54 protein-coding genes and 1 pseudogene (1 of these 55 running past the window's edge) are annotated in these 57,671 nt (G+C 52.5%); 24 read left to right on the plus strand and 31 right to left on the minus strand.

The window, feature by feature from the left end; genetic code table 11:
• Positions 1-34: 34 nt before the first annotated feature.
• Positions 35-244, minus strand: coding sequence for a hypothetical protein (locus I9W95_RS14055; protein ID WP_225675972.1), 210 nt, complete (start codon positions 242-244; stop codon positions 35-37).
• A gap of 78 nt (positions 245-322) precedes the next feature.
• Here I9W95_RS14055 and I9W95_RS14060 point away from each other — a divergent pair, with 78 nt between their 5' ends.
• On the plus strand, positions 323-1,273 hold the full coding sequence (locus I9W95_RS14060; protein ID WP_225675974.1) for a TIGR00341 family protein: 951 nt from the start codon (positions 323-325) through the stop codon (positions 1,271-1,273).
• Positions 1,274-1,294: 21 nt separating this feature from the next.
• On the opposite strand, the gene I9W95_RS14065 is transcribed toward I9W95_RS14060, so the two are convergent.
• Positions 1,295-2,260 carry a magnesium transporter CorA family protein gene (locus tag I9W95_RS14065; RefSeq protein WP_225675976.1) on the minus strand — a complete coding sequence of 322 codons (966 nt, stop codon included), beginning with the start codon at positions 2,258-2,260 and terminating at the stop codon, positions 1,295-1,297.
• Positions 2,261-2,314: 54 nt separating this feature from the next.
• Positions 2,315-4,717, minus strand: coding sequence for a DNA polymerase II (locus I9W95_RS14070; RefSeq protein WP_225675978.1), 2,403 nt, complete (start codon positions 4,715-4,717; stop codon positions 2,315-2,317).
• A 74-nt stretch (positions 4,718-4,791) separates the two neighbouring features.
• Here I9W95_RS14070 and I9W95_RS14075 point away from each other — a divergent pair, with 74 nt between their 5' ends.
• Both I9W95_RS14075 and I9W95_RS14080 read left to right on the plus strand, forming a co-directional pair.
• A complete protein-coding gene (locus I9W95_RS14075; RefSeq protein WP_225675981.1) occupies positions 4,792-5,133 on the plus strand; it encodes a pentapeptide repeat-containing protein in 342 nt (113 codons plus the stop codon).
• A gap of 165 nt (positions 5,134-5,298) precedes the next feature.
• A complete protein-coding gene (locus I9W95_RS14080) occupies positions 5,299-6,096 on the plus strand; it encodes a Crp/Fnr family transcriptional regulator (RefSeq protein ID WP_225675983.1) in 798 nt (265 codons plus the stop codon).
• Positions 6,097-6,371: 275 nt separating this feature from the next.
• On the opposite strand, the gene I9W95_RS14085 is transcribed toward I9W95_RS14080, so the two are convergent.
• Positions 6,372-7,133: an ABC transporter ATP-binding protein gene (locus I9W95_RS14085; protein ID WP_225675985.1), complete on the minus strand. Its 762-nt coding sequence runs from the start codon at positions 7,131-7,133 to the stop codon at positions 6,372-6,374.
• Positions 7,124-8,119: a FecCD family ABC transporter permease gene (locus I9W95_RS14090; protein WP_225675987.1), complete on the minus strand. Its 996-nt coding sequence runs from the start codon at positions 8,117-8,119 to the stop codon at positions 7,124-7,126. Before I9W95_RS14090 ends, I9W95_RS14085 begins: the two co-directional genes overlap by 10 nt.
• A gap of 23 nt (positions 8,120-8,142) precedes the next feature.
• Here I9W95_RS14090 and I9W95_RS14095 point away from each other — a divergent pair, with 23 nt between their 5' ends.
• On the plus strand, positions 8,143-8,460 hold the full coding sequence (locus I9W95_RS14095; protein WP_225675989.1) for a Rieske (2Fe-2S) protein: 318 nt from the start codon (positions 8,143-8,145) through the stop codon (positions 8,458-8,460).
• Position 8,461: 1 nt separating this feature from the next.
• On the opposite strand, the gene I9W95_RS14100 is transcribed toward I9W95_RS14095, so the two are convergent.
• The 3 genes from I9W95_RS14100 to I9W95_RS14110 are packed head-to-tail and all read right to left on the minus strand — an operon-like array spanning position 8,462 to position 10,597.
• A complete protein-coding gene (locus I9W95_RS14100) occupies positions 8,462-8,659 on the minus strand; it encodes a hypothetical protein (protein ID WP_225675990.1) in 198 nt (65 codons plus the stop codon).
• Positions 8,660-8,693: 34 nt separating this feature from the next.
• Positions 8,694-9,419, minus strand: a complete 726-nt coding sequence (gene sfsA, locus I9W95_RS14105; protein ID WP_225675992.1) for a DNA/RNA nuclease SfsA — start codon at positions 9,417-9,419, stop codon at positions 8,694-8,696.
• Positions 9,416-10,597 carry a pyridoxal phosphate-dependent aminotransferase gene (locus I9W95_RS14110; protein ID WP_225675994.1) on the minus strand — a complete coding sequence of 394 codons (1,182 nt, stop codon included), beginning with the start codon at positions 10,595-10,597 and terminating at the stop codon, positions 9,416-9,418. The genes sfsA and I9W95_RS14110 overlap by 4 nt, the downstream gene beginning before the upstream one ends.
• 217 nt (positions 10,598-10,814) lie before the next feature.
• Between I9W95_RS14110 and dksA the strand changes: the two genes are divergently transcribed.
• The 18 genes from dksA (at position 10,815) to I9W95_RS14200 (ending at position 30,764) form a co-directional block, all read left to right on the plus strand.
• On the plus strand, positions 10,815-11,249 hold the full coding sequence (gene dksA, locus I9W95_RS14115) for an RNA polymerase-binding protein DksA (RefSeq protein ID WP_225675996.1): 435 nt from the start codon (positions 10,815-10,817) through the stop codon (positions 11,247-11,249).
• Positions 11,250-11,296: 47 nt separating this feature from the next.
• The gene (gene gluQRS, locus I9W95_RS14120) at positions 11,297-12,199 is read left to right on the plus strand and encodes a tRNA glutamyl-Q(34) synthetase GluQRS (RefSeq protein ID WP_225675998.1); all 903 of its coding nucleotides are present in this window, start codon (positions 11,297-11,299) and stop codon (positions 12,197-12,199) included.
• A 48-nt stretch (positions 12,200-12,247) separates the two neighbouring features.
• Positions 12,248-12,424: a hypothetical protein gene (locus I9W95_RS14125; protein ID WP_225675999.1), complete on the plus strand. Its 177-nt coding sequence runs from the start codon at positions 12,248-12,250 to the stop codon at positions 12,422-12,424.
• Complete coding sequence (locus I9W95_RS14130) at positions 12,411-15,344, plus strand: ATP-binding protein (RefSeq protein ID WP_318653618.1); 2,934 nt, start codon at positions 12,411-12,413, stop codon at positions 15,342-15,344. Before I9W95_RS14125 ends, I9W95_RS14130 begins: the two co-directional genes overlap by 14 nt.
• Complete coding sequence (locus I9W95_RS14135) at positions 15,341-16,741, plus strand: sigma-54-dependent transcriptional regulator (RefSeq protein WP_225676003.1); 1,401 nt, start codon at positions 15,341-15,343, stop codon at positions 16,739-16,741. The genes I9W95_RS14130 and I9W95_RS14135 overlap by 4 nt, the downstream gene beginning before the upstream one ends.
• A gap of 1,012 nt (positions 16,742-17,753) precedes the next feature.
• Positions 17,754-19,160, plus strand: a complete 1,407-nt coding sequence (gene pcnB / locus I9W95_RS14140; RefSeq protein WP_225676005.1) for a polynucleotide adenylyltransferase PcnB — start codon at positions 17,754-17,756, stop codon at positions 19,158-19,160.
• A 7-nt stretch (positions 19,161-19,167) separates the two neighbouring features.
• Positions 19,168-19,662: a 2-amino-4-hydroxy-6-hydroxymethyldihydropteridine diphosphokinase gene (gene folK / locus I9W95_RS14145; RefSeq protein ID WP_225676007.1), complete on the plus strand. Its 495-nt coding sequence runs from the start codon at positions 19,168-19,170 to the stop codon at positions 19,660-19,662.
• A 65-nt stretch (positions 19,663-19,727) separates the two neighbouring features.
• Positions 19,728-20,537 (plus strand): 3-methyl-2-oxobutanoate hydroxymethyltransferase, encoded by an 810-nt coding sequence (gene panB, locus I9W95_RS14150; protein WP_225676009.1) that lies wholly within the window; start codon positions 19,728-19,730, stop codon positions 20,535-20,537.
• Positions 20,534-21,385, plus strand: a complete 852-nt coding sequence (gene panC, locus I9W95_RS14155; RefSeq protein WP_225676011.1) for a pantoate--beta-alanine ligase — start codon at positions 20,534-20,536, stop codon at positions 21,383-21,385. The genes panB and panC overlap by 4 nt, the downstream gene beginning before the upstream one ends.
• A gap of 118 nt (positions 21,386-21,503) precedes the next feature.
• Positions 21,504-21,884 carry an aspartate 1-decarboxylase gene (gene panD / locus I9W95_RS14160; RefSeq protein WP_225676013.1) on the plus strand — a complete coding sequence of 127 codons (381 nt, stop codon included), beginning with the start codon at positions 21,504-21,506 and terminating at the stop codon, positions 21,882-21,884.
• Between the two features lie 130 nt (positions 21,885-22,014).
• The gene (pgi, locus tag I9W95_RS14165) at positions 22,015-23,673 is read left to right on the plus strand and encodes a glucose-6-phosphate isomerase (protein WP_225676015.1); all 1,659 of its coding nucleotides are present in this window, start codon (positions 22,015-22,017) and stop codon (positions 23,671-23,673) included.
• Positions 23,674-23,810: 137 nt separating this feature from the next.
• Positions 23,811-25,430 carry a methyl-accepting chemotaxis protein gene (locus I9W95_RS14170; protein WP_225676017.1) on the plus strand — a complete coding sequence of 540 codons (1,620 nt, stop codon included), beginning with the start codon at positions 23,811-23,813 and terminating at the stop codon, positions 25,428-25,430.
• Positions 25,431-25,486: 56 nt separating this feature from the next.
• Positions 25,487-26,503, plus strand: coding sequence for an S-methyl-5-thioribose-1-phosphate isomerase (gene mtnA / locus I9W95_RS14175; RefSeq protein ID WP_225676019.1), 1,017 nt, complete (start codon positions 25,487-25,489; stop codon positions 26,501-26,503).
• A gap of 9 nt (positions 26,504-26,512) precedes the next feature.
• On the plus strand, positions 26,513-27,133 hold the full coding sequence (locus tag I9W95_RS14180) for a methylthioribulose 1-phosphate dehydratase (protein ID WP_225676021.1): 621 nt from the start codon (positions 26,513-26,515) through the stop codon (positions 27,131-27,133).
• Positions 27,134-27,142: 9 nt separating this feature from the next.
• Positions 27,143-27,688 (plus strand): 1,2-dihydroxy-3-keto-5-methylthiopentene dioxygenase, encoded by a 546-nt coding sequence (locus I9W95_RS14185; protein ID WP_225676023.1) that lies wholly within the window; start codon positions 27,143-27,145, stop codon positions 27,686-27,688.
• Positions 27,689-27,695: 7 nt separating this feature from the next.
• A complete protein-coding gene (mtnC, locus tag I9W95_RS14190) occupies positions 27,696-28,403 on the plus strand; it encodes an acireductone synthase (RefSeq protein ID WP_225676025.1) in 708 nt (235 codons plus the stop codon).
• Positions 28,404-28,731: 328 nt separating this feature from the next.
• Positions 28,732-29,955: a hypothetical protein gene (locus tag I9W95_RS14195; protein WP_225676027.1), complete on the plus strand. Its 1,224-nt coding sequence runs from the start codon at positions 28,732-28,734 to the stop codon at positions 29,953-29,955.
• A 2-nt stretch (positions 29,956-29,957) separates the two neighbouring features.
• The gene (locus tag I9W95_RS14200; protein ID WP_225676029.1) at positions 29,958-30,764 is read left to right on the plus strand and encodes a hypothetical protein; all 807 of its coding nucleotides are present in this window, start codon (positions 29,958-29,960) and stop codon (positions 30,762-30,764) included.
• Between the two features lie 127 nt (positions 30,765-30,891).
• Here I9W95_RS14200 and I9W95_RS14205 read toward each other — a convergent pair whose 3' ends face one another.
• The 5 genes from I9W95_RS14205 to I9W95_RS14225 form a co-directional block, all read right to left on the minus strand.
• Positions 30,892-32,148: a DKNYY domain-containing protein gene (locus tag I9W95_RS14205; protein WP_225676031.1), complete on the minus strand. Its 1,257-nt coding sequence runs from the start codon at positions 32,146-32,148 to the stop codon at positions 30,892-30,894.
• A 101-nt stretch (positions 32,149-32,249) separates the two neighbouring features.
• A complete protein-coding gene (locus I9W95_RS14210) occupies positions 32,250-33,407 on the minus strand; it encodes a DKNYY domain-containing protein (protein WP_225676032.1) in 1,158 nt (385 codons plus the stop codon).
• Positions 33,408-33,483: 76 nt separating this feature from the next.
• On the minus strand, positions 33,484-33,642 hold the full coding sequence (locus tag I9W95_RS14215; protein ID WP_225676034.1) for a hypothetical protein: 159 nt from the start codon (positions 33,640-33,642) through the stop codon (positions 33,484-33,486).
• A gap of 150 nt (positions 33,643-33,792) precedes the next feature.
• Positions 33,793-34,629 carry an S-formylglutathione hydrolase gene (gene fghA, locus I9W95_RS14220; protein WP_318653619.1) on the minus strand — a complete coding sequence of 279 codons (837 nt, stop codon included), beginning with the start codon at positions 34,627-34,629 and terminating at the stop codon, positions 33,793-33,795.
• Between the two features lie 61 nt (positions 34,630-34,690).
• Positions 34,691-35,812, minus strand: coding sequence for an S-(hydroxymethyl)glutathione dehydrogenase/class III alcohol dehydrogenase (locus I9W95_RS14225; RefSeq protein ID WP_263866219.1), 1,122 nt, complete (start codon positions 35,810-35,812; stop codon positions 34,691-34,693).
• 97 nt (positions 35,813-35,909) lie between these two features.
• Here I9W95_RS14225 and I9W95_RS14230 point away from each other — a divergent pair, with 97 nt between their 5' ends.
• Positions 35,910-36,806 (plus strand): LysR family transcriptional regulator, encoded by an 897-nt coding sequence (locus I9W95_RS14230; RefSeq protein ID WP_225676036.1) that lies wholly within the window; start codon positions 35,910-35,912, stop codon positions 36,804-36,806.
• A 136-nt stretch (positions 36,807-36,942) separates the two neighbouring features.
• Here the strand turns inward: I9W95_RS14230 and I9W95_RS14235 are convergent, their stop codons facing one another.
• The 18 genes and pseudogenes from I9W95_RS14235 to I9W95_RS14320 all read right to left on the minus strand — a co-directional run bounded on the left by I9W95_RS14235 (position 36,943) and on the right by I9W95_RS14320 (position 56,690).
• On the minus strand, positions 36,943-37,419 hold the full coding sequence (locus I9W95_RS14235; protein WP_225676039.1) for a hypothetical protein: 477 nt from the start codon (positions 37,417-37,419) through the stop codon (positions 36,943-36,945).
• A 16-nt stretch (positions 37,420-37,435) separates the two neighbouring features.
• Positions 37,436-38,230, minus strand: a complete 795-nt coding sequence (locus I9W95_RS14240; protein ID WP_225676041.1) for a hypothetical protein — start codon at positions 38,228-38,230, stop codon at positions 37,436-37,438.
• On the minus strand, positions 38,223-38,849 hold the full coding sequence (locus tag I9W95_RS14245) for a hypothetical protein (RefSeq protein ID WP_225676043.1): 627 nt from the start codon (positions 38,847-38,849) through the stop codon (positions 38,223-38,225). Before I9W95_RS14245 ends, I9W95_RS14240 begins: the two co-directional genes overlap by 8 nt.
• A 12-nt stretch (positions 38,850-38,861) precedes the next feature.
• Positions 38,862-39,832 (minus strand): annotated as a pseudogene (locus tag I9W95_RS14250) (lipase family protein).
• A gap of 1,491 nt (positions 39,833-41,323) precedes the next feature.
• On the minus strand, positions 41,324-42,517 hold the full coding sequence (locus I9W95_RS14255; protein ID WP_225676045.1) for a hypothetical protein: 1,194 nt from the start codon (positions 42,515-42,517) through the stop codon (positions 41,324-41,326).
• A 15-nt stretch (positions 42,518-42,532) separates the two neighbouring features.
• The gene (locus I9W95_RS14260) at positions 42,533-43,402 is read right to left on the minus strand and encodes a hypothetical protein (RefSeq protein WP_225676047.1); all 870 of its coding nucleotides are present in this window, start codon (positions 43,400-43,402) and stop codon (positions 42,533-42,535) included.
• A 244-nt stretch (positions 43,403-43,646) separates the two neighbouring features.
• Positions 43,647-44,939, minus strand: coding sequence for an adenylosuccinate synthase (locus I9W95_RS14265; protein ID WP_225676049.1), 1,293 nt, complete (start codon positions 44,937-44,939; stop codon positions 43,647-43,649).
• Positions 44,940-44,959: 20 nt separating this feature from the next.
• Positions 44,960-46,126, minus strand: a complete 1,167-nt coding sequence (locus tag I9W95_RS14270) for an ATP phosphoribosyltransferase regulatory subunit (RefSeq protein WP_225676051.1) — start codon at positions 46,124-46,126, stop codon at positions 44,960-44,962.
• Positions 46,127-46,138: 12 nt separating this feature from the next.
• Positions 46,139-46,336 carry a DUF2065 domain-containing protein gene (locus I9W95_RS14275; protein WP_225676053.1) on the minus strand — a complete coding sequence of 66 codons (198 nt, stop codon included), beginning with the start codon at positions 46,334-46,336 and terminating at the stop codon, positions 46,139-46,141.
• Positions 46,337-46,450: 114 nt separating this feature from the next.
• Entirely contained in the window at positions 46,451-47,320 is an 870-nt protein-coding gene (hflC, locus tag I9W95_RS14280; protein WP_225676055.1) for a protease modulator HflC, read from the minus strand.
• Positions 47,320-48,504: an FtsH protease activity modulator HflK gene (gene hflK / locus I9W95_RS14285; RefSeq protein WP_225676057.1), complete on the minus strand. Its 1,185-nt coding sequence runs from the start codon at positions 48,502-48,504 to the stop codon at positions 47,320-47,322. The genes hflC and hflK overlap by 1 nt, the downstream gene beginning before the upstream one ends.
• Before the next feature lie 84 nt (positions 48,505-48,588).
• Positions 48,589-49,899 (minus strand): ribosome rescue GTPase HflX, encoded by a 1,311-nt coding sequence (gene hflX / locus I9W95_RS14290; RefSeq protein ID WP_225676059.1) that lies wholly within the window; start codon positions 49,897-49,899, stop codon positions 48,589-48,591.
• 275 nt (positions 49,900-50,174) lie between these two features.
• Positions 50,175-50,426 (minus strand): RNA chaperone Hfq, encoded by a 252-nt coding sequence (hfq, locus tag I9W95_RS14295; RefSeq protein WP_225676061.1) that lies wholly within the window; start codon positions 50,424-50,426, stop codon positions 50,175-50,177.
• A gap of 112 nt (positions 50,427-50,538) precedes the next feature.
• Positions 50,539-51,495 (minus strand): tRNA (adenosine(37)-N6)-dimethylallyltransferase MiaA, encoded by a 957-nt coding sequence (gene miaA / locus I9W95_RS14300; RefSeq protein ID WP_225676063.1) that lies wholly within the window; start codon positions 51,493-51,495, stop codon positions 50,539-50,541.
• Entirely contained in the window at positions 51,495-53,381 is a 1,887-nt protein-coding gene (gene mutL, locus I9W95_RS14305) for a DNA mismatch repair endonuclease MutL (protein WP_225676065.1), read from the minus strand. Before mutL ends, miaA begins: the two co-directional genes overlap by 1 nt.
• A gap of 11 nt (positions 53,382-53,392) precedes the next feature.
• A complete protein-coding gene (locus I9W95_RS14310) occupies positions 53,393-54,697 on the minus strand; it encodes an N-acetylmuramoyl-L-alanine amidase (RefSeq protein WP_318653621.1) in 1,305 nt (434 codons plus the stop codon).
• Positions 54,694-55,173, minus strand: coding sequence for a tRNA (adenosine(37)-N6)-threonylcarbamoyltransferase complex ATPase subunit type 1 TsaE (tsaE, locus tag I9W95_RS14315; protein ID WP_225676067.1), 480 nt, complete (start codon positions 55,171-55,173; stop codon positions 54,694-54,696). Before tsaE ends, I9W95_RS14310 begins: the two co-directional genes overlap by 4 nt.
• Positions 55,173-56,690: an NAD(P)H-hydrate dehydratase gene (locus I9W95_RS14320; protein WP_225676069.1), complete on the minus strand. Its 1,518-nt coding sequence runs from the start codon at positions 56,688-56,690 to the stop codon at positions 55,173-55,175. Before I9W95_RS14320 ends, tsaE begins: the two co-directional genes overlap by 1 nt.
• A gap of 65 nt (positions 56,691-56,755) precedes the next feature.
• On the opposite strand from I9W95_RS14320, the gene queG reads away from it, so the two are divergent.
• Positions 56,756-57,671, plus strand: the 5' portion of a protein-coding gene (gene queG / locus I9W95_RS14325; RefSeq protein WP_225676071.1) for a tRNA epoxyqueuosine(34) reductase QueG. Its footprint extends 161 nt past the window's final position; 916 of the gene's 1,077 nt are visible here — the first part of the coding sequence; the start codon lies at positions 56,756-56,758; its stop codon lies beyond the right edge, outside the window.

The raw sequence follows: 57,671 nt of genomic DNA on the forward strand, positions 1-57,671 counted from the left end.
ACCCGAGAATGAGACGTAGACTGGCAGCACAAGATCAGAGATTTAGTGTTTTATTAAACTGTCCGTGAAAACGGGGTAGAACCCCCAGAGCAACTGGTCGCTGCAGGAAGATCTGAACGCCGCTCAGACCGACATCGGCGTCAGCTATTTCCCACACGAAAATGTTGTTTTCAAAGCGGATTATCAGCTGCAGAACGACGACGCTGGCAACACCGACGGCATTCACCTCGGTATGGGCTATCATTTCTAATCCCTGCTGGTATAAAAGGCTGCTACGGCAGCCTTTTTTTATGCTGCGTACTCAGGAGTTCAGGAGAACACTATGTTGGTAATTGAAGCCGTCGCACCGGCCTCCAGCGAGGATGACATCCTTCGCCTGGCGCGCCGCAATGAAGTCAGCGACGTCTGGATCAGTGGTCAGCGTGACAATCAGGTTGTCATCAAAATTCTGCTAGGCAATGAAAAATCGCAAAAGGTTCTGGATCAGATTCAGGGACTGATGGAAGGTAAAAACAATTTCCGCGTGCTGGTGTATCCACTGGAAATTTCCTTACCCAATGAAAGCCAGAAAAAGTCGGCCATGACCCGGGAGTCACTCTACAACCGCCTGAGTGCCGACAGCCATCTGGACTGGCATTTCATTATGCTGGTGATTCTGTCGACCATCGTGGCAGCCATCGGCCTGATCGAAAATAACGTGGCCGTGATCATCGGCGCTATGGTGATTGCGCCCCTGCTGGGACCAAACCTGGCGCTGTCGATGGCGACGACACTGGGGCATATTAAAGAAGTTCGCCGGGCGCTGGGCACACTGTTCACTGGCGTTTTTCTCGCCCTGGCGATTTCCTATGTCATCGGTATGGTCTATCCCAATCTGACCATGACCGACGAATTAATCAGCCGTACCCATGTTGGCCTGTCCTCGATGGCGCTGGCACTGGCATCCGGAGCGGCTGCCGCTCTGTCCATTACCACCGGCGTATCGTCGGTGCTGGTTGGTGTGATGGTCGCCGTGGCGTTACTGCCACCGACGGTAACCCTTGGCATTATGCTGGGCACAGAGCAATGGCAGGCAGCGCTGGGCGCGTTATCCCTGCTGGCCGTCAACATCGCATCGGTGAACTTTACCGCTCAGTTAACCATGCGCCTGAAAGGCATCCAGCCACGTGAAGAAAAATTTCAGCGTATTTCACGCCTGGTATTTTCCATCGGCCTGATTTTCTGGCTGGGCCTGCTGGTTTTTCTCGTCGATCACATGCCCGCATTTAACTGACAGCGGCCATTGCGCTGGCGATTACAGCCAGCGCATGCGACGAAACATCCAGATCAGCGCCACAGACAGAACGCCCATCACCCCTAACAGAATAAAATAGCCATTCTCGATTTTCAGTTCCGGAATATAGTCGAAGTTCATGCCGTACAGACCGGCGAGAAAACTCAGCGGTACAAAGATCGCAGTAATCACCGTCAGTACCCGCATGGTACTGTTCAGCTGGTGCGAGGTAATAGAGATATAGGCATCTACCAGATCACCACACAGTTCGTAAAACATCTGCGCCAGACTGTGTAACCGTTCAAAACGATCGTGCAGATCGGTAATCACATGCGACAGCGATTCTTCCTCCGGGAACATCTGATACTCCCCCGCACGCAGCTCATCGGTAATGTTTTTATGGTAGTTAAACATGCGCCGCAATTTCACCAGACGCGAACGATAAGCCACCAGCTCACGCATGTGCTGGTCGTTGCCACCCTGCAACAGATTATCTTCCAGATCACTGAGCAACGCTTCAAATGCCAGCAGGTTGTCCAGATAAATACCCGCCGACAGATGCATAATACGCAACGCAAGAAAGGTACTGCCCTTTGCCAGAAAGTGCTCACCGTCTTCCGAATATAAACGTTCGATACTGCGTGCGCTTTGTGGATGACGGGTAATCAGACAGCGCTGGCCAACGAAAAAGGCGATTGGTTGCCCCTGGTGATTCAGCTCATCATCAAAATGGGCGATACCGCGATACAGAATAAAGGTGAAATCCGGAAATTCTTCCAGTTTAGGCGGATGCCGTTCCCTTAAAGCATCCTTAACCGCCAGCGGGTGGCAGCCCAGCGCCAGCAACGTCTGTTCTTCGGCCTGCGGGTCACCACCGCATAAATCAATCCAGATGCGACTGTCACTGTCCTGTTGCCACAGCGCGATCTGTTCTTCACCACCGCGGGTGCATTCACCACGGCCATCAACCCTGAGCGTTCTGATCACGAAGGCCTCCGCCTGTTGGTCAAAAATGAGTAAGAATCTTCTATTGTCGTACTACTAAAACAGAGAAAGCTGCAGTCCGGCAAGCGCAATAAAATCATCGCCGGTGAACTGAAAAACAGAATCAGCCGTTGGCCGGATCTGCTTTTCCAGATAATGGGTATAGTCCGCTGCACTGCCACTGCTGCCATCCGGCCATACCGGCTCCGGGCCGTTAACCGTAATGCGATATTCAATCCAGCCGCCACGCAGTGCAAATCGGGCAGGCAAACCTTTCATATCCAGCCATTGCTCCAGTCGGGCAGCCGCCTGAGCATGCGGGGGAATATTTTTCTGATACGCACTCAGCGGGCGTCTCAGCCGCTTACGGTAAATCAGCTGATCGTCTTTTTCACCATTAAGCAGGCTTCTGACTTCAGCCCGCAGCCAGTCGCCATAGGCTTCACCAACAAAGATCCGCCGATACAATTCACGCTGAAATGCCCGCGCCAGTGGTGTCCAGTCACTGCGTACCGCTTCCAGCCCTTTGAATATTATTTCCGCGGAACCATCTGCATGACTGATCAGACCGGCATAGCGTTTCTTACTGCCGGTTTCTTCGCCGCGAATAGAGGGCATAAAGAAGCGCCGGTAATGGGTTTCGTATTCCATTTCCAGGTAACTGGTAATGGCGAAACGCTGTTGCAGCTGTTCTGCCCACCACTGGTTCAGGCCGGCGATTAACTGTTTGCCAATGGCATCCGCTTCATCATCCGCAACACTGCGCTTCAGCCAGACGAATACGGAATCGGTATCACCGTAAATAACGTCGTAGCCCTGTTCGCGAATCCATTGCGAACTCTGCAGAATTATTTCATGTCCGCGCTTGGTAATAGAGCTGGATAAACGCGTATCGTAAAAGCGACAGCCATCGGAGCCGAGCACGCCATAGCAGGATGCCATAATGACTTTAATCGCCTGACTGAGGGCTTTATTGCCGGCCTTTTTCGCCAGCTCGCGCTTTTCCCCAAGCATACGGATCAGCTCAGGCAGAATATGTTTTTCCTGACTGAAGCGTCCACCAAAGAAGCCCGGCACAGCTTGTTGAGTGTCGACCGACGACGTCGGTAATGCCATACCTTCACTCAAACCCATCGGGTCAATTTTGAACGTGCGGATAATCGACGGATACAGGCTTTTAAAGTCCAGCACCAGAACGTGCTCGAATAACCCCGGACGAGAATCCATCACATAGCCACCCGGGCTTTTCTGCTCGTGATAGCCTTCACCGATATTGGGAGCGACATAGCCTGCGCGATGCAAACGCGGCAGATACAGATTTTCGAATGCCGCCACCGAACCGCCCATACGATCCATCAGCAGGCCAGTCATATGCGAGCGCTCAATGGCAAAATTCATCAGGTCGGCTTTTACAAAAATGCGCCACACCAGTTCACAGTCTTTCAGGTTGTAAGCCGCAAGCGCCGGTTTATCGTGAGCAAACAGATATTCAATATCGTCCGCCCGCTGTTCACCGTGCAGCAACTTGCCTTCCTGCAGAAAATGCGTGGCCACATCATCCAGCGCAAAACTCTCAAACTGAAAGGTGGCATTACGCAGTAATTCAATTCCGTCCAGCACCACCCTGCCAGCAATATGCATATAAATCCGATCGGGATTATTGGCACTCTGACGCCACTGCAGCTCACTGCCGTCACGCCCACAGACAAACGGAATATCATGTTCAAGGTATTTACGGCGCAGGAATTCAAAATCGAACTGCACCACGTTCCAGCCGATAATCACATCCGGATCATATTCTGCAATCAGCGACAGTGTGCGCAGCAGAAGCTCACGTTCATCTTCGACCAGTTGTAAGTCTTCGCCGGTTTGTGCTGCATTACCGATCATCAGTACCCGCTGAAAATCCGGAGCGTAGAATCCCACTGAAAATAGCCGGTCAGGCTGACCTTTGCGCGGAAACGAGGTTTCGATATCCAGCGACAGAATTTTCAATGGCGGCAGTGAATCATCACGACCGATAGCGCGCATCCGCCCTTCAGACAATGTCTGGTACCGCCCCCCTGGCGCCTCGCTGAATTCACCGTCCAGCTGACAAAAGCCATAAACGAAACGCTCCATCAGATAGCGATCGGTGGGACGGATATCCAGCTCGCGGCAAATGATGCCCTGTTCCTGCAATACATCGCGCCAGCGATAAAGGTACGCCGAAGGCAAATAGCAGGCAGCAGCAGGCTCGCCACTGAAGCGACGCAGGCCAACCTCACGGATGTCTATGGGCCAGTTCAGCATCGCTGCGCAGGCACGCGCGCGCTCAGTATCACTGACATCAATAAAGCAGATGGCTGGCTGCCTGATCTGCTGACGCAGCGGCCCCAGAGCCGTGTGCCACCAGAAGGTCAGCAGCGTGCCCTGGTCATCATCGTGCCAGCTGCTGGTCAGCAGAAAGGCGTTTGTCATCAGCTGCTCTATACTCAGTAAATAGCCATAAAAAGGAGGCTGCGAGTCTAACCCGACAGCAGACGAATCTCATCATGCCAACGCCAATAATCAGTCAGGACCCGCTGTATCAGATGCTGCGTGACGATGACATACAGGGCTTTAATCAGGCCCGGGCGCAGGGCCGGCAATGTGACCTGCGTGGTGCTGACCTGCGCGGACTGGACCTGCGCAACATTGAACTGCGGGATACCGATCTTACCGATGCCTACTTCCGCGGCTCAGATCTGCGTGGCATCGACTTCCGTGGCTGCCGGATGGATGGTGTCAGCCTGGCCGATGCAAAAATCAGCGGCTGTTACTTTCCGCCAGACATATCTGCGCAGGAAATTCTGCTGTCGGTGAGCCACGGCATTCGTATCCGCCACAGCCACTGAATCATTCCTGCCGGGCCAAACGTGACGGATTGCCCAGTTTCCGCACATGGATCAAAGCGTCCGCTTAAATAGCTGTCCGCTGCTTATTCAAGACCGCCTGTTTTTACGGTACATTCTTGGATTACTGATCGATTGCCCGCAGAGGCAACTGTTGGGGGAATAACCATGTATCTGAATGGCAAGCCATCAGAATCTATCGAGCAACTGCGTAACAGGGTGGGACAACTCGTCCGCGTGCTGCTGGAAGACTTTGAGATCGAAGGAACGCCAGTCTCTCTGGAAGGCGTCGATGACCTGTATGAACTGTTCGACCGCGATCAGTTGTTTCTTGTTCAGGATGGCATGATCCATCTGAGCAAGAACGGTCAGAATTTATTGAGTTTTGATGAAGGCGACCTGATTGGTATTCACCAGTCATTTGATATGCCGACACCAGTTCTGCGTACCGACGAGTATGTGGAACTGATCCCGATCAGCCGTGACCATTTCCTGCGTCACGTCTATTCCGATAAGCGTCGCCAGCATTACTGGAGCCACCTGCTGGTGTGTCTGAATGCCATGATGCTGAACTACCTGGCCGACCTGTATAAAGACCAGGTACGTCCGACCGCAGGTTTCCAGAATATGCAGCCCGGCGATGTCATCATCCAGCAGGGGGATCCGGCTGAGCATGTATACACCATCATCAGCGGTGAAGCAGACGTCTTCGTCGATGGCATGAAAGTCGGCGATATCGGCGAAGAAGAAGTATTCGGTGCCATGGCGGTATTTACCGGTGAACCCCGTTCCGCCACCGTGATTGCCCGTACCCCCTGCACCATTATGGCGGTACCACAAAAGGATTTCGTGCTGCTGATTGAAGCCCAGCCAAAAGCGGCAGTGAACCTGATTGAAAACCTGGCGCGACGGATTTCCATCCTCAACCAGCAACTGATCGACAAGGGTGAAACCCCACAAGGCTGATCCGTAATCGTTTCACTCCCCAGCAAGAACGCCGCTTTACGCGGCGTTTTTTATGCCCGAGTGGCCGCACAGGAGAATATGAAAATTAAATGAGAATTATTCTTGACTCATCTAATGCGAATCATTATTGTTTGCATATCGACGTTAGAGATAACGCCGGTGTTCAGCATCCTGGTGCTCTCAGTCAGGATGGTGATCTCTCTCATCAAGCTAATCACGGTTGCTTTGCCCCTCCCTTCTTCTGAAGAGTGAGGGGCGCTTTTTTTTGGGGGCAATCAGCGCCAGCGCAGATAATCGCCATCCAGTTCAATGTCCAGACGAAAGGTATCTGCCACCTGCCGTGCCGTAAGAACCTCGGTTGCCGCCCCGTCAGCGACCACCCGGCCACACCCCATCAATACCACCCGATCCGCGTGACGACGTGCCAGATTCAGATCGTGCACCACCATCACCACGGTTTTACCGGCAGCAGTGAGCTCCCGCACCCGGGCCATGCACTGCTGCTGATGACGCAAATCCAGCGCGCTGAGCGGTTCGTCCAACAGCCACAACGCCGATCCTTCCTGCTGAACCTGTACCCAACTGCGCGCTAACTGGCAGCGCTGTTGTTCACCACCCGATAACAAACGCACATCGCGCCGGGCGAGATAGTCAATTTCCCATAACCTCAGCGCCTCCTGTACCTGCTGACGCAGCGCCACCACAGAACGACCATGCGCCATCCCTCCCAGCGACACCACCTCCTCAACACTGAGCGGAAAGCTCAGGGCCGACAACTGCGGAACATAAGTGATATGCCTTGCCCACTCGTCACGGCGCATGCTCCGACTGCTGCGCCCGGCAAACAACAGCCCACCACGGCTTGGCTGCTGCTGACCCGCCAGCATGCGCAGCAGGGTCGATTTACCGGCGCCATTCGGGCCCACCAGCATGACCAGCTCTCCCGCCTGAAAACGCACACTGATATCGCCGACGACAGCCGCATCACGCACCTGAAGAGTCAGTCCACGGGTTTCAATTACCGGATTTACTGCCATGCCAGTCGCCTTTTCTCACGCATCATCAGAGCAATAAACAGCGGCGCCCCCAGCAGCGTGGTGACGATACCGATCGGCAGCTCTGCCGGAGCTATCAAAGTACGCGACAGCGTATCCGCCGCCACCAGCAAACAGCCGCCCAATACCACCGCCAGCGGCATCACCCGCCGGTGTGATGCACCGGTCAGCAGTCGCGCCAGGTGTGGGCTGATCAGGCCGACAAAGCCAATGACACCACTGGCCGACACCGACAGCGCTACCAGCAAAGCCACCCAAATCACAACGATCAGCTGCATACGGCCAACCGACACCCCCATGGAGCGCGCCTCGACATCGCCCAGCAACAAGGCATCCAGAGCACGCAGACGGGTCGGCCAATAAAAGCAGGCCGCCAGCAGCAGCAGGCTCATAGCAATGACCCAGTGCCAGTCAGCAGCAGCCAGACTGCCCAGCGACCAGAAGGTAATCTGGCGCAGGGCATCATCAGTGGCGACGTAAGACAGCAGGCCAATCAGTGCACTGGCCATCACATTGACGGCGATGCCCGCCAGAATCAGAAAACTCATCGCCTGTAATGACGAACCGGAAAAACCCAGCCGCATCACCACCATCAGCGCAGCAAAGCCGCCAACAAAAGCCATCAGCGACTGCCCCCAGAACGGCAGTGTCAGCCCCGCAGCAGTCAGCACAACAAACAGCGCGGCACCGACCGCAGCACCGCCGGAGACACCAATCAGACCGGGGTCGGCCAGCGGGTTACGCACAACGCCCTGAATCAGCACCCCGGCACCGGCCAGCGATGCACCGATGAGAAACGCCATAAACACCCGCGGCAGGCGGATCTGCCACAGCACCGTCTGGCCAATGTCAGTACTGAACAACCACTCAAGCGGCTGACTGCCACTAACAATGGCCAGTGCCAGACAAACAGGCGGTAGCAGCAGGCACAGCAGCAGGATATGCTTGCCGCGCAATAATTGGTTCATCAGTCAGTTAACCCGGAGTTGAAATGCGCCCATTGTGCCACACCAGTGACATTGAGGAAGGAAAGAGTAAGGGCTTTGAGGTCGATGGCGTCGCGCTGTTTGTCGTTCATCATCAGGGGCGCTGGTCGGTGTTCCGCAATGAGTGCCCGCATCTGGGGATCAATCTGGAGTGGATGCCGGATCAGTTTCTCGATTCCGATGGCTGCCTGATTCAGTGTGCCATGCACGGTGCATTATTTCTGATCGACAGTGGCGAATGTATCTCCGGCCCCTGCACCGGCCAGTCGCTGACCGCCATCAAGCATGAAATCCGCGACGGTCAGATTCTGATCAGGCTGTGACTCAGTTGGTCAGTTTGTGCAGCGCGTCTTTACCGCTGTCGAGCAAACCAGAGCCGGAGTGACGCAACTTATCCATCACGGTGTCTTCTTTAAACGGGTTGGCCAGCAGGTCGCGATCACGAATCCAGTTGGAGCCCAGCCAGGCGCCCAGCAGCGCACCGATCAGTAAAATCAGCAGATTGCGTTTGATGGCTTTCATTATGTAACTATCCTGTTTATTTACGGTCCGAGGCTCAGTCGGCAACCGGCGCATTCAGCAGCACCGGAATAGCCCGATCAAGCTGCATGCCCCACTCACTGAACGATACCCGGTAAGCGAGCACTTCTACACCGGCAGCGGCAACTTCATCCAGTGCACGGGCATAAACCGGATCTATGGCTGCTGCCGCCTGTACCCGCTCAATGCCCTCGTGCGGCACACAGAACAATAACACTGCTCGGTAGCCCTGCTCTTTTAACGCCTGCAGGCGGCGCAGGTGTTTCAGCCCTCGCTCGGTAACCGCATCGGGAAAACGGCCCAGACCCGACTCGCTTTCACTCAGCAGAGTGACGCTTTTAACTTCGATATATACCCGCGCCTCGCCGTCTTCTTCCAACAGAAAATCGAGTCGGCCATCGGCCACTTTCGGTTCGCGTTTTATCTGATAGTTACCCGCCAGTTCGGGAATACGCTGAGCTTCCAGCGCCTCAGCCACCAGCGCATTGGCGCGAGCGGTATTCACACAAGCCCGGTATTGGTCATCGACTTCGACCCATTCCCAGGTCAGCTGATACTTGCGCTTGGGGTTGTTACTGTCCCACAGCCACACCCGGCTATCCGGGTCGGCACAGTGTTTCATGGAGCCGGTATTCGGACAGTGAGCGGTCACTTCGCGGCCATCATCAAGCTGGATGTCAGCCAGAAACCGCTTATAGCGGCGCAGTAAGCGGCCGCTAACCAGTGGCGCATCGTAATTCATAACCACTCCCGCAAACGATCCACGGCTTCCTGCAGACGTTCAAGGCGCGTGGTAAAGGCAAAACGCACATGGGTACTGGCTTCAAAGTCGCCAAAATCAACCCCGGGAGTAACGGCCACGCCGGTTTCATTCAGCACCCGTGAACAGAAACTCAGGCTGTCATCGGTAAAGCGGCTGGCATCGGCATATATATAGAAGGCACCGTCAGGCTGCACCGGAATAACAAAGCCCAGTTGCGGTAATACCGTCAGCAGGTATTCACGCCGCTGCTGCAGCTCCTGCCGGCGCTGTTCAAGAATCGCCATGGTTTCTGGCTCAAACGCCGCCAGAGCTGCATATTGCGCTGGCGTCGGCGGCGCCAGAAACAGATTCTGCGCCAGGGTATCCATGGTCGGCACCCAGCTTTCCGGTACCACGCACCAGCCCAGGCGCCAGCCGGTCATGCCAAAGAACTTGGAAAAGCTGTTCAGTACCACGGCATCATCGGCCACCGACAGTACGCTATGCGCATCGCCTGTGTAGTTCAGCCCCTGGTAGATCTCATCCACCCACAATTCACCCTGTTGCTCGCGCACCGCCTCAGCCAGGCCAAGCAGTTCCTGCGGGCTTAATACCGTGCCGGTCGGGTTGGCCGGTGACGCCACCAGCGCAGCCCGGGTCTCTGCTGTCCAGTGCTGGCGAACATTGTCTGCGGTCAGCTGATAGCGCTGCTGCGGGCCACACGGAATCAACTGACCATGGCCTTCAAACACCCGGGCAAAGTGACGATTACAAGGGTAGCCCGGATCCGCCAGCATCAGTTTCTGCCCCACATCCAGACGAGCAGCGGTGAGCAGCAATAAGGCGCCCGATGCTCCGGGTGCCAGCACGATACGCTGTGGACTGAGGTCCACATCAAAACGCTGCTGGTAATAATCCGCAATTTTCTCTCGCAGTTGCGGCAAGCCCAGCGCCGGGGTGTAGCCGGTTTTACCCGCTCGCAATGCGCGGACAGCGGCTTCGATCATCGGCTCAGGCGTGGGGAAATCGGGCTCGCCGACTTCCAGATGAATAATGTCCCGACCAGCCGCTTGCAGCGCCTGAGCTTCGGCCAGAATGGCCATTACCTGAAAAGGACGCACGTCACGAGCGCGGGAAGTGTTACCGGAAGAAACAGATTGAGGGAGGTCAGCAGACATACGGAGGCAGCATCGGTGTGGGCTAAAGCGCCCTATTGTGCCAGATGGTCGACTGGCATCAATAAAAGAGCTTATAAATAGTTGGCGACCGGCAGGTTATCTGATAGTTTCCCGGGCTTATTAATTTTTGGGGCCTTGGTGTGGAGCACTGTTTTCCCGCCAGAGCTCAGGGACCGACCCCGGTGCAAGCCGGATCTGAAGGTGAGGCAGTAAAGCGATGCCGCAAGAAAATAAAGAATTTGCACTGTCCAATTTCACCCCATATGAAATGGGCAAGGACGAAGAGTACATGAACGAGGCTCAAGAGGAGCACTTCGCCAATATCCTGCGCGCCTGGAAACAGGAGCTTATGGAAGAGGTGGATCGCACCAAAGAGCATATGCAGACTGAACTCAACAACTACGCGGACCCTAACGACCGTGCCAGCCAGGAAGAAGAATTCAGCCTGGAACTGCGTACCCGTGATCGCGAGCGCAAACTGATCAAGAAAATCGAGAAAACCCTCGACCTGATCGACAAAGGCGATTACGGCTTCTGTAAAGCCTGTGGCGTTGAGATTGGCATTCGCCGTCTGGAAGCACGTCCGACTGCCGACCTGTGCATCGACTGCAAAACCCTGGCTGAAATTAAAGAAAAGCAGCTGGGCGTTTAACGTCTCCGGGGGATGCTTCTGCATCCCCTTATTGTTTCTGCGCTGATATGACTTCCTCAGAAACCACCGCCTACATCGGGCGCTTTGCCCCATCCCCCACCGGCCCTCTGCACTTCGGCTCTTTGCTCGCCGCGTTAGCCAGTTATCTCGATGCCCGCGCGAATCACGGCCGCTGGCTGGTGCGTATCGAAGACCTTGATCCACCACGCGAAGATCCTGCCGCCGCTGCGCGCATTCTGCAGATTCTCGACGACTATGGCCTGCACTGGGATGGTGACGTGCGCTACCAGAGCCAGCGTGGCGAGGCCTATCAGGCGAGGCTGCAGCAACTGCAACGCCAGCAACTGGCTTTTCCCTGCCAGTGTTCACGCAAACAGCTGGCCGGCCAGCCGCATCATGGTAACTGCCTGTGCAACGCCAGCAGTGATATTGCCTGGCGCTTTCTCTGCCCCTCTGGTGATTTCCGTTTTAACGACCAGTTGCAGGGCGACTGGCAGGAGAACCTGGCAGACATAGGTGACTTCATACTGAAACGTCGTGACGGCCCGTGGTCGTATCAGCTGGCGGTGGTGACGGATGATATCGACCAGAACATTACCCACATTGTCCGTGGCATTGATCTGATCGACTCCACTGCCCGCCAGGGACTGCTGTACCGGGCACTCGGCGCTGATATTCCGCACTATGCGCATATTCCGGTAGCACTGGAGCAAAACGGCCAGAAGCTTAGCAAACAGAATCTGGCGCGTGCCCTGCAGCGCGAAGGCCGCGAACAAACCCTGTTCACCGCTCTCAGCTGGCTACGGCAACAGCCGCCACAGTCGCTGTCTGGCAGTGCCCCGGAGGAACTGCTTAACTGGGCAGTGCAGCACTGGCAACCTGCTGCACTGGCTGGCATTCAGGCACTACCTGCGCCGCAGGGCTATCTGCGTCAGGCCTCAGAGGTCTGACAACTTTGTGCTACCCTTGGCGCTTTCACTACGTAGCCGCATAACACTATGTACGATTACCGCCTGGGACTGGCGTTACTGGTTGTGCTTTACCTTTTCTCACCGATGATGATGGACTGGTGGCTGGACGACAAAGGTGCCTGGTACGACCCGTTTGCAATCTGGTTCTTTCTGATCGGTTTTCATATCTGGCTGACCCGTAAGCGGGGTGATGATGAGCTTTAGTCTTGGCCAGCTGGGACTGATCGTTCTCGGCTATCTGTTTACCCTGTTTTTTACCGCCTACGCCGTTGAACGAGGCTGGGTTCCGCGGCGCTGGGTACGCCATCCACTGGTGTACGTTTTCTCGCTCGGGGTATACGCCAGTGCCTGGGCGTTTTACGGTTCAGTGGGCATGGCCAGCCATTATGGCTATGGTTTTCTGGCCTATTACCTCGGTATTTCCGGCGCCTTTATCATGTCGCCGATTCTGTTGCGCCCACTGCTGCACATTACCCGCATTTATCAGTTGAGTTCGCTGGCGGACCTGCTCGCCTTCCGTTACCGCAGTCGCCTGGCAGGTATGCTGGTATCCATTTTCACTCTGGCCGTCATCATTCCGATGCTGACCCTGCAGATATCGGCGGTGGCCGATACCCTGCACCTGCTGAATGGCGACTGGCCGGCCACCACACTGGCATTCGGCTTCTGTATGGTGATGGTGCTGTTCGCGGTACTGTTCGGTGCACGCCATGTGTCACCGCGCGAGAAGCACGAAGGTCTGGTGTTTGCCCTGGCGTTTGAATCTCTGGTGAAACTGGTCGCCATCCTGATTCTGGGTGGTGTCGTGCTGTTCGGCGTATTTCCGCAAGTCGGCGGACTGGAGCAATGGCTGACCGACAATCAGGCGCTGTTGGTGAACCAGCAGATAACCCTGCAGGAAGGGCCATGGCGCACCCTGCTGATCGTGTTTTTTGCCGCCGCTATCGTTATGCCACACATGTTTCATGTGACCTTTACCGAAAACATCAACACCGATGCGCTGAAACCCGCCAGCTGGGGCTTTCCGTTATTCCTTTTGCTGATGAGTATCGCCGTGCCGCCAATTCTGTGGGCCGGTGTGTATCTCGAAGTTGATACACCACCGGAATACTTTGCCCTGGGCATCGGTCTGCAGCTGCAATCGCCCTTACTGGTAATGATTACCTTCCTTGGTGGCCTGGCAGCCGCCTCCGGGGTGATGATTGTGATGACGCTGGCCACCGCCGCTATGTTCCTCAATCATCTGGTATTGCCTTTCCACAAACCCAGCCCGCGCCACGATTTCTACCGCTGGTTGCTGTGGATGCGCCGCGCTCTGATTGCCGGCATCCTGTTGCTGGCCTACACCTTCTACCGTTTGCTCGGCGTCGACCTCGACCTGAATCGCCTGGGGATTCTCGCCTTCGTTGCCGCTCTGCAGTTCCTGCCCGGTGTTCTGGGCTTGCTGTACTGGCCTAAATCCAACCGTAAAGGCTTTCTCTCCGGCCTGATCGTTGGCATCGTTGCCTGGCTGTACGGCATGCTGCTGCCCTTCTCGGCTGCACGCATGGGCTGGAATCCGCCGTTCACCATGCCCGCTGTGGATGAAAGCAACTGGCACCTGGCTGCCGTGACCGCTATTGGCCTTAACGTGCTGTTATTTGTGGTGGTCAGTCTGTCGACCAAACAGAAGGCTTCCGAGATTTCCGCCGCGGATGCCTGTTCCATTGATACCCTGTCACGTCCGAGCCGGCGTCCGCTGATTGCTGGTAACTCCAACGATGTCATCACCGCCCTCAGTAAACCCCTGGGACGTTACGTCGCCGAGCGCGAGGTTTATCAGGCGCTGACCGATCTGGATCTGCCTTCCTATGAGGATCGCCCATACGCTCTGCGCCGCCTGCGCGCCCGGCTGGAAGCCAACCTCTCCGGTCTGATGGGACCAACGGTGGCTCACGATATTGTGACCCGTTACCTGCCGTTCCAGGAAAATGCCGAACTGAGCGAAGACATCTATCAGATTGAACAACGACTGGAAGGCTTCCACGACCGCCTCAGTGGTCTGGCCGGCGAGCTGGATAACCTGCGCCGCTACCACAGACAGACGCTGGAGCGTCTGCCCATGGGCGTTTGCTCACTGGCCGACGATGGGGAAATCCTGATGTGGAACCAGGCCATGACCGAACTGACCGGCATTCAGGCATTGCAGGTCACCGGCGCACACCTGAGCCGTCTGCCCTCGACCTGGTCTGGTCTGCTGCAAACCTTTGTGCAAAGCGAGTCGATGCATGAACATAAAAAGCAGATTGATATCGATGGCCGCCCACGCTGGTACAGCCTGCATAAGTCAGTGATCAAAGCCAGTGGCAGCCAGCCCGGCGGGATCGTGGTACTGATGGAAGATCAGACCGAAACCCAGATGCTGGAAGAAGAACTGATCCACAGCGAACGCCTGGCGTCCATTGGCCGTCTGGCCGCTGGTGTGGCCCATGAAATCGGCAACCCGATTACCGGTATCGACTGTCTGGCACAGAACATCCGCTACGAAACCGAAAACCCGGAACTGCTGGAAATTGCAGGACAGATTCAGGAGCAGACCAAGCGCGTATCCCGCATCCTGCAATCACTGATGAACTTCGCCCATGCTGGCAATCACAGCACCGAGCATGAACCGGTGGCCATTGCTCACGTAGTGGAAGAGGCCATGCAGCTGTTACGCCTGAGCAAACGCAGTCAGGACATTGAGTTCGTTAACCAGTGTGACAACTCCACTCTGGTACTGGGCGATCCGCAGCGACTGGTGCAGGTGTTCGTTAACCTGCTAAGTAATGCACGCGATGCCAGCGAAGCTGGCCAGAAGATTACCGTCAGCTCCAGTGCCGACGAACACCAGATCGTAATCCGCGTGATCGACGAAGGGCACGGAATAGAAAAGGACAAACTCGACCGCATTTTCGAGCCCTTTTTCACCACCAAAGAAGTCGGTAAAGGCACTGGCCTCGGGTTATCACTGGTGTACAACATCATTGAAGAACACTACGGCCATATCGCGATCGAAAGTCCGGTCGCCGCTGAACGTGGCACTTGTGTTAAAGTCAGCCTGCCAAGCTATCAATCCAATGAAGATCCGGAACCCGCAGTATGAGCCATATTCTGGTTGTTGAAGACGAAGCCATTATCCGTCAGTCCGTGCGCCGCCTGCTGCAGCGTCACAACTATGAGGTAACGGATGTGGATTCTATTGATGCGGCGAAACAGCAGGATCTCACCAGTTTTGATCTGATCATCAGCGACCTGCGACTGCCCGGCGGCCAGGGCACTGACCTGGTAGAACTGGCCGGTGATACCCCGGTGCTGATCATGACCAGTTATGCCAGCCTGCGTTCTGCCGTTGACGCCATGAAGATGGGCGCAGTGGATTACATCGCCAAACCCTTCGATCACGAAGAAATGGCGCAGGCGGTGAAGCGTATTCTGACCGAGTCCAAACTCAGCCATAAACCGGCCAGTAGTACGGCTCTTAAAGCAGAAGTAAATAAAGAATATCCGCACAACGGCATTATCGGCAGCTGTGAACCGATGCTGCTGCTGTTCAAGAAAATCAGCAAAGTAGCTCCGACCGACGCCACCGTCCTGATTCTGGGTGAATCCGGTACCGGTAAAGAACTGGTTGCCCGTGCCCTGCACGAGCAGAGCCGCCGCCAGCAGGCACCGATTATTTCAGTGAACTGCGCGGCAATTCCGGAAACCCTGATCGAGTCCGAATTATTTGGCCATGAAAAAGGCGCCTTCACCGGTGCCAACGCCATGCGTCAGGGCCTGATTGAAGCGGCCGATGGCGGCACCCTGTTTCTTGATGAAATTGGTGAGCTGCCACTGGAAGCTCAGGCACGCCTGTTACGGGTACTGCAGGAAGGCGAAATCCGCCGTGTGGGCTCGGTACAAAGCAAGAAAGTGGATGTTCGCCTGGTCGCGGCTACACACCGTAACCTGAAAGAGATGGCTTCCCGTGGTGACTTCCGTGAAGACCTCTATTACCGCCTCAACGTTGTAGAACTGCACCTGCCGCCACTGCGTGAACGCGGTAACGATGTGGTCGAGATTGCCGAAGCGATGCTTTCGCGTGCCTGCAACAAGATGCAGCTGTCGACCATGCACTTCACCGACGATGCATTGCAGGCCATCAGCCAGTATCAATGGCCAGGTAACGTACGGGAGCTGGAAAACGCCGTCGAACGGGCAGTCATTCTCGCCGACGACGACGAAATCCCGGCCAGTATTCTGGGTATCGACGTATCACCAGACCGCTATATCAGTCAGAGCATGCGCGACAACCTGGTTCAGACTGAACAATACGTGCCAAATACTGGCCAGCAACAGCAGGGCGACCTATCTTTGGACGACTATTTTGTGCACTTCGTTCTGGAAAACGAACAGAACATGACGGAGACCGACCTGGCGCGCAAGCTGGGCATCTCTCGTAAGAGCCTGTGGGAACGCCGTCAGCGTCTTGGCATCCCACGTAAAAAAGGCAGCAAGTAACACACCCTGTGTAACGAAAGTGTAACCGCAAGGTTACACTTTACCCTCAATTTCGGTCATATACCGCCACCTGCAGTAACACCTAAGTCGAAGACTTCCCGGGTCACAACCCAAGAACCCCCACAAGCCTTTGATTTTAAAGGAATTTACTGAAACCCCAAAAGATGGCACGGCATTCGCTATATAGTTCCTAAAGCAATAAGAAATGCGCTCTAAAAAATAAAAATAAAAAACAGAGTGCAAAGCCGGAACAATAAAAATAAAAAGCGCGGCTCTGAGTTCACAATAACAATAATAAGCCCCGACTCACTGACAGATGATTGCTTTGCCGACAGCAACAGCCGGCAAAGCAATCCTCTTTCTTCTCTCCCTTACGCTCTACTCCCTCTGTTCAAAGCCTCTCTGTCACTTACTTGCCTGTTATCTCGAACCTGTCTGGTTTCATGCCAACACATTCAGACCAATTGCGTCATACTCACGGAAAAACCCATTACAGCCAATTGTGTTACACACTGTTACCCAGAAACAAAAACTGTTACCAGACACCCCACACCAGGTAACACTTTAGTCGAACAAAGGGTTACGAAACCCGGCATAAAAACCATAACCCATTGTTTTTAAAGGATTTTCAAAAACTGGCACGGCGACTGCAATAGTACAGACATACAGGACGCAGCGAACAATAAAAATAAAAACGCGCCGCAACCTGATACCGGGCAACAATAAAAATAACAAAGCCCGGTTACGACCTGACATAACAATAAAAACAACAGGTCTGGATATGAACAAACTGTTTTGAATACACAGCCAACCAGCTGTGAACAATAAGAAAAATAAAGGGCGGGAGCCTGTTTATTCAAAACAGTCGGTTCACCACAGTAAGCAGTGAGAACGACATGGATCTCCCATAAAAGCCGCCCAGTGCGGCTTTTTGTTTGCCTGTTTACCACCCTACCCGGTACACTCGCCCGCTTGTTCGCCAGACCTTGCATTATTTGTAAACGGCTAAACCTTGATCAAATCACTTTCGAATACCGTAAAAGAGCTGGGCGCAGGCCTGAAACGCCTGTCCGGACGGAAATCCCGTTCTGAAAAAGTCGAATTGCGCATTATCCCGCGCGACGAGCACAGCATCAGCCGCAGCAACATCAGTGAAAGCGCACTGAAGGTTCTCTATCGCCTGAATAAAGCCGGCTACCAGGCTCTGCTGGTCGGTGGTGGCGTGCGCGACACACTGCTGGGTCTGAACCCTAAAGATTTTGACGTGGCGACCAACGCCACTCCGGAACAGGTTAATGCACTGTTCCGTAACTCCCGCCTGATTGGCCGTCGTTTTAAACTGGTGCATGTGGTTTACGGTCGCGAGGTGATCGAAGTCGCGACCTTCCGCGCACCGCCGACGGATGAACATTCGACCAAAATCGCTGCTACCGGCGATCAGGGCATGATCCTGCGCGACAATGTTTACGGCAATAAAGATGAAGACGCGATGCGTCGCGACTTTACAGTCAACGCCTTGTACTACGACATTGCCGATTTCAGTGTGCATGCCTATGCCGGTGGCTGGGATGACCTGAACAATAAACGTCTGCGTCTGATTGGTGACCCGGAAACCCGTTACCGCGAAGACCCTGTGCGTATGCTGCGTGCCGTACGCTTCGCCGCCAAGCTGGGATTCTCAATCGAAGCTTATACAGCAGAACCTATCCCGGTGATGGCACCACTGCTGGAGCAGATTCCGGCAGCACGACTGTTTGAAGAAGTTCTGAAACTGTTCCTGCACGGCCAGGCACTGGAAACACTACGCCTGCTACGCGAATACAACCTGTTTGGCGCCTTATTCCCGGCCACCGAGCAATGTCTGCGTGACGACCCGCTGGCACTGGCGATGGTTGAAAATACCATGCGTAACACCGACACCCGTATTCGCGCGGGTAAATCGGTAACACCGTATTTCTTTATGGCGTCATTAATGTGGCCACCACTGCTGCGGGTCAAAGACGAATTCGAAGCCGCCGGCCTGGCTGCGCATCCGGCGATGCAAAAAGCCGCAGACCGGGTGATGTCGCAGCAATTGCAGAGCACAGCTATTCCGAAGCGCCTGGCCATTCCGATGCGCGAAATCTGGGAGCTGCAGTTACGTCTGGCGAAAACCAACAGCCGCAAGGTAACCGAGTTACTCACACATCCGCGTTTCCGCGCTGCTTATGACTTTGTCCTGCTGCGCGAGCAATCCGGTGAAGACCTGAAAGGCATTGGTGCGTTCTGGACCCGCCTGCAGGAACAGAACCCGGATCTGGTGCCAAGCCGCAGCAGCTTCCGGGAAGAACGTTCAGACAACGACAGCCGCAATGACGGTGGCCGTCGTCGTCGCCGTCCACCGCGCAAGCGCAACCGCCGTCCACCAAGCGGCAACTGATTCAGCCATGACCTGCTGTTACATCGGTTTAGGGGCCAATATTGATGATCCTGTGCACCAGCTTGAGCTGGCGCTGCAGGCTTTATCAGCCCTGCCGCAGACAGCATTGGTGCGGGTATCATCCCTGTATGGCAGTCGCCCGCTTGGTCCGGAAGATCAGCCCGACTATGTGAATGCTGTTGCTGAAATCAACACCCAGCTGGAACCCATGGCTTTGCTCGATGCCCTGCAAAGCCAGGAACAACAGCAAGGACGTATCAAACGCCGTCATTGGGGTGAACGCTGTATTGATCTTGATCTGTTACTTTACGGATCACTCACTATGGATAGTGACCGACTGACTATCCCCCACAAAGAACTGCACAAACGCAGCTTTGTGGTGGAGCCGCTAAGGGAAATTGCCCCCGGCCTGCATCTGCCCGATGGCACCGCCATCGCTGAGCTGGAGCCGGAGTTTGGGGGTGAATTGCACCGTATCGGCGCACTTTCAGTTGACTTATAACTACCAATCCGCACCATACGCTCCCAGAATGATGCCGCCCGGCGGCTGTAAACCGGAGGTTGACCATGAGTCCCATCAGTATCCGCACGCTGCAAAATATGAAAGAGCAGCAGGAAAAATTTACTGTCCTGACCGCCTACGACGCGACCTTTGCCCAGTTGGCGGCAGACGCTGGCGTTGAAGTTCTGCTGGTCGGAGATTCTCTGGGGAATGTTCTGCAGGGACACGACAGCACACTGCCTGTTACCGTTGCCGATATGGCCTATCACACAGCGTCTGTTGCCCGTGGTAACCGCCGCGCTGCACGTCCTGCACTGATCATGACCGACCTGCCGTTTATGAGCTATGGCACCGTTGAGCAAGGTCTGGAAAGCGCTCGCGCTGTTATGCAGGCAGGTGCTCAGATGGTTAAACTTGAAGGCGACGACTGGCTGGTACCGCTGGTTGAAGCGCTGTCTCGTCAGGGCGTGCCTGTGTGTGCCCATCTGGGTCTGACGCCGCAATCGGTGAACAAATTTGGCGGCTACCGTGTTCAGGGCCGTGATGAAGCGGCTGCCGATGCCATGGTAGAGCACTCACGCGCACTGGCCGATGCCGGTGCCGATATTCTGCTGCTCGAATGCGTACCGAATGCATTGGCCGAGCGCATCACCCAGGCGGTTAACGTTCCGGTTATTGGTATTGGTGCCGGCGCAGCAACTGACGCCCAGGTACTGGTCATGCACGATATGCTCGGTCTGAATACCGGCCGCACGCCAAAGTTCGTTAAAAACTTTATGGCTGATGGCCGTAACGTACAGCAAGCCTTCGCTGCCTACGTCGAGGAAGTTAAAGCCGGCACCTTTCCGGGTGAGGAGCACGGTTTCGCATCATGATTACCGTTCATACCATTGCTGAGCTGCGCGAGCACGTCCGTGCTGCGCGTCAGGCCGGGCGTAAAATCGGTTTCGTGCCGACCATGGGTAACCTGCATGCAGGCCATATCAGCCTGATCGAACGCAGCCGCGCGGAAGACTGCTTTACGGTATCCAGCATTTTTGTGAACCCACTGCAGTTCAACGATAAAGATGACCTCGCACGCTACCCACGCACTCTGCCACAGGACCAGGAAAAGCTGGCAGCGGCCGAGTGTGATCTGCTGTTTGCTCCGGACGTCAATGAGATGTACCCCAATGGTCAGGACGAGCAGAGCATTGTGCATGTGCCGGTAGTATCCGATGGTCTGTGTGGCGGCAGTCGTCCGGGACACTTTGATGGCGTATCCACAGTCGTCACCAAACTGTTCAATCAGGTACAACCTGATATGGCGTTTTTCGGCCAGAAAGATTTTCAGCAGGTTGCCGTGATCCGCAAAATGGTGGCCGACCTGTGTATGCCGATTACTATCGTTGCGGTACCGACCAAACGTGCCGAAGATGGTCTGGCACTGAGCTCACGCAATGGCTATCTGAGCGCCGACGAGCGCCAGCTGGCGACCGGCTTGTATCAGACACTGAATGAAATCGGCGACGATTTAAGTGCCGGCAAAGATATCACCGAGCTGCTCAGCGCTGCGCGTAAACGTCTTGATAGCCGCGGATTCCGTACCGACTACCTCGAAATCCGTCGGGTTTCCGACCTGGCTCCGGCGACCGCAGACGACCGGGAAGTCGTCATTCTGGGCGCGGCTTTCCTTGGTCCGGCACGCCTGATTGATAATATTCAGGTGGCGTTGAATCACTAATCTGATTCAGGCATACTGCGCCGCCTTATGCCCGAATGGGCAATAAGTGAACAATTCCGCCTCTGCGGACTGAGTCCGCAGGCGAAGAGTCGTCCGAACACTCAAGAAAGGGTTTACCATGCAATCCATCATGCTCAAAGCCAAGCTGCACCAGGCTCGTGTTACCCACGCCGTGCTGAACTACGAAGGCTCTTGTGCCATTGACGGCAAGTTGCTGGATCTCGCGGGAATGCGTGAGTTTGAACAGATCCAGATTTACAACATCGATAACGGCAAGCGTTTCACCACCTACATCATCCGTGGTGAAGATGGTTCTGGCATCATCTCTGTGAACGGCGCGGCTGCTCACATGGCGGATGTTGGCGATCGCATCATCATCTGTGCTTACGGCAACTATGATGAGAGCGAGCTGGCAACCTTCAAACCAAAGATGGTGTACATCAACGCCGACAACACCGTCAGCCACACCAGTTTTGATATTCCGGTTCAGGTTGCCTGATCGCTTGCTGAATCATTGAAAAACGCCGCTCTGTCATCACAGTGCGGCGTTTTTTTTGGCCTGCTTTTGCCCATACCGTATACTCAGCCATTATCACCATCTGACGCATACGCTACATCAAGGAACGCTCATGGCCATCCCCGGCAGCCTGACCCAACTGGATATCTGGAAATCCCTGCAGTCACACTATCAGGACATCAAAGATCAGCACATGCGCGACTGGTTCGCTGCTGACCTCAACCGTTTCGAACGCTTCAATGTGACCGCAGCCGGGCTGACACTGGACTACTCCAAGAACCGTATCAACGACGACAGCATGAATCTGCTGATGCAGCTGGCCCGAGTCCGCAACCTGCCTCAGCAGATCAATGCTATGTTCACGGGTGAAGCCATCAACCGCAGTGAGAAGCGGCCGGCATTGCATACCGCCCTGCGTAACTTCAGTGATCGAGCGATTGTCGTAGACGGCCAGGACATCATGCCGGAAATTCGCGACACAGTGCGCCGCATGGAAGAGTTCTGCTGGAAAATCCGCCGTAATCAGTGGCGTGGCTATTCCAACAAACCTTTTACCGATGTGGTTTCCATTGGTATCGGCGGTTCTTTCCTTGGTCCGAAGCTGGCTTCAGGTGCGCTCAAACCATACTGGGACAGCCGCCTGAACATTCATTATCTGGCCAATATCGACGGCTCGCATATCACTGAAATTCTCAAGCGTCTGGACCCATCGACCACGCTGTTTATTATTCAGTCCAAGTCCTTCGGCACGCAGGAAACCCTGAAAAATGCGCTGGCCTGTCGACAGTGGTTTCTCGACAACGGCGGTGAGGAAAGCGATCTGCCGAAGCACTTCACCGCAGTCTCTTCAAACGTCGAGAAAGCCAAAGCATTCGGTATTGCCGAAGAGAACATCTTCCCTATGTGGGACTGGGTTGGCGGACGTTACTCGCTGTGGTCGGCCATCGGTTTGCCGCTGGCACTGGCCATTGGTATTGATAATTTCCGCGACCTGCTGCGCGGTGCCTTCGAGATGGATGAGCACTTCCGCACTGCGCCGCTGGAACAGAATATGCCCGTCATCATGGCCCTGCTTGGTGTCTGGTATGTAAACTTCTTTGGTGTGAACTCACACGCCATTCTGCCGTACGACCACTATCTGCGTACCCTGCCGGCTCACCTGCAGCAGCTCGACATGGAAAGTAACGGTAAGTCCATCACCCTTGATGGGAACCCGGTTGATTACAACACCGGTCCGATCATCTGGGGTGGCGTCGGCACCAACGGTCAGCACGCCTTCCACCAGCTGTTGCACCAGGGCACCCATTTCTCTCCGGCTGATTTCATCATGCCGATGTGCAGCCACAACCCGATTGATAACTTCCATGCCATGCTGGTATCCAACTGCCTCAGTCAGAGTCAGGCACTGCTGCAGGGCAAATCGGAGGAAGAGGCAATTGAAGAGCTGGTTGCTTCCGGCATGAGCAAGGCTGAAGCCATCGTGCTGGCACCACAGAAAGTGATTCCCGGCAATCGCCCGAGTAACACGCTGTACTTCCCGAAAGCCAAGCCTCAGACCGTCGGTGCACTGATTGCACTGTACGAACATAAAGTCGCCGCTCAGGGCATGATCTGGGGGGTAAACTCCTTCGATCAATGGGGCGTTGAACTGGGTAAACAGCTGGGCAACAAGGTACTGGATGCACTGGAGTCGCAAAAAATACCGCAGCATTTCGATGGTTCCACTAACGGCCTGGTGCGTGCCTTCCACCAGATGCAGAATCTGCTCTGATCCCGCCGGCCCGGTTGTTTGTACAGCCGGGCCAAAAGCACTATTCAAGACTGACAATCATCTCTTCTGGCTTGAGAAGACTACATTCCTCGTCTATTCCTGATAGGAAACAATTTAACCTCAATCAGGACGATGATATGGGTGCCTTCAAGGGACTGTCTTTACGTTACAAGATTTTTGCCATCGCACTCACGGGCGCTATCGGCTTCGTCGCCTACCTTGGCTACTCGGTGTTTGCTCAACAGAACATCGAATCCAGTCTGAAGCACATGGAAGACGTATCCTTTCCTCTGACTGAACAGATAGATCGCAGCGGACTGTTGCTGTTTCGCCTGCGTAACGAGCTGGCCAATGCCGTAGCCGATATGGATCAGGACAGAGTTACTGATGCAGAAGCGCTGAATGAGCAGATGCAGACCACCCTAAGCCGTATTGAAGCCCTGCAGCCTGATGGCAATCAGCGGGTCCGACAGCTACGCAATGCATACAGTATTTACTGGCAATCGGCCCACGATATGGCCACCGGCATGATTCAGGGCACACTCGACTTTACCCAGCTGGCAGCCAAGGCTCAGAACGCCAACAAAACCTACGATACCTTCAGCAGCCTGCTCGATGAGCTGCGTGAGACCAACTATCAGGTCTTCTCACAGCAGATTCAGAGCACCAGCCAGCAAAGTCAGAATATGCTGAAGGTCGGTCTGGCAATCGCTCTGCTGGTGATTGCCATTCTGCAGGGAACCGCCTGGTACATTTCCGGCGTCATCACCGGCATGATCAATCGCCTGGTCAGCTCACTGAGCGACATGGCCACCGGCAAGGGTGATCTGACAGTTCGCCTGCAGACCCGGGCAACCGATGAGATCGGCCAGCTGGTTGCGAACTTCAACGGCTTTATCAGTCATCTGCAGCTGTTGGTCAGAGCCATGGCCAACCTCAGTATCGGGGTATCCGGCGGCTCCGAACAGGTACTGACGATTGCCACCAAAACCCGCCGCGGCATTGAACAGCAACAAACCGAAATCGGCATGGTGGCCACGGCCGTCAATCAGATGTCAGCCACCGCCTCTGAGGTAGCAGAAAGCGCCGAAGCCGCTGCCGAAGCTACTGCCAAAGCAACGGAAGAAGCGGAAGCATCCCGCCGAACCATGACTGCCAATATTCAGGCGATTACCACCCTGGTGGGCGATGTGCAGAAAGCACGGGAAGTCATTCAGGCGCTGGCGGAAGAAAGCAAACAGATCGGCGAAGCCTCGCGAACGATTCAGGATATTGCCGAACAGACCAACCTGCTGGCGCTGAATGCCGCCATTGAAGCCGCACGAGCCGGTGAGCAGGGACGTGGCTTTGCCGTAGTCGCAGATGAAGTTCGCACCCTGGCCGGACGCACAGAAGAAACCACCAGCAACATCCAGAGCATTACCGAACGGCTGAACCGCAGCATGCAGGCCGCCGTGCAGGTAATGGAATCCAGCCAGCACAATGCCGAAAGCGTGGTCGGTCAGTCACGCGAAGCACAGACATCGCTGGAAACCATTATGCAGCATGTCGAAACCATCAACGCCATGAACGCTCAGGTCGCCACTGCCGCTGAAGAACAAAGCCAGGTCGCAGCGGAGATCTCAGCCAATATCGTGCGTATCAATCAGGTGTCGGAAGATACCGTTGCCGAAGCAACGCGCACCTCCGAAGCCTCCGAAGAATTAGCCGAACAGGCAGAACAACTGCGCAGTATCGTGTACGAGTTCAAGGTTTAGGATAAAATGGCCGCCTTTTAACGCTGCTCCCCCGAGCACTTAACGGGAAGGCTAATATGTCTGCTTCACACGGCTCCGCGAACGCCTCTTTCCACGCCATAGAATGGCACCACCAGAGCTTACGCCTGCTGGATCAGCGGGTGCTGCCGCATGAACACAAAGTCCACGAATACACCACCGCCAGCGCCGTTGCAGATGCCATCCGCGATATGGTTGTGCGTGGCGCACCTGCGATTGGTATCGCAGCAGCCTACGGCTATGCGCTGGATGCCCTGGCCGGTCGTGATCTGCAGGCCGCCTACAAAGTACTGGCGGAATCCCGTCCGACCGCGGTAAACCTGTTCTGGGCACTGGAACGTATGGCAGGTATTGGCAGCGACGACCCGCATGCTCTGGTGGCCGAAGCACGCCGTATTCATGAAGAAGATATCGCCGCTAACCTCGCCATGGGTCAGTTCGGTGCTTCTGTCATCGGCGAGAATGCCGTGATTTATACCCACTGTAATACCGGTGCACTGGCAACCGGTGGCCACGGCACGGCACTGGGTGTGATCCGCTCGGCTTACGCCGATAACAAGGTGACACAGGTTTATGCCGGTGAGACCCGCCCATGGCTGCAGGGCGCTCGCCTCACCGCCTGGGAACTGATGCAGGATAATATTCCGGTATCGCTGGTCTGTGATGGTGCTGCCGCACAGCTGTTCAAACGCGAAAAAGTCGACTGGGTTATCGTCGGTGCTGACCGCATCACCGCTAACGGTGATGTGGCCAATAAAATCGGTACCTACAGTCTGGCAGTACTGGCTAAACACCACGGCATTAATGTCATGGTGGTCGCGCCCACCACCACCTTTGATCCTTCTCTGGCCAGTGGCGATGACATTCCCATTGAACAGCGCCCTCAGGAAGAAGTAACCAGTCTGTTTGGCCACCCGGTGGCTCCGGCGGGTTGCAAGGCAATTAACCCATCCTTCGACGTTACGCCTGCAGGCCTGATCGATGTGATTGCTACCGAAAAAGGTCTGATTATGCAGCCCGACGCCGAAAGCGTTGCACTGCTGCTGGCTCGCTGAGGAATACCCATGTACAACCAACAGGAATTTGCCCGCGCCGCGCAAGCACTGTGTGACTACGGCCGCATTCTCTACAGCCGCGGCTGGTCACCGGCCACCAGTTCGAATTATTCCGTGCGCCTGAATGACCACTGCTGCGCACTGACCAGCTCCGGCAAACACAAAGGCGAACTGACACCAGCGGACATTCTCGCCGTCGACTGGCAGGGCCAGGCGCTGAGCGCCGGCAAACCATCGGCAGAAACTCTGCTGCATACCCAGCTGTATCAACGTGACGAGCAGATTGGTGCCGTACTTCACACTCACTCACCGGTGGCTGTGGTACTGTCGCAAATCTGGCCGCAGGACAGCCTGTCGTTAACCGGCTGGGAGCTGCAGAAAGCCTTCGCCGGTGAAACCACCCACGAAGATACGGTAACCTTTCCGCTGTTTGCCAACGACCAGAATATTGATCGTCTGTCGGCGCTGGTCGAGAGCCATATGCAAGCGCACGGTCAGGGCCATGCATACCTGATTCGTGGGCACGGTATCTACACCTGGGGCAAAGATCTGGCCGAATGTTTCCGCCACCTGGAAGCACTGGAAAACCTGCTGGGCTACCAGCTTGAACTGCTGAAGCTTGGCAAATAAGAGGTTCCTATGAGCATCATCCGTATATACAACGAAACTGACACCACCAACCTGCTGTTCACCAGTGACCGTCAGAGCCGTATCGCTGAGCGTCTGAACGACATTGGCGTACGCTTCGAACAATGGTCCACTACCAGCACACTGGCCCCCGGCGCCAGCCAGGAAGACGTTATTGCCGCTTATCAGGCAGATATCGATCGTCTGATGCAGGAAGATGGCTACCAGACCGTCGATGTTGTCAGCCTTAGTGCCGACCACCCGCAGAAAGCAGAGCTGCGCCAGAAGTTCCTCAGCGAACACACCCACAGCGAAGACGAAGTGCGTTTCTTCGTTGCCGGCGAAGGGCTGTTCAGCCTGCATGCGGATAACAAAGTATTTGAAGTGCTGTGTCAGCAAGGCGACCTGATCAGCGTACCGGCCAATACCCCGCACTGGTTTGATATGGGCCCTAACCCGGGTTTTATCGCCATCCGCCTGTTTAATAATCCGGATGGCTGGGTCGCCAACTTTACCGATAGCCCGATCGCTGAACGCTTTAACCGTCTGGAAAACTGATTTCGCTATGCAGAACGTCAAACTTATCCTGACCGATATCGAAGGCACCACGTCGTCGATTACCTTCGTTAAAGACGTACTTTTCCCATACGCGGCAGACCACCTGCCCGCGTTCGTAAAAGAACATATTAACGACGAAAACGTTCAGGCCGCCCTGCAACAAACGGCACAACTTGCAGCAGAAGACGGTGACGTGATTAATGCAGACGAAACGGACGCACTCATCGCTAAACTGCTGCAATGGATCAGCGAAGACCGCAAAGCCACCCCACTCAAAGCCCTGCAAGGGCTGATCTGGAAAACCGGCTACGAAAATGGCGACTACAAAGCGCATATGTACCCGGACGCCACCGAATACCTGAAAAAATGGCACGACAGCGGCCTGCCGCTATATGTGTATTCCTCAGGTTCGGTACAAGCCCAGGAACTCTTCTTCGGCTACTCGCAGGATGGCAACCTGCTGCCCTTATTCAAAGGCCACTTCGATACCCTGATGGGCGGCAAACGAGAGACTCAGTCGTACCTGAATATTCTGGCTGAACTGCAGAAAACACACACCGGTTTAAACGCCGTAGACGTGCTGTTTTTATCGGATATCAAAGAAGAACTGGATGCCGCCAAAGAAGCAGGTATGCAGACGGTATGGCTGCTGCGTGACAGTGATATTCCGGCGGATGCAGCGCATAAAGCTGTGAAGAGTTTTGCGGAGATCTGATCGCTAACGCTATCTACTGTAACGATATTAGCGTCGAACAGATTCACACGTTCGTACGCTTGACCCTGTAGGAGGGGGTCATATCCCCGACACGGTTTCGATCATCATTTGAGCCGCCCGAAAAAACCGTCGGGTGAACACTGCGCACCAGCCCTCTGGTCAAACTGTCGAGTAGATAGTATTAGCCAGATAACGTCATAAATAACAGACTCACTCAAATACCCAGACCAGTATGACAATCCCTACCATAACTGTCATGGCCAAACTTAACCTCTACGAGACGCTGTGGTAAGGTCCGCCATAACCAGACAACATCAAGGGAAGCGATATGGAAGTCTGCATCAAAGGCAATGAAGCCATCTTTCAGGGGCAGCCATGGAAGCAAATCAGCCCGCCCGATCAAGGGATGAAAGTGTTCGTGCCAAAGAGCGAACACTCAAACTACAACCGCCTGAAAAACAAAGCCAAGACGGACTTCCACGCAGGCTACCTGCTATCCCAACTCAACAGTCTGAATAACCGCCATGGATTACTCCGCAGTAGCGTTAGTCGATTCAAGCCAACAGAACATAAGCTTGAAATAGATGGTGGCTATATCTGCTACAGCATGGCCAACGGTTGTGTGTTTGTTCAGGACTATTCCATCTCAAGGAATAAATCTGACGATAAGGCCGGATTGTACGTAGCAACCTACAGCAAAGTAGGCGGTTCGGGCTGGAAAGAGAATGAAGAAAGTAGAATTTCTTCATCACACATTGCAATCAACGGTGGTTACGCAAACCTCAAAAGTGCAGTGTTCGCTATGCCTCAGTTTATAGAACGAGGGTATAAACCTGATACTACGCAAACAACTCTTGAGACATCTGGATATTCTCTATTTTATAACGATTGTGGAACTGGTCTGGATTCTAGCTTCAGAGAAGTATTCGACGCATCCATCATAAATACCAAAGGCGGATCGGAAAACGCTAAGAAGCTTGCTCAGATAATCCGCATTGAAGCGAGAGCTGGTAAAGAACTTAATTGGACCCTGCATGAGAAAGGCCATGCGCTCTTCAAGCGTGCACTTCAGATTGCACTAAAAGAGCTTTCACCGAAAGAGATCGAAAATCTGGGAAAGCAAAGGGTATTCTATGCCAACCCAACAATGAACCTCTCTGTCATCGACCACTACCGTAAAAAAGCGGGCATGCAACTTGCGCCACAGCGACCACTGATGAACGAGCTGAACCTATCACAAACCTGGGGAACAGGTAATGCCATCAGTGAAATTCATGTTTCAGCACGGCAGATGAAGGAGCAAGGCGAAAATGGCCTGCGCAACCTGACACCTGGCCAACTTACCGCCACTGGTTTTAAACGCACTATGATGGCAGCTGTAGGGGCGAGCCCTTACCTGATACCGCAAGCAGCGCTATCTGTTCAAGCCGTTTCCTTTGCTACTGGCTGGGCCGCACTGGTTATATCCAACTTCGGAGCCAACTCAAAAGTAATCGAGAATGGCGGTGATATGATCGACCACGCAATCAACCAGTTTCGTCAACGAGCCTGATAATGTCATACCCTCTACTCGGCAGTGTTCGGCTCCCAAAATCAAAAGACGCGAAGCAACGCTCTTTTAACCTATCTGATATTAGAGTGACTATGGAGCTTCACCCGCTCGCAACCCCCTGGAGGTCAGAGCGGCAGTTTCCATCTCAGCTGAATATATTTGATGACGATGCTTTTGGGTTTGAAGTAAGTGGAGTCGGCTACAGACCTTGTTATGAGAGCACCTGGGACATAAAAGGCCCTCCTGTTATCGGGAAAGGACTCTCTTACCTGGATTTCAGGTTGATCCTTGCCAAATGCAAAAATAAAGACAGTTTATTTATACCAAGCAGTCTACTGGAAATAGTAAAGTCAGAGTCTGTAGAACTGTTCAATGACGACACATACTATCTTAACGTGACTGCCTTGAAGGAAGTTAAAGATATTCCCATAAACGGACTAGACTTCACGTTTCATACAAATGAGGTTGAGTATAAAACCAGAGGAGATTCCATTGAGTACATTTGGACCATCTCTATTACAGAAAGACACTTCCTTCAGTTTATCTTTAGTCTTGCAGCGAATAAAAAGATCCGGCCACATATTCCTGCCGTAGAAGACTACTGCAGCTCTATCATGCAAACCGTCCAGATCGACTTTCCTGACTGGGTTGAGAGAGAGAAAGCTGCTGCGGCATCAATATCAAGAGATAAAAATCAAGTCGCAGACATAGAGCCTCTGGTCTGGAAGCGAGAGGCTGATACCAGTTCATACCTGGATTTCAGAAGAGAAGTGGCCGAGAAGGCGAAACAAACCGAAGAGCAGCAATAGCGCATCCTAAAAACGCTTTCGGGATGTTTCAGCCTTATCTGCTTGGTACGATATACTCTTGACTTATACCCAGAGGGTTCCTGACCAACGCAAAATCGATTTTGCAGGAACCACCGTCACCGGCCTATCATCGCGACGACTTGCCAGTCGAGCCTTCAGAACGGCGCAACACATCAAGCCTATCCAGACCTTCACAGTAGCCAACATCAGAAATCACTCCGATTTCCAACCACTCGTTAAGCTGGTCCTTAGTGGCTAACTCACAACGTTTGAACTGATCTTCATTGGCACAGTAGCTTTTACCATTATCAAATACATAACCGTCGTATATCGTCATAGACTCAGGATCAACCCCATCAACCACATGAGGATCATCCCCGCCGATGTAATAGAGATGCATACTATCCCTGGCCAGCCCATCATCCAGCATTTCAAACGAGTCTGGATCTTTAACTTCAAGCACCCGCTTTCCCTTTATGTATAGCTGATCAGCCGCCAATAACAGACCATCATAAAGCACCCTTACACGTTGAGGATCGACTTCAGCAAGTACAGTTGGAGACTCATCGTCGAGATAATACACAGAATCTCTGTCCCGGCCGTAGTACGCAAACCTGTCATCTGGATGAAACAGCAGCTCAAATGAATTTATATCTGCATTAGGTAATACCTTCTCAGTGTCAAGGTAAATACCGTTTTTATCTTTAGAGTAGTCGTGAGAATAAATGCGGCCTAACGATTTAAAGCTGTCACGATCAACAACACGCGACTGCCCATTAGAGTAAATTCTGAACTGATCTTTATATTGTTTAGCTATCAGAAATTTTGAACTAAAGCTCACATACTCTCGCTCGACCAAGTATGAATACTCATCACGAACAATCATCCCACGGCGGAATATCAGAATTGACAACGAAAGCCAACCACAAAAGAACCAACTCAAATAATCAGTTAATATAAGAGAGTATTGATCAGACGCTCTCAGGAAATCGCTTTCGGGCACACCGACATATTCAAAGGCACACCCCAGCATAAAAGCAAGGGCGAAAACAAGGTAGTAGATATAAGTACGCGACTGATAAATATTATAGAAAACTTCTTTGATCACCTTCCGCTCGGGATCCCTTAGCTTCTGTATCATCTTAATGACAAAAAGCCCTAGCATTATGACTACGACATTAATGGCTATTCCTAGTATAAAAAAGGAAACATCATCAACTGTAAACTCAAGCACTAACGCTGCAATAAGTGAAAATACTCCTCCAAACAGTAACAGGTATGTATCCACCTCATCCAGAAACGGTCGTTGGCAGTTCTGACAGACCAACATTTCAGATGCAGACTTTCTATTACAAGAAGCACATTCTTTTTGCTTAGATTTCATTACTTATACAATCCATTGTACATTAGTCCCATTTCCCATTCACTCCCTGAATTTACAATATACCTATTGTCAATTCGCTCTCAATATACGGGGAGCAATGTCTAAATTGTCTCGTCAGCTTCCATCCGTCTGATCTGAGAATTATCGATCTTATATACCCCTGACTTATCTTTAAAGGTTTTATAATCAATAGCCTCGAAACTCTCTGGGTCTACAACATCCAGCCTAATCTGTTTGATACCGGAAATCAGATAGACGCCCTGACTGTCTCTCACATAGTTGTGTGACAGCACTTCAAGGGTTTCAATATCGAGGTCAAGTTCGATTCTATCCGGGCCTTGGTATACCGACTTTCCATCAGTGAGATAACCATGTTCCAATACTCTGACTGTCTTTACATCAACATCATTAAGGGCTTTGGAATATCGCCCCATCAAGTAGTAGACCCTGTCTCTATCAATGGCAAAGACATGTGACTTCCGTTCAGGATCTTCCGTCAATAACTTAAACGTTGAAATATCCAGCTCCGGAATAATCACTCCAGCCCTCTCAGCATGAGTGTGTTCAATAAAGAAGATCTGATCTTTATCCATAAAGTAGGTGAACCCCAGCGTCTCAAACGCGCTATGGAAGGTTTCCTTGTCTACTTCGACAGAAATATTCTTCAGATAGAGTTTGTATCGCCCTCCCAATGACCTTGCCAGAACCCTGAAATCGGTAATTCGTTCATACTCATTAGAGACAATGCGTCTATAAAAGCTATCGGTTGTAAATATCATTCCTTTATGAAAGGCAAGGACAAATATCAAATAGATAAACGCCAAAAGATAACATCCAATCTCCAGAATCTCAGGCTTACTCATAAGGCCATCAAGGCCAGACTCCGGCTGCAAGAACAGGTATTTATCGTAGTAGAGTACTAGAGCACCGGCAATAGAAAGAATATACACGGAACTACCAAGCATTGAATAAGGAAGTACATAAGCCGCTTCTTTTACTACATTTCGTTCTGGACTTCGCCATTTCTGAAAAAGCTTCAGAATCATATAGAGTAACATCGACGAGGCACTCCAGAGGACGTACATCACGCTATAAAAGAACTGATCACGCAATACGTAGGCAACGACTGTAAACGCAATAGCAAGAAAGAGAACCAACCAACTATCGTTACGATCATGAAACGCTCTCTTACAGTTCCGGCAAACAAGAAGCTCTTCAGATTCTTCTTCGAAATCACATCGACCACATATTTTCATCATAAATTCCTTTTACAAAAATCATCCATATTCAACAACCAATAGGCATTCGCAGTCACGCTTTCTTCTTTCAGGGTTTTTATACAGCCCTTCTATCAAGAGTGATCGCCTCACGCTCCACCGCCTGCGCCAACTCTACAAAGATTGGATCGTGTTCTGTCAGAAAGCTGAAATTGCTATTCTGGTCAGGTGATTTCATCCGCCAGAAACTCCATTTCTGATCGATTGCCTTAGCCACTCACATTACCTGTTAATAACGTCAATAGCGAACAAAGATCACCTTCTGGCAGGGTTAAAACACATATACTCCAACCCTCTGAAAGAAAAAGCCCGGCAAGCCGGGCAAAAGATACACCAGATGTATGGTGGTGTTCATTGAAATGGTTTCTCAGAACAGATGCTCTGCATGAAAACGCAGATGCTCCTCAATAAACGAGGCAATAAAGTAGTAACTGTGATCGTAACCATCATGACGGCGCAGTTGCAGCGGGTAGCCGCTAAGCTGAGCTGCCTGCTCCAGCATTTCTGGTTTCAGCTGTTCCTGCAGGAAGTTATCCGCCATGCCCTGATCAACCAGGGCAGGCAGTTTATGCTCGGCGGCGGCCATTAACCCCGACGCATCATACTGAGCCCATTGCAGGCGATCATTGCCAAGATAGGCTGTGAATGCTTTTTGTCCCCATGGGCAATTCATCGGATTCGTAATCGGACTGAAAGCCGACACAGAGCTGTAACGCTGTGGATTACGCAGGGCAATCAGCAACGCGCCATGGCCGCCCATCGAGTGTCCGGCAATGGCTCGTTGCTGAGTGACGGGAAAAGTCGCTTCAATTAATGCTGGCAACTCCTCTACCACATAATCGTACATGCGGTAGTGGCTGCTCCATGGTGGCTGCGTCGCGTTCAGATAAAAACCCGCGCCCTTGCCCATGTCGTAGGCCGGGTCATCAGCCACATCGTCACCACGCGGGCTGGTATCTGGCGCTACAATCGCCATACCCAGTTCCGCGGCAATACGCTGCGCACCGGCCTTCTGCATAAAGTTTTCGTCGGTGCAGGTTAAGCCGGACAGCCAGTACAATACCGGCACCGGGGTTTCCGCACTGGCTTGTGGCGGCAGGTAAACCGCAAAACGCATATCACAATTCAGCACGTCTGAACGATGAGTGTATTGTTTGTGCCAGCCGCCGAAGGATTTATTCTGGCTGATCATTTCCAGAGTCATAGTTCTCTCCAGTTATATTCAACAAAAATGCAGCGTTAAACGCTGCATTTTCCGGCTGCCATTAATAGTGAATAACACTGCGAATGCTTTTGCCTTCGTGCATCAGGTCAAAGGCTTCGTTGATTTTATCCAGCGACATGGTGTGGGTAATAAAATCGTTCAGCGCGAATTTACCAGCCAGATAATCTTCAACAATACCCGGCAGTTCGGAACGGCCTTTCACACCACCGAAAGCGCTACCGCGCCATACGCGGCCAGTTACCAACTGGAATGGACGGGTGGAAATTTCCTGCCCCGCACCGGCCACACCAATAATGACCGACTCACCCCAACCCTTATGGCAACACTCGAGAGCTGAGCGCATCACGTTGACGTTACCGATACACTCGAAGGAATAATCCACGCCACCATCAGTTAATTCGACGATGACTTCCTGAATCGGCTTGTCGTAGTCGTTCGGATTAATGCACTCGGTGGCACCCAGTTTTTTCGCCAGCTCGAATTTACTGTCGTTAATGTCGATACCGATAATGCGGCTGGCTTTGGCCATAGTCGCACCGATAATCGCTGACAGGCCAATACCACCCAGACCAAAAATAGCCACGGTAGCGCCCTCTTCTACTTTGGCGGTATTCATTACCGCACCCATGCCCGTAGTCACACCACAGCCAAGCAGACAGACTTCTTCCAGCGGCGCAGATTTGTTCACCTTAGCCACAGAAATTTCCGGCAACACTGTGTACTCAGAGAAGGTAGAACAACCCATGTAATGGAAAATTGGCTCACCGTTAATGGAGAAGCGTGAGGTGCCGTCCGGCATCAGCCCCTGTCCCTGAGTTGCGCGTACTGCCTGACACAGGTTGGTTTTACCGGATTTACAGAATTTGCACTCGCCACATTCGGCGGTGTACAGCGGAATAACATGATCACCGACCTGTACGCTGGTGACACCCTCGCCCACAGACTCCACGATACCACCGCCTTCGTGGCCGAGAATCGCCGGAAAGATACCTTCCGGGTCATCACCGGACAGGGTGAACGCATCGGTGTGACAGACGCCGGTGGCGACAATTTTCACGCGGACTTCGCCGGCTTTCGGCGCTGCGACCTGAACTTCTTCAATTTTCAGCGGCTCGCCAGCAGCCCAGGCAACCGCAGCGCGGCAGGTAATGGTATCGGTCATATCGGTTCTCCTGTAATGATTGCCTCATTGTAATTACACCGGAACCGTTGATAATCCAGCTAATCGTTAAATCACCATTACACGTGAGTAATAATCAATGAATGAGTGGCAGGGCGTCAGCGAATTCATCGCCGTGGCTGAGAGCGAAAGCTTTACCCGTGCAGCAGAGCGACTGTCGATATCCACCGCACAGGTGAGTCGTCAGATACAGATGCTGGAGCAACGACTGGGAGTCAGACTTCTGTACCGTACAACTCGCCGCGTCAGCCTGACGGAAGCCGGACAGCTTTACTATCAGTCCTGTCGTCCGCTACTCGATGCTCTGAATGACGCTGAGCGCTCGCTCAGCCAGCTGCAGAGTGTTCCTCAGGGCACACTCAGAATTACCGCACCAGTCACTTATGGCGAACGCCAGCTGATGCCTCTGCTCAACCGCTTTCTGCAGGGCCACCCGCAGCTGAATCTGGTGTGCGACCTGACCAATAAGAAAATGGATCTGATTGACGGTAACTACGATCTGGCGATTCGCCTCGGTCGGCTGGACAATGAAGACCTGATTGCGCGCAAACTTGGTACTCGCAGCCTGCATACCTGCGCTTCCCCTGATTACCTGAACCGCTGTGGCAGCCCGGATACGCTGCAGGAGCTCAACCGTCACAGCTGCCTGCCCGGCACTCTGGACTACTGGCGTTTTCGCGACAGCCGCGGAGAGCGCATGGTGAAAATCCATGGGCGCTTACGCTGCAACAGTGGTGAAGCATTACTGGATGCCGCATTGCGTGGTCTGGGTATAGTTCAGTTACCTGACTATTACGTTCTCGACGCGCTGCAGCAGGGACAGCTGCGTGAAGTTCTGACCCAGCACGCACCAGACGATGAAGGCATCTGGGCGCTGTGTCTGCCCGGCCGCCAGCTCTCACCCAAGGTACGGATGCTATTGGATTACCTGTCAAATATTCAGTCCAGCAGCGGTCAGCCGTTTAGGGCTATCTGAAGGATAGACGACTGCTGTAATAATCAGTACGGATTAACAGTGCCCTTGCGATTGAATTAATCAGACATAAACCCCTACAGGTAAGGCATCTTCCACTGATTATGCTCTGACCATATATTTTGTTCAGGAAACCGATTTACCGCCTGATCGCATCAACCTCTGAACGATTTAATTTCAGCGTCAGCGTTCCAGTTAAGTAATCTTCAGACCTGACGCTATACAGTGAAAAATTCAGACGCAATAATCCTGAACCATCCAGCATTTTTATCGACATAGAAACATTGGTATTCTCAGTATTACTCATTGAATAGGCACCTCCGGAATGGAGGCACATGAGATCAACATCTCCTTTTCCTAGCCGATCTGACCGTACCTGATACTCATCATTAAATTTCTCTCTAATAAAAGACAAGTTACAACGACCAGTCCTATCAGATGAAAAATAGAGCATCACACCATCCTTTCCAGAATCTAAAAATGAAAATGGCTGCTCGCTGACACCAGATATCCTGTACACATCGCTTTCACCCAGACTGGCAGCATCAGATCCTGAACAACCATTCATTGCCATAAAACATGGTAAAAGTACAATAAAAGTCAGAATTTTATTCATAGAATCAGAAACCAGATCAGAACCTGAGGTTCCACTCATTTAACAAAGTATGCAGGTTACTGTTACTACCAACTTCAACAGAGGCAATCAATTCTCTCACCCTGGGCTGCGTTGGACAAATAACAGAGCAAACCTCAAAGAAAATATCTTTATCATCTGAACAACTTGAGAGAATTTCCACATGCTCATCAATGCTAAAGGAGGAAAAGTCATGCAAATATGCAAAAGCCTTCATTGATCTAATGGTAATAGCTGTAATCACATCCTCTACTTCAATCATTTCAGCTGAAACAGAAACATTTAAATCTTCAAGCGGTGAAACATCATCAAATGCAATAACCTCTCTTATTGCATCGTGCACTTCATCATATTGAAATCCGCCCCCCATACTTCCCTGAATAGCATGATGCAATAAATAAAGAGGTTCCGATACTTCTCGATCAAGAGCATATCTCAACCAGATTACAAACTCATTCCTATTGAGCTGAGCAGCAATATCAGGCAAAGAATCAGGTAGTTTATTTAAAGCATCATCAATGACACCTTCCGGCAGAGCCTCCCAGGATCTCTGAATTTCGTCTTGCAGATCTGAAAGGGCGCCATATCCCTGACCCAGAATTTCCTGAAAGTCAAACATCGCTACATGTTTTTCCTGATCAAAGAAGTCAATACCTGGAAGGTCGTGCTGATCAGAAGCAAGATTATTCGCAAACTCTCCACACTGCATAGCAAATGCCTGATTAACGATCGCTATCACATTTGTCAGCAACACGCCATAATCGCTATAATTCATAGCTAAAACCTTACCCATTTGATAGATCATCAACAAGACTGACAGAGACAATTTCTGCCCGGAATTTCCAAACCGCATCAAAAACAGACATGACAGATTCCCGAATGGATTTACCATCAAGAACCAATTCAAAGGAAACCGAATGGCATTTATCTGAATGGTTTTCACTGTTTAATACCAGATCAACACCATAGCATTCTTTGATATATTTCCTGAATAATTCCAGATTCTCATGTTCAGACAGATTAATTTTAAATAGAAGCCCACTCTGTACAGATAAGCTTTCATCTTGCAGTAAATAATCCACCTGATACTTCAAGGCATCAAAATTCTCTTCACTGGAGCCATACAACAACTCACTGTGATCTGTACTGTTCCGGTTTCCTCTGAATAGAAACAACAACAGAAGATATAACAAGGGCAGAACGCCGTAAAAGCTGTTCAACGCCCACGCAGCAACCAAAGAAACAGCTGATATGATAGGAAATAACCATAATAAACTGAGGATAACCCTTCCACGGAACGAGTGGCGTTCAGAACCATAAATACCAAAGAACATCGGAACATATGGAAAGTTCAGAACCCCAGCTGCAGTAATAATAAGAATAACTACGGTAATTAAGATATTCAGATACATAGAATCGAACCACTAAATCATCAAATACCCTATAGAACCTGCCGTTGCTGCAGCAAGAATCAGATGAAATTCTTTTGACTTGACCACTTTGGAAGCGGTAGCAATCGCAAGCTTCGCAGCAATAGCCATTTCAGTCATCATTTTTCTGAATAGCTTCAAAAGAAGCTGCTTAGAAACTTCAACAGCCATGCCAAACATTGCAGCACAGTCACTGATAAACTTCAGCACATAGTTTTTTGATATCTGATAAACTTCAATACCCTTACGTATAGCGATTGAGAGCAAATCAAGGATAGTTGCAACCTCGGTCAGCCCTATCCCGACAGTATCTATCAATCCTTGCAGGATACGCTGTAGTGTAGCCATTTGTGCATTAAGGGCACGGCCAAAATACTGCTTCAACCAGGAATCACTGGACCTCCAGCTGCTGAAGTACTGCTTATTCAAATATCCTTCATTCAGCTTATCAGAGCGTATATCTGACCAGGTCTTACCAGAAACTGACTTGATATAATTAGCCGTATCATGATTATCCATACTAATGGAGTTCACAGGTGAAGCCACAAAGAGATTATTTCTATCTTTGATATTGGGTAACGCGTGAATATACGGCGCTACAGGTATCATAGGGATAGGATCAAAATTATGACTCATCCTGTAGATATTCTCCTCACCTAGATAAGCCTCAACGACCTGGTCATAAGCGGCTTCGCGCAAACCAACACGCGGAGCTCCGAATGTATAAAGCAACACATTTTTTCGAACCTGAGATACATACAGTGCAACTAAATTTGCCACAGCCCCCCCAGGCTGTGGCCAACACAGTGCACAACATCTGCGCTCTGGATGATATCCAGAGAGCTTGCAAGCTTTGATTTTATACTATCGAATGCGTCGTAAAATCCCGCATGAACGGGGCCAACACCTGGCATTGATCGATTAATACTGATGTTTGCATCGGTGATCAGGTCCGGTATCCCCATTTCAGGTCGTGTTCCCCGGGTTGCAATGACAAGATGTTTTTTATTATTTCTTTCAAAATGCAGGAAATAACCAAAGCCAGATCTTGTCCGTCCAGTGAAATTCAGTCCTGTTATCCCACAAATGCATCGACAGGTCCAGCATTAGCTATGCCAGCCTTTCTGACGGATAGAGGCCCTGAACCAGACACATTTCTATTGATCACTGCTGAATTCTCTAATCCAGCCCTAGGTTTTGGGGCACCTTTAGCACCACTGCCGTTCATGATATTAAACTGATAAGTTTGTTCCCATCCGTCCAGTGTAAAGTACACATTTGCTGCAATATGGGCAGATTACAGAGGAGACAAAGCAAGTATATCTTCGTGCATATAAACATCCTTATTCGTACTTAAAGCAATTTAAACTATAAAACCATTGCCAGATCTGATCAGAATATTTGTGCTATGAGACCATATTCATAGCCACCTTATGGTCACCCGGATCCAAACTGGGCAAAGATATTCAGACTGATATGCTCAGGATTTTTGAGTCCATGTATATAGGGATTTTTGCAGGAAGCAAACAGACGCTTGAACATGACCCCTTCTGTTCTCTGTTTTGAAAGATCCACTCTAACAGGCAACTCATTAGCTGTTAAGAACAGGCAGTGGAAACAGGCCAATAATCAGATATTCGTCTGGGTCGGCTTACGCCATTTCATTGATATCTGCCGATAGCCAGTTCCGCTTCACTGATCAACCTTTCAAGATTAAGTTCTGCTCTCAGCCTTGATTAACAGCCATAAAAAAACCCGCCGTAGCGCACTGCTGTCCCACAAATTTTTATTTGAACTTTTGTGAGATATTCCAGGCCCCTTGTCCTCATAGAGGGGCCTTACCCCTCTCGCCGGACGGGCTATCTCCCCCGCTTCGCGCTGTTCTGGCTCGTTTACCCTTGAAACCTTGATATTTCCTGACCTCGCGACCCATCGGCCATCCTTGGCCGGGGCCGCTTGCCCGAGTCCCTTCGGGCAGGTCGTAAATATCTACGCTTTCTGCGGCGAGCGCAGAGGCGCTGTTTTAGTGAATTTCACCGCCTTATTTCAAACGTCACGCAGAATCTGAGTTTCATGTCTCTGACTGAAATTCAGAGGTGGCGTCGTAGTAAAAAGCAGCATAGAGGAAGCCATTCTTCGCATTCTGGAGCGCCGAAATGAACGATGATTTTTCCGGTCCACCGGGCATGGATGCCCGACGAGCGGACGGCGACAGGGATGTCGCATGGGCGCGTGGCCTGAAAAATCGAGGGAGTGAGGGTAACGCTCCAGGAGCGAAAAGCTGGGGGTCGGCCCTGCCGGCCAGGGGCGGTCCGACGCTCGGTAAGTTCCCCCGGTAGGCAGTAGGCATTGCAGATTTAAAAGTCGTTTATAGAAAACAGATATCTTTAAAACTGTGGGACAGCAGTGGCCGTAGCGGGTTTTTAGTTTGCAAAGAGATATTAAAAGCACCCGGACTAAGCAGCCCAATTTTGATTACCATCGCGAAAGGCTGTTGAATATACACCTCCAAGGTGTCTGCCCAAACCTTCCAGTGCATATGCCGCCCCCACCAATACGACACCCCCACATATAGTGATACCCGCCGTAGTGGCAGTGACATGGCCAGCACTGATCGCATCTTTGATTTGCATCATTGTATTAAGGCCAATAAAATTATCACCTAAAGCGCTGGATATACTCGAACCACTCAATACACCACCGCTTATGCTTGCTACTGTTAACGCAGATTTAAACAGAGCGCTCTTTCTTGCATCGGCGTTCTTAAAGATATCTTTATCATTGATTTTGACATTTTCATATTTAAAACCAACTTCTTTACAGATTTTTTCCAGATCCGATTTTCCGGTCCGACGGCCACGTGGATTAGAAAAGTAGAAACTCTGCAACTCAAATCCTTTCTGGGCTTCATGAGGATTGTCCGAGACCGGGTTTTTCTTCAGGTACTCTGCCGCTCTGACAAAGGTGCCACAGGCTTCACCATGTACAAGCCACTGAAGTTCAGCACTCTGTTTACGAGCCATCTGCATCATAGATACCAGGCTTTTCACATGCGTTTCACTGGTAAACTCATTATTCAGCCAGAACATAGAAAAGTGGTTATTATTTTCATGAATCGCATTTCTTTGGCGGGTCTGCGGGAAATAAGCATTTTCAAGATGATTTGCTATTTTGCGGCCCGCATCTTCTTTGTTTTTAAATTTTCCCGGAATCACCGCAGAGTGAGCACCACCCCATTGATGAGAAAGATCCATATCAGTATAAGATCCATCTCTTACAGACCAATTACCTTTTATCGCGTCCCCGTTCCATTCGACACGGTATACTCCCGGGGTACGTGAAGCACATGACTGAGATTCATTCGACAATGCAACCAAATTTAAATAAATATCCTTAGAGGCTGGTGATACCTGATAAGACATATCAAAGTCACCATAACGCCCTGCCTGGGACACAGGCATCCGGGCGCCAGGTGTTTTTGCCATATCAGTGACCGAGCGGAAAAGACTGGTCATATAATAATTGCCGTCTTTACCGTCTTTAATCCGCTGCCATTCGTTGTACTGCCCTGCAGGTACCCAGACACTGCGGGTCAGATTTCTGTCATCCTCAGGTCCAAGAATTTTCCTATAACCGTGACTTCCAGTCATTTTCTGTCTCCTTATCTATCCAACCTTAAATTCAGGGGGAGGCGTATTACGCTTTAAGATCACAATATGCGGTTCGCCTTTTTGCACATCACCATCACGCCACTCAGGATAAACCCAGCTTTCCGGCTCGCGGTGTTGAGAAAGTTTGGTATCAGGCCATTGAGCCTGAACTTCAAGTAAACGCTTCTGAGCGGCTTCGCTGAGCTGCCAGCGAATGCTATTCACAATCCGGTCTTTAAATACATTCATATTGGCAATCGATATTTCTGAAGGGGTATAGCCAAAATTATCAAACTCCAATAACAGAAAATAACGGTCATCAATGGCTGTCGCCGCATACGAGCGGAAGTTGGCGATAGTGATATCCCGATCCGGGTCATCTTCTCTGACCCATACCCGCTGTTCAAACAGTACCCAGGGTTGATTACCGATCTGTTTTACCTGCCAGCTCACTGGCGCTATTTTTTTTGAAAACTGAGGAGAATCAGGCCCATTATCAAAAAGGAATCGTAAGATCACCTGCTCCATATGGGCAGGGTTCAGGCAGCTCATCCCTTCTGGTAGACAGTTAGCTCGCTCAACATATATTGAAAACTCAGTACGCCCAAGGTATTGGTCATACCAAAAAGGGCCAAGAAACTCCCAATTACGCCTGAGCGGAAGAAGACCATTAAAGAGAAAATCTCCGTTTGGGTCATAGAGGCCGGCATCGTAAATATTAGGAATATCTGTTGGTGCCTTTTTGGCATCAAATCCATCGGAATCGTAATGCGGCGGAATATCCATCTCTAACCGGCAGCCGCCAATATTCAGACTGATATGCTCAGGATTATCCAGGCCGGGGATGTAAGGTTTTTTTCGGGAGGCAAACAGACGCTTGAACATGATCCCTTCTGCTCTCTGTTTTGAAAGGGTCACTCTAACAGGCAACTCATTAGCTGTTAAGAACAGGCAGTGGAAACAGGCCAATAATCAGATATTCGTCTGGGTCGGCTTACGCCATTTCAGAGATATCTGCCGATAGCCGGTTCCGTTTCACTGATCAACCGATCATTATTCAGTACTGCTCTCAGCCTTGATTAAAAGGCATAAAAAAACCCGCCGTAGCGGGTTCTTTTCAGGTACTGAATTACAGCTCAAAGCTGTGACGCAGAACGATGGTTTCAACACGGTCAGGACCGGTAGAAATAATATCGATCGGTGCACCAATCGCTTCTTCAACAAAGCGAATGTAAGCACGGGCATTTTCCGGCAGGTCTTCGATGGTTTTTGCACCGAAAGTCGATTCAGTCCAGCCTGGCAGTTCTTTATAAACCGGCTTCACTTTCTCGAACTGGTCTGCAGACGCAGGCACTTTCAGTGCGTTACCGTTTTCATCTTCGTAACCAACACATACCTTGATGGTTTCCAGGCCGTCCAGAACGTCCAGCTTGGTCAGGCAGATGGTGTTGATGGAGTTAACACGGATAGCATGCTTAACCAGCATCGCATCGAACCAGCCACAACGACGGTCACGACCCGTGGTGGTGCCTTTTTCTTTACCCACGGTAGCCAGGTGAACACCCACTTCGTCGAACAGTTCAGTCGGGAACGGACCAGAACCAACACGGGTGGTGTAAGCCTTGGTGATACCCAGAATCTGATCCAGATACAGCGGACCAACACCGGAACCCGTCGCTACACCGCCAGCCGTGGTGTTAGAAGAGGTTACGAACGGGTAAGTACCGTGGTCGATATCCAGCAGTGTGCCCTGAGCACCTTCGAACATAATGTCACCGCCGCTTTCGCGCACGCTGTGCACCAGGTCAACCGCGTCAACCACGATGTCTTTGATCTGTGCTGCCCAATCCATGCAGGACGCCAGAGTCTCTTCATAGCTAACTTCGTCAACACCGTAGTAGTGCTTCAGTGAGAAGTTGTGGTACTCCATCACGTCTTTCAGCTTGTCAGCAAACTCCGGCTGATACAGATCACCAACGCGCAGACCGCGACGGGATACTTTGTCTTCGTAAGCCGGGCCAATACCACGACCGGTGGTACCGATCTTGGCGTTGCCACGCTTGATTTCACGCGCCTGATCCAGAGCAACGTGATATGGAAGAATCAGCGGACATGCATGAGAAATACGCAGACGCTCAGCAACCGGTACACCACGGTCTTCCAGTGCACGCATCTCTTTCAGCAGAGCATCCGGTGCCAGTACCACACCGTTACCGATTACACAGGTCACACCATCACGCAGGATGCCGGACGGAATCAGGTGCAGAGCGGTTTTCTCACCGTTGATTACCAGAGTATGACCGGCATTATGGCCACCCTGAAAACGAACTACAGCCGCTGCCTTTTCAGTCAGCAGGTCAACGATTTTACCTTTACCTTCGTCACCCCATTGGGTGCCCAGAACAACAACGCTTTTGCCCATCGCGGTCAATCTCTCACGTATTAAGCTTCGACCAGTGTCCACTGATCATCGTGTTTTTTCAGATACAGATCCGCAGAGACCGTATCCTGTTCGGTTGCTACCAGTACCCGCTTACCAGCGGAACGCAGCGCAGATATTTCAGCCCACAGCGCTGGATCATCAACATCCGGGGCTACAATGGTCTGCTTGCCTTCGGTGGCAAAAGCACCGAAGCGTGCCAGCACCTTGAGGTCAGCACTGAAACCGGTGGCCGGACGCGCACGTCCGAATACCGCACCGGTTTCGTCATAACGGCCACCCTGAGCAATGGCATCACCATAGCCCGGAACATAAGCCGCAAACACCAGACCAGTGTGGTAGTTGTAACCACGCAGTTCGGTCAGGTCGAAATACATAGGAATCGCCGGGAAACGAGCCTGCAGACGATCAGCAACCTGCTGAATGTGCGCCAGTTCCGCCGAGGTTTCCGGCACCAGCTGCGCCAGGCGACGAATACAGTCGTCCAGCAGCTTACGGTCACCCTGCAGACGGGTCAGCAGGATAAAGGCTTCCTGCAATTCAGGCTGAGCGATCTCGCGCGCAGCCCAGGCTTCCAGGTCCGTCGCACACTTCAGTTTCAGCAAGCCGAACAACTCGGTTTGCTGGGCACTGCTGAGACCGGCTTTATCGGCCAGTGCACGGAAAACGCTGACGTTACCCAGATCAAGATGCACATCTTTCATGCCCGCCGCTTCCATCATCGCCAGCATCAGGCTGATGATTTCAACATCGGCAGATTCACCGGCTTCACCGTACATTTCAGCACCAATCTGAGTTGGCGTACGGCTGGCCAGCAGTGAACCGGCCTTGGCATGAAATACGGTACGGCAGTAAGCCATACGATTGGTACCTTCCGGCGCCAGGCTGTGAGCATCAATTCGTGCAACCTGCGGCGTGGTGTCAGCACTCAGACCCATCATACGGCCCGACAGCTGATCAGTTACCTTGAAGGTACGCAGATCCAGATCCCGGCCAACACCGGTCAGCAGGGAGTCGAGATATTCGAGAGCCGGCGGAATAACGAAGTCGTAACCCCAGTTATCCAGCAAATCGAGTAAACGGCGGCGCAGCTGTTCAATACGGCGTGCCTGCGGCGGCAGCACCTCTTCTATACCATCCGGCAAAAGCCAACGGTCAGCGCTTGTCATTGTCCAACCTTATCAGTTGATCATGTAAAGAAGCCCGAGGCCGGTCAGCATACTGATCAGCCCTGTCATTCGCATTGTGCGGTCATCGACCGTCGCCAGCTGCGCAACCAGACGGCGCCAGCGGGCGGGCCAGAGGAACGGCAGGATCCCCTCGATGATAAAAACCAGACAAACAGCGATGGCGATTTCGCGCCAGAGATCGGCTTGCACTGGGTTTCCTTAAAAATAAATCGCACAAAAAAACCGGGCCCCAGGCCCGGTTGACGGATTCTACCAAAGAGGCCCCCTGTTGAACATGCTTAAGGGGCCTTTGGATAGTACTCTTTATTTGCCTTTGGCATCCTTCATATAACGGAAGAAGTCACTGTCAGGCTTGAGCAGCAGAACATCGCCTTTGCTGAACGTCTCGGTGTAGGCTTTCAGGCTACGGGTAAAGGCGTAAAACTCAGGATCTTTGTTGTAAGCGGCAGCGTAAATACGCGCGGCTTCTGCGTCGCCTTCACCCCGGGTGCGTTCTGCATCACGGTAGGCTTCCGCTTCGATAACCGTTTTCTGACGATCAGCGTCAGCACGGATACCCTCAGCCAGCTCTTTACCCTGTGAACGATATTCACGCGCTTCACGCTCACGTTCCGCCGACATACGATCGTATACCGAGTTACTCAGATCATCCGGCAGATCCACTGCTTTCACACGCAGATCCAGAACTTCGATACCCAGATCACCCTGAGTCTGAGTATTCAGACTCGCGGTCAGCTTGGTCATCAGTTCATCACGCTCACCGGATACAACGTCATGCAGGGTACGAGCCGCAATTTCGTCACGCAGTCCCTTGTTCACCAGGTTAGCCAGCAGGTTAGAAGCCTGCAGACGATCACCGGAGGTTGCTTTGTAGTATGCGCGAACATCTTTGATACGCCATTTGGCATACGAATCCACGATCACGTATTTCTTACCCGAGGTCAGCAAACGCGACGGTGTGGTATCCAGCGTCAGAACACGGGCGTCAAAACGCTTGATGTTATCCACGAACGGAGTCTTCACATGAATACCCGGTTCGATATCCGCTTCAACCACTTCACCGAACTTCAGGCGAATAGCACGTTCAGTTTCATTAATAACGTAAACCGACTGACTACCGACCAACAGGATCAGGCCGAGTACAATCAGCGAAAACATAGCTTTAGGTGACATTAACGACCCTCCCGACGAACAGTATTGCTGGTGTTATTCTGACGTGAACGTACTTCATTCAGCACTTCATCGGTCAGACGGGAGATATCGCTGTTACTCAGACCATTGCCACCCGGAGCAGACGGCAGGTTCTGTACCAGTTTATCCAGTGGCAGATACATCATGTTGTTGCCGCCTTCAACGTCCACCAGCACCTTACTGGTGTTGCTGTAGACTTCAGATACGGCATCAATGTACAGACGCTCACGGGTAACCGCTGGCGCTTTTTTGTATTCCTGATACAGCTGTGAGAAACGTGACGCTTCACCTTCTGCACGAGCAATCACACGCTCTTTATAAGCAGATGCTTCTTCCAGCTGACGCTGAGCCTTACCACGGGATTCCGGCACGATGGAGTTGGCGTACGCTTCGGCCTGGTTGGTCAGAGTCTCTTTGTCGTTCTTGGCTTTCTGTACATCATCGAATGCCGCTTTCACCTGCGAAGGTGGACGCGAGTCTTTGATGTTCAGCTGCGAAATCACCATACCGGTCTGATAACGTTCCAGATAATCCTGCAGACGAATCTGCACTTTATCGGCCAGTTCCGGACGGCCAGTGGTCAGGATAGGATCCATGGCAGCAGAACCCACTTCGTGACGCAGAGCACTCTCAGCGGCAGCGGTCAGAGTGCGTTCAGGCTGTTCGATGCGCAGTGCATAGGAAACCGGGTCGGTGACGCGGTACTGAACTTCCAGTTCCACTTCAACGATGTTCTCGTCTTCGGTCAGCATGCGTTCTTTAATTTCAGCAGTTCGTACCTGCGTGGTTTTAACCGGAATTACCTGGTCAACCAGAGGAATCTTGAAGCGCAGACCCGGGTTTTCCGTTTTCAGGTATTTACCCAGACGCAGAACGACACCGCGCTCCTGTTCGTCGAGGGTGTATACAGACTGGAAACCAAGAAACACCACCAGAATAGCGCCAACGATGCCGAACATACCGCCCGCACCGGCACCACCATTGCCGCCGTTGTTATTGTTACGCTTACCACCGCCGAGCAAGCCATTCAGCTTGTCCATCAGCTGCTTGAGCGCTTCATCCAGATCCGGTGGCTGATTACCGCCACCACGGTTGTTATTGCCGCGGTTGTTATTTCCCCACGGATCATTTGGATTGCCCTTTCCACCGGGCTCGTTCCAGGCCATATATCACTCCAGTTAGGCTGCTTATTCGCTCGGGGCTTTCCCCTGCGTCAATAATAGCGGATTTCCGCGAAACCCTCAGGTTCCTCAGTGCCAGGCTTCCCTGACAGGTTCAATAAATCTGTGTTCAGGCACATCTGCACGCGCCAGCGCCCGACGGAAGTCCTGACGCTGCATCTGAATGCTTAATACCATATCACCGTTCTCGGCATATTGTTCGCTGCGCACCCCGCCCAATTCGTAAAGAATTGCACGTAAGCGGGCATCTGCCGGGGTCAGCTGGATATCTTCATTGAAGACATCCTTACCCAGCAATTCGCCAATTGCCTGAGGTATGAGCTCCAGCCCAACGTTTTCACGGGCGGAAACCCACACCGCGACCGGACGTCCGCTCTCGTCACGGTCGATGCGCGGCTGGGCAAATTCGAGCAGATCAATTTTGTTGTAGACCCGCAATTGCAGAACTTCATTGGCATCAATTTCGTTGAGCACCAGCTCAACCTGCTCAATATTATTTTCGCGCTCCGGCGCCGCCGCATCGATCACATGCATCAGTAAGTCGGCATCAGCGGCTTCCTGTAACGTTGCCTGGAATGCTTCCACCAGCTTGTGTGGCAGATGGCGAATAAAACCTACCGTGTCCGCCAGCACCACTTCACCCACATTTTCTACGCCAAAGCGGCGCAGCGTTGGGTCCAGCGTGGCAAACAGCTGATCGGCAGCGTATACCTCGGCCGTGGTCAGCGTATTAAACAACGTTGACTTACCTGCGTTGGTATAGCCGACAATCGCCACGGTTGGCACTTCGGAACGCTTGCGCGCGCGACGGTTCTGATCGCGCTGAGCATGTACTTTTTCAAGGCGGGCGTTGATGTTTTTTACCCGCTCACGCAGCAGACGACGGTCTGTTTCCAGCTGGGTTTCACCCGGACCACGCAGACCAATACCGCCTTTCTGGCGCTCAAGGTGGGTCCAGCCACGCACCAGTCGCGTCGACTGATACTGCAGTTGCGCCAGCTCGACCTGGAGCTTACCTTCGTGGGTACGCGCACGCTGGGCAAAGATATCCAGAATCAGGCCGGTACGATCCAGCACGCGGCATTGCAGCGCACGCTCAAGGTTCCGCTCCTGACTTGGAGATAATGAGTGATTAAAAATAACCAACTCCGCACCATGCAGACGCAGGGCGCCGGCAATTTCCTCGACCTTGCCGCTGCCAATAAAGGTACGGACATCCGGCACCGGACGGCGTGTTGTTACCAGTTCAACGGGATCAGCACCAGCGGAAATAACAAGTTCACGGAACTCATTAAGATCTTCGCGATTCGGGCCTTCAGGGAAATCAATATGGACGAGTACGGCGGTTTCCCCACCGTTTTCATGACGTTCGAAAAACAAGGGCACCTCTGAAATATTCAGTCATGTCGCTCACAGAGCGTTGCCGGACACAGGTATGGCCTGTGCGGGCTGTATGTCCTTGCCAACTGGGAATCACCGCCGGGAATACAGCGGCTGGAAGCCCATTGGGCCTGACAGGGAATTCCATTCCGACACAGCAGGTCAGGACAGCCCGGCCTTAATGGCCCGCATTTGGCAACCTGCTGTTTTCTGACGAAAGGATCCTGCAAGCCAGAGCATACAGCATCGCTGTACACTCCGGGCTGGCTAAGCCATCAGTCGTCAGACTGTTCTGCTTCACCGGTATCCGCTGGTTGCAGACGCACGTTACGTGACGGTACAACGGTGGAAATCGCGTGCTTGTACACCATCTGGCTAACGGTGTTCTTCAGCAGAATTACAAACTGGTCAAATGATTCGATCTGACCCTGCAGCTTGATACCATTTACCAGGAAGATAGAGACCGGGATACGTTCTTTACGCAGCTGATTCAGGTAAGGGTCTTGTAACGAGTGCCCTTTTGACATCGTATTCTCCTCAAATAAGGTGTGCCATCCAATGTGGGGACAGCTAAAAAGTAATAATTAAGCCCCAGTCCCGACCGGAGCAACGCTTTATTTTACGGGCATGGCTGCGAATTCAGGACGATGCGTTAAATATGGCGTTAGCATTGAGGATTTTCAAGGCGGACTGCAGAAGATGAGGATCATCTGTCTCCAGCCAGTGAAGGTCCGGCCAGCTTCTTAGCCAGGTGATCTGGCGTTTCGCCAATTGACGCGTCGCTATGATGCCACGTTCAATCATTTCCTCATAATCATATTTACCCTGCAGATAGTCCCATGCCTGGCGGTATCCCACACAACGAACCGACGGCAGATTCTCATGCAGATCGCCGCGCTCAAACAGGGCGCGGGCTTCGTCAATAAACCCCTGCTCCACCATCTGCCTGAAGCGCAGCGCTATGCGCTCATGCAGAACACTGCGTTCATCAGGGCAGACCGCCAGATTGACGACATGATAGGGCAAAGGCTCGCTTTGCTGCTCGGCCCAGAACTGAGTCAGCGTCTTGCCCGAGATCTCATAGACCTCCAGTGCACGCTGAATCCGTTGTGAGTCCATTGGTTTTAAACGCGCTGCGGACTCCGGATCAATGGCCGCTAAGCGCTCGTGCATCGCCGGCCAGCCCTGAGCCAGACCTTCTTCCAGTAAACGATCACGAATTTCAGGCACAGATTGCGGTAACTCTGCGGCACCATCACGCAGAAATTTGAAGTACATCATGGTGCCACCGACTAACAGAGGCACTTTTCCGGCGGCAGTGATCTCAGCCATTTCGCGCAGCGCATCATCGCGGAAGGTGGCCGCAGAGTAACTTTCAGCCGGATCAATAAGATCAATAAGACGGTGCGGTGCCCGTGCCTGCATGTCAGCATCGGGTTTGGCGGTGCCGATATCCATGCCTTTATAGATGAGGGCCGAATCGACACTGATAATTTCACATGGGAATTTTTCGACCAGTTCCAGTGCCAGCGCGGTCTTACCGGAGGCCGTCGGCCCCATCAGAAAAATGGCCGGTGGTAATTCGTGTTGTGGCATCAGCGGCCCCGTAAAAACAGTTTATCGAGCTCAGCCATGGTCATTTGCGTCCAGGTCGGACGCCCGTGATTACACTGCCCGCTACGCTCGGTGGCTTCCATATCGCGCAACAACGCATTCATTTCCGGTATCGTCAGCCGGCGATTGGCACGTACCGAACCATGGCATGCCATGGTGCCCAGCAACTCATTGCGGTGAGCCAGAATACGATCAGAAGCTCCATGTTCCATCAGATCTGACAGCATATCCGTCACCAGCTGCGGTACATTTGCCTGCTGCAGAAGTACCGGAATCTGACGAACCAGTACCGACTCCGGACCGACTCGTGCCAGCTCTACGCCAAGCTGACGAAATTCATCGGCGTATTGCTCAGCGGCATCGGCTTCACGCTCACTGACCGCCAGTGACACCGGTACCAGCAGCGGCTGACTTTGTACGCCCTGAGCATCAACGGCGACCTTCAGGCGTTCGTAAGTAATACGTTCATGGGCCGCGTGCATATCCACCACCACCATACCCAGAGCGTTCTGCGCCAGAATATAAATGCCGTGCAGTTGCGCAATGGCAAACCCCAGTGGCGGCATATCAGAATCTGACTGAGGCAGTTCCTGAGCGACCGTCGCCAGCGGCTGACTCATTTGCTGATAGGCATTTAACTGTTCGGACACTGCATCGCGCGACACAGGAGCCGCTGCCCAGGGAGCGGACATTCCCGTTCCGGCAGAAACAGCCGAAGGTGCTGACGGCTGCCAGTCGAGTCGGTTCTGCCCCTGAAACTCGCCGGCCTGCAATCCGGTGGCCGGAGCAGGCTGCTGAGTGAGCGGCGCCGAGGTGATATCACTCGTTAGTGAACCTGGCGTGGTACCGGCCAGACGATCTTCCGGACGCACATCACCCAGTGCGCGGTGCAGCGTGCGAAACAGGAAGTCATGCACCAGACGGCCATCGCGGAAACGTACTTCGTGCTTGGTCGGATGAACGTTGACGTCCACCAGTTTCGGATCCAGTGTCAGGTACAGCACGAAGGCCGGATGACGGCCGTGATAGAGCACATCGCGATAGGCCTGTTTAATGGCGTGCACCACCAGCTTGTCGCGCACCACCCGGCCATTAACAAAGAAGTACTGCATGTCTGCCTGCGAGCGTGAAAAAGTCGGCAGGCCAACCCAGCCTTGCAGGGATAACCCCGCCGCTTCGGTTTCGATATGCACAGCACTGTCGATAAATTCTGCACTGAGCAGACTGGCCACGCGCTTTTCTTTCTCGATTCCGCGCTCAGCCGGTCGCAACTGATGAATAGTGCGACCATTATGACGCAGCGAAAACGCCACATCATAGCGACTGAGCGCCAGGCGTTTTACGTATTCTTCCAGATGGGAAAATTCGGTTTTTTCGGTGCGCAGAAATTTACGCCGCGCAGGCGTGTTAAAAAACAGATCTCGTACTTCTACGGTAGTACCAACAGGGTGTGCAGCTGGCGATACCGATGCCTGCATATCACGCCCTTCAACGCTGACACTCCACGCCTCTTCCGCATCCCGCGCGTGGGAGGTAAGAGTCAGACGGGTCACCGAGCTTATACTGGCCAGCGCCTCGCCGCGAAAACCGAGACTGTCGACGGCTTCCAGATCATCCAGCGTAATAATTTTACTGGTGGCATGGCGACTCAGCGCCAGCGACAGATCGTCTTTATCGATACCAAAGCCGTCATCGCGAATACGCAGTAATTTAATACCACCCTGTTCAGCGTCGATATCGATACGGGAAGCGCCGGCATCCAGCGCATTTTCAACCAGCTCTTTAACGATGTTCGCTGGTCGTTCAACCACTTCGCCAGCAGCAATCTGGTTAGCCAGACGGGGCGACAGTAAATGTATTCGGGCCATATATCAGCTCGTCAGGAATTCGGGATTTTTAGTCGTTGACCGACCCGCAGGCTGTCATTTTTCAGGCCATTGGCTTTACGCAGATCCGCAATCGCAATGCCGTTACGCACGGCAATTTCTGACAGCGTATCGCCACTGCGAATGACATAAGTACTGAATACAGGTGCGCTGCCTTTCTGTGCCGCCAGCAAAGTGCCATGCGGTGGGTGGTCACGAAAATATTCTGTCACACCACTGTAAATCGCTCGCGCCATCTTTTTCTGATATCCGGAATCAGCCAGTTTACGGGCTTCCTGCGGATTGGAGATAAAGCCTGTTTCTACCAGCAATGCAGGAATATCCGGAGCCTTAAGCACCACAAAGGCTGCTTCTTCCACCTGTTTTTTATGCAGTTTCGAAACATGGCCAACCCGCTCAAGAATATGATTACCAAGCTTCATACTCTCTTTGCGTTTATTGGTCATCGACAGATCAAGTAACGTCATGGCCAGATGATCTTCTTTGTCTTCCAGACTCACACCACCGATCAGGTCGGACTCGTTTTCCTTGTCTGCCAGCCAGCGCGCCGCTTCACTGGTCGCACCACGATCTGACAGCATAAAGACCGAGCTGCCACTGGCACTTGGATATTTGAACGCATCGGCGTGGATGGAAACAAAGAAGTCAGCGTTGGCTTTACGCGCTTTCGAGGTACGTTCACGCAAACCGATGTAATAATCACCGGTACGCACCATGTATGGCGTAAAGCCAGGCTCCGCTTTCAGCAAACGCTCAAGCTCGCGGGCAATAGCCAGTACCACATGTTTTTCTTTTGTACGCCCATGACCGATAGCACCCGGATCTTCGCCACCGTGGCCTGCGTCAATGGCAATAATAATGTCGCGTTTATTGTCTTCGTAACTGTCAGCTTTCTTAACCGGCGCGACCACACGGGCTTCCTGAATACGTTCCAGATCCACCACCAGACGGTGATTGCTGTAGACATTGTTCGGCACCAGCGGAAAGCTGCTGGCGTTCACGGGCTCAGTCACATCAATTACGATACGTACATCGTTCTGGTTACGTCGTGCGGTACGAATTGAACGAATCGACGTCGATTGAGTATCGAGCCCCTCGACACTGGATTTCATCTTCGCATTGCTAACGTCGATGACCACCCGTTCTGGGTTATTCAGCGTGAAAATTTTGTGCTCGTGCGGCCCGGTAAGATCAAAAACCAGACGGGTTTTATCCGGTGATTGCCATACCCGCACATCCTGCACGTCGGCCATCACTGGCAAAGCCAGAAGCGACAGAAGGATCAGCGCTAATCTCACGCCACCTCCTCAAAACTCTTGCTGATCTGGTCCAGTTGCTCACACCATTGCTGCCCAAGCGCAGTCGCAGACTGCCAGTGCAGTTCACGACTGTCGCCCAGATCATCGATGCTCAGCACCAGATCTGCTGCTGGCAAAATGCCGTGGCCTTTATCCGCCCACTCAATCAGACACAAGGCATTCTGATCCAGATAATCACGAATACCCATAAATTCCAGCTCTTCAGGGTCGCCCAGGCGATAAAGATCAAAATGGCAAACGTGACAGCCATCCAGCGGATAGTCTTCCACCAGCGTGTAGGTCGGACTTTTCACTGCGCCCTGGTGACCCAGTGCCTGAATCAGGCCGCGACTGAATGTCGTTTTACCCGCACCCAATGTGCCTTCCAGAAATACCAGCCCACCCTGTTTCAGTACAGGGGCGCATGCCGCAGCAAACGCCGTCATTGCAGACTCACCAGTCAGGCGGATCGACATCAGTTCATTAACTCCCGCAAATACATCATCAGATCAGTAGCCAGCATACCGCGTTCTCCCTGTTTTGCTGCCAGGTCTGCAGCGGCACTGTGAACACTCACGCCAAAGCAGGCGGCTTCGAATACAGGCATATGCTGCGCCAGCAAAGCAGCCAGTACACCAGTTAACACATCCCCCATACCACCGCTGCTCATGCCCGGATTACCATCGGTGCACAAGGCAATGCGGCCGTCGGCATCAGCAACCAGGCTGCCCTGACCTTTAAGAACCACAACCGCCTGATATCGTTCCGCCAGCTGACGTACGGCAGCAAAACGATCACGCTGGATATCAGCCACGGAGCATTCAAGCAAACGTGCGGCTTCGCCCGGATGAGGTGTCAGAATGACATCTCGTCCGGCAAAATCGCGGCGCCAGCCCGGTGACGACAGAATGTTCAGTGCGTCAGCATCCAGTACCAGTGGCAGATCAGACGCCAGCACCTGTTGCAGCATCAGCTCCGCCCAGCTGCTGTGTCCGAGTCCCGGACCAATGGCGAGCACGCTGGCTTTAGTCATCATCGGCTGCAACTCCAGCCCGGACTCCAGCCCTTTTACCATCACCTCCGGACGGCGTACCAGAATCGGCATCACATGCTCGGCGCGGGTTGCGCAGCTGACCAGCCCGGCACCACAGCGTCCGGCTGCTTCAGCAGCCATGGCAGCTGCGCCGCCCATACCACTGTCGCCACCGATAATTAATACATGACCAAACTCACCTTTATGGGCGTTCCCTGTTCGCTGTAACGGACGACGATGCAATCGATCAAATCGATCCCAACTGATGCGCTCAGCATTGGCGCGAACCTGATGGTAAATGACCGGCTCCACCGCCAGCGAAGCAAAGGCGATTTCTCCGGCCATGTCTGGCCCATCGGCGGTCAGCAGTCCCTGTTTTACACCTATGAAGGTTACGGTCAGATCGGCATTGACTGCCCAGGTCATGATCCTGCCGGTGTCGGCATTCAGGCCAGATGGCAGATCCAGAGCCAGTACATCGGCACGATGGGCGTTGATGGCAGCAATCGCTGTGGCAAACAGACCGCTGACGTCTGCGTTCAGACCAGTGCCCAGCAAACCATCAACGATGATCTGCCCTTCGTAATCCAGTTCACCGGCAAATGCTTCAGGCTCAACGCCAGCCTGCAGTGCCATTTGCATAGCCTGCCGTGCATCGTCAGACTGACGCGACATATCGCCAACGGTATAAAAGCGCACAGCTACTCCATGCATGCACGCCAGCGCCGCCAGTACCCATGCATCGCCACCGTTGTTACCCGGTCCGGCAAACACACAGATCTGTTCTTCATCCGGCCAGCGCTCCAGCAAACAGGCAAACGCCGCTTCGCCGGCGCGGCTCATCAGCTCAAACCCGCCAATGCCCTGCTCTTCTATTGCCAGCCGGTCGAGAGTGCGCACTTGCTCTGCCCGATAAAGTTCGCCGGGTAAGTGATCCTTTGCGCTGTATGGTCGATTCATCCGCCGGACGTCCAATGTGGTAAATTGTCGGAATTATATAGAAGCCGGTCGATGAAGACGAACCCATGCCAAGCCAGATCACCACACTGAGCCCAGCGCAACTGCAACAGCTCCGGCAAAAGCTGAACAGCTGGGCAGCAGATGCCGGTTTCCAGCAGGTCGGAGTAACCGGCGTTGATCTGCAGGAGCACGAAGATTATCTGCAATCCTGGCTTCAACAGGGCTACCACGGCGACATGGGCTACATGGCCGATCACGGTAATATGCGTTCACGCCCCGCCGAACTGCTACCGGGTACCGTGCGTGTTATCAGCCTGCGGATGGATTATCTGGCGCCCGACATCAGCATTACCGAACAACTGCAGGACAAGTCACAGGCCTATATTTCACGCTATGCACTGGGGCGGGATTACCACAAGCTGATCCGCAAGCGCCTGACCCAGCTTGGCAAACAACTGCAAAGCGAAGTTGAAGACATGGGTTTCCGTGCCTTTGTTGACAGCGCGCCGGTGCTGGAAAGAGCACTGGCCAATCGTTCAGGATTGGGCTGGATAGGCAAAAACACCATGCTGATCAACCGCCACGCCGGATCGTATTTTTTTCTCGGCGAAATCCTTACCGATCTGCCACTGCCTGAAGACGAGCCCTACCTTAAAGATCATTGCGGGCGCTGTACCAGCTGCCTGGAAATCTGCCCGACACAGGCTTTTGTTGGCCCCCATGTTCTTGATGCCCGGCGCTGTATTTCATACCTCACCATTGAGCTGAATGGGCCGATTCCGCCTGAATTGCGTGAAGGGATGGGCAATCGCATTTTCGGTTGTGACGACTGCCAGATTGGCTGCCCGTGGAACCGCTTCAGCAATAGCACCGGGGAAGCCGACTTCAGCCCCCGCGCCAACCTCGACAAAGCCAGTCTGCTCGAGCTGTTCGCCTGGGACGAAGCTACCTTCCTGAAAAACACCGAAGGCATGCCCATTC

The organism is Thalassolituus marinus (assembly GCF_020320395.1).
Taxonomy (GTDB): Bacteria; Pseudomonadota; Gammaproteobacteria; order Pseudomonadales; family Oceanobacteraceae; genus Venatoribacter; species Venatoribacter marinus.

What these genes read in the sequence shown, in the direction of transcription:
- I9W95_RS14130 (WP_318653618.1), top strand. Translation starts at nt 12,411, where the DNA reads ATGATGAGCTTTAGTCTTGGCCAGCTGGGACTGATCGTTCTCGGCTAT.
- panC (WP_225676011.1), top strand. Translation starts at nt 20,534, where the DNA reads ATGATTACCGTTCATACCATTGCTGAGCTGCGCGAGCACGTCCGTGCT.
- I9W95_RS14185 (WP_225676023.1), top strand. Translation starts at nt 27,143, where the DNA reads ATGAGCATCATCCGTATATACAACGAAACTGACACCACCAACCTGCTG.
- mtnA (WP_225676019.1), top strand. Translation starts at nt 25,487, where the DNA reads ATGTCTGCTTCACACGGCTCCGCGAACGCCTCTTTCCACGCCATAGAA.
- fghA (WP_318653619.1), bottom strand. Translation starts at nt 34,629, where the DNA reads ATGACTCTGGAAATGATCAGCCAGAATAAATCCTTCGGCGGCTGGCAC.
- gluQRS (WP_225675998.1), top strand. Translation starts at nt 11,297, where the DNA reads ATGACTTCCTCAGAAACCACCGCCTACATCGGGCGCTTTGCCCCATCC.
- I9W95_RS14070 (WP_225675978.1), bottom strand. Translation starts at nt 4,717, where the DNA reads ATGACAAACGCCTTTCTGCTGACCAGCAGCTGGCACGATGATGACCAG.
- I9W95_RS14225 (WP_263866219.1), bottom strand. Translation starts at nt 35,812, where the DNA reads ATGACCGATACCATTACCTGCCGCGCTGCGGTTGCCTGGGCTGCTGGC.
- sfsA (WP_225675992.1), bottom strand. Translation starts at nt 9,419, where the DNA reads ATGAATTACGATGCGCCACTGGTTAGCGGCCGCTTACTGCGCCGCTAT.
- I9W95_RS14060 (WP_225675974.1), top strand. Translation starts at nt 323, where the DNA reads ATGTTGGTAATTGAAGCCGTCGCACCGGCCTCCAGCGAGGATGACATC.
- I9W95_RS14090 (WP_225675987.1), bottom strand. Translation starts at nt 8,119, where the DNA reads ATGAACCAATTATTGCGCGGCAAGCATATCCTGCTGCTGTGCCTGCTG.
- I9W95_RS14270 (WP_225676051.1), bottom strand. Translation starts at nt 46,126, where the DNA reads ATGACAAGCGCTGACCGTTGGCTTTTGCCGGATGGTATAGAAGAGGTG.
- tsaE (WP_225676067.1), bottom strand. Translation starts at nt 55,173, where the DNA reads ATGTCGATCCGCCTGACTGGTGAGTCTGCAATGACGGCGTTTGCTGCG.
- hfq (WP_225676061.1), bottom strand. Translation starts at nt 50,426, where the DNA reads ATGTCAAAAGGGCACTCGTTACAAGACCCTTACCTGAATCAGCTGCGT.
- I9W95_RS14100 (WP_225675990.1), bottom strand. Translation starts at nt 8,659, where the DNA reads ATGAAAGCCATCAAACGCAATCTGCTGATTTTACTGATCGGTGCGCTG.
- I9W95_RS14245 (WP_225676043.1), bottom strand. Translation starts at nt 38,849, where the DNA reads ATGTATCTGAATATCTTAATTACCGTAGTTATTCTTATTATTACTGCA.
- dksA (WP_225675996.1), top strand. Translation starts at nt 10,815, where the DNA reads ATGCCGCAAGAAAATAAAGAATTTGCACTGTCCAATTTCACCCCATAT.
- folK (WP_225676007.1), top strand. Translation starts at nt 19,168, where the DNA reads ATGACCTGCTGTTACATCGGTTTAGGGGCCAATATTGATGATCCTGTG.
- I9W95_RS14075 (WP_225675981.1), top strand. Translation starts at nt 4,792, where the DNA reads ATGCCAACGCCAATAATCAGTCAGGACCCGCTGTATCAGATGCTGCGT.
- I9W95_RS14320 (WP_225676069.1), bottom strand. Translation starts at nt 56,690, where the DNA reads ATGAATCGACCATACAGCGCAAAGGATCACTTACCCGGCGAACTTTAT.
- I9W95_RS14200 (WP_225676029.1), top strand. Translation starts at nt 29,958, where the DNA reads ATGTCATACCCTCTACTCGGCAGTGTTCGGCTCCCAAAATCAAAAGAC.
- I9W95_RS14125 (WP_225675999.1), top strand. Translation starts at nt 12,248, where the DNA reads ATGTACGATTACCGCCTGGGACTGGCGTTACTGGTTGTGCTTTACCTT.
- mtnC (WP_225676025.1), top strand. Translation starts at nt 27,696, where the DNA reads ATGCAGAACGTCAAACTTATCCTGACCGATATCGAAGGCACCACGTCG.
- I9W95_RS14095 (WP_225675989.1), top strand. Translation starts at nt 8,143, where the DNA reads ATGCGCCCATTGTGCCACACCAGTGACATTGAGGAAGGAAAGAGTAAG.
- I9W95_RS14085 (WP_225675985.1), bottom strand. Translation starts at nt 7,133, where the DNA reads ATGGCAGTAAATCCGGTAATTGAAACCCGTGGACTGACTCTTCAGGTG.
- I9W95_RS14240 (WP_225676041.1), bottom strand. Translation starts at nt 38,230, where the DNA reads ATGGGTAAGGTTTTAGCTATGAATTATAGCGATTATGGCGTGTTGCTG.
- mutL (WP_225676065.1), bottom strand. Translation starts at nt 53,381, where the DNA reads ATGGCCCGAATACATTTACTGTCGCCCCGTCTGGCTAACCAGATTGCT.
- I9W95_RS14205 (WP_225676031.1), bottom strand. Translation starts at nt 32,148, where the DNA reads ATGAAATCTAAGCAAAAAGAATGTGCTTCTTGTAATAGAAAGTCTGCA.
- I9W95_RS14170 (WP_225676017.1), top strand. Translation starts at nt 23,811, where the DNA reads ATGGGTGCCTTCAAGGGACTGTCTTTACGTTACAAGATTTTTGCCATC.
- I9W95_RS14235 (WP_225676039.1), bottom strand. Translation starts at nt 37,419, where the DNA reads ATGAATAAAATTCTGACTTTTATTGTACTTTTACCATGTTTTATGGCA.
- I9W95_RS14135 (WP_225676003.1), top strand. Translation starts at nt 15,341, where the DNA reads ATGAGCCATATTCTGGTTGTTGAAGACGAAGCCATTATCCGTCAGTCC.
- I9W95_RS14255 (WP_225676045.1), bottom strand. Translation starts at nt 42,517, where the DNA reads ATGACTGGAAGTCACGGTTATAGGAAAATTCTTGGACCTGAGGATGAC.
- hflK (WP_225676057.1), bottom strand. Translation starts at nt 48,504, where the DNA reads ATGGCCTGGAACGAGCCCGGTGGAAAGGGCAATCCAAATGATCCGTGG.
- miaA (WP_225676063.1), bottom strand. Translation starts at nt 51,495, where the DNA reads ATGCCACAACACGAATTACCACCGGCCATTTTTCTGATGGGGCCGACG.
- panB (WP_225676009.1), top strand. Translation starts at nt 19,728, where the DNA reads ATGAGTCCCATCAGTATCCGCACGCTGCAAAATATGAAAGAGCAGCAG.
- I9W95_RS14260 (WP_225676047.1), bottom strand. Translation starts at nt 43,402, where the DNA reads ATGTTCAAGCGTCTGTTTGCCTCCCGAAAAAAACCTTACATCCCCGGC.
- hflC (WP_225676055.1), bottom strand. Translation starts at nt 47,320, where the DNA reads ATGTCACCTAAAGCTATGTTTTCGCTGATTGTACTCGGCCTGATCCTG.
- I9W95_RS14180 (WP_225676021.1), top strand. Translation starts at nt 26,513, where the DNA reads ATGTACAACCAACAGGAATTTGCCCGCGCCGCGCAAGCACTGTGTGAC.
- I9W95_RS14195 (WP_225676027.1), top strand. Translation starts at nt 28,732, where the DNA reads ATGGAAGTCTGCATCAAAGGCAATGAAGCCATCTTTCAGGGGCAGCCA.
- pgi (WP_225676015.1), top strand. Translation starts at nt 22,015, where the DNA reads ATGGCCATCCCCGGCAGCCTGACCCAACTGGATATCTGGAAATCCCTG.
- panD (WP_225676013.1), top strand. Translation starts at nt 21,504, where the DNA reads ATGCAATCCATCATGCTCAAAGCCAAGCTGCACCAGGCTCGTGTTACC.
- I9W95_RS14210 (WP_225676032.1), bottom strand. Translation starts at nt 33,407, where the DNA reads ATGATGAAAATATGTGGTCGATGTGATTTCGAAGAAGAATCTGAAGAG.
- I9W95_RS14230 (WP_225676036.1), top strand. Translation starts at nt 35,910, where the DNA reads ATGAATGAGTGGCAGGGCGTCAGCGAATTCATCGCCGTGGCTGAGAGC.
- I9W95_RS14110 (WP_225675994.1), bottom strand. Translation starts at nt 10,597, where the DNA reads ATGTCTGCTGACCTCCCTCAATCTGTTTCTTCCGGTAACACTTCCCGC.
- I9W95_RS14080 (WP_225675983.1), top strand. Translation starts at nt 5,299, where the DNA reads ATGTATCTGAATGGCAAGCCATCAGAATCTATCGAGCAACTGCGTAAC.
- I9W95_RS14055 (WP_225675972.1), bottom strand. Translation starts at nt 244, where the DNA reads ATGATAGCCCATACCGAGGTGAATGCCGTCGGTGTTGCCAGCGTCGTC.
- I9W95_RS14265 (WP_225676049.1), bottom strand. Translation starts at nt 44,939, where the DNA reads ATGGGCAAAAGCGTTGTTGTTCTGGGCACCCAATGGGGTGACGAAGGT.